Below are 57,671 nucleotides of genomic sequence, written 5' to 3'. Positions count from 1 at the left end.
GCGCTCGATTGCGGTGACCAGCGCATCGACTGCGTAGACGTCTTCGGCGCAGCCGACCTTCGGGATCATGATCTGGTCCAGTCGGTCCCCCGCCTGCTCCAGCAGGTCCACGACGTCCCGGTACCAATACGGCGTGTCGAGGCCGTTGATTCGCACGGAGAGGGTCTTGCTCCCCCAATCCACGTCGCCCACGGCCTGGATGATGTTCTTGCGCGCCTTCGCCTTGTCGTCGGGCGCCACGCTGTCCTCCAGGTCGAGGTTGATCACATCCGCCGCGCTCGTGGCCATCTTCTCGAAAATGGCCGGACGCGATCCCGGGCCGAACAGTTGGCAGCGGTTGGGACGGGCGGGCGCGGCGGGCTGGATGCGGAAGCTCATGTCTCTCTCCGGCAATGATATTTCACTCAATGTCCGGGATTGGGTAGAATATTGCTCAGCGACTGACAAGGGCTTTTCGCACCGGCAGAAACACGTGCGGCCGCGCAGCGACTCTGGGGAGCATTGTCAGGCTACTCTATCCATCGTGTTGCCAAGTGACGGACGAGGTATGCGCCGCAAACCTCAATGCCCGCGGTCCCCTGCCGGCCTCGCCTGATGGATTAGCCGTCGCTTTCGACTTCGCGGTCGGACGGGACGAAGCCACGCAGCGTACGGTCCAGCCAGAGCCGGCCGGCATCGACGTTCTCGACGTAACTCCCGAGCGGGGCGGCGGTCTCCGGCACGGCGGACGCGATACGCTCCGACCGTGTGTAGACCAGCGCCGCAAGGCCGAACGCCAAAAATGCCAGCCCATAGCCGATGCGCGCCCCACGCCTGCGTTGGCGCCGCGCTCGCGGATCTTCCGCACGGACATGCGCCTCCGCCTCGGACGGCTCGAGCGTGGATGTGATCTGTTCGACGTCGGGCAGGCGCCCCCGCCGTTGCGAGGCGCGAAGGGCGCGCTTGAGCTCCGCGTCGCCGTCTTCCTCGCCGTAAAGATCGCCCGTATCGGTGTACTCCGCCGTCCCGTAATGCGGACCGACGTCTGGCGGCGGCACACCTAGATCGGGCTGGTATTCGGACGTTCCGGATTCGGCCCTCCGGGCGGCATGTTCGCGCTCCGCTTCCTCCCGCAAAACGGAGAGAACGCTCTCGTCGACGTAACGCCGGGGGGGAAGGTCGATGCCGGAGAGGTCAGGTTCCGGCCCATGCGAGGGGGCCTCCGCCGTCTCTGGCTCTGCGCCTTCCGCCTCGTCCTCGACGCGTTCTGGCGCCTCACCTTCGGGCTCCGTTTCCCGGTCAACCACGGATTCGGGCGGGCGTTGCAAGTCGCCCTCAACCGGGCGGATTTGCGGACGCTCAGGCACCGGGGCGCTTTGCGCGGGCTCCCAGGTCAATTCCTCGGCGAGGTCCTGATCGTGGTTGGGATGACGCTGGAACCAGGTGTTGCCGCAGTTCGAACATTGAACGTCACGCCCGGCCTCCGGAATCACCCGGTCGTCGACGGCATATTGCGCCCCGCAATTCGGACAGATGAGCCTCATGACGTCCTCTCGACGCAGGCGCTGGCCGCGCCCGCCGCTCAATGGTTTCGCGGAGTTGTAGCAGCGGCGGGAGCAACTTCAAAGCGTTCAGGGGGATTGCGCCGGTCGAGGGATGCGGACCGTTGAAACCCGGTCTCACCTCGGGCAGAACGGGCGGCACATCCACAGGGACGGCCCATCCGTGATCGAGTTTGAAAACGTAGCCTATTCCTACGGCAACGACGCGCTGCTGGCGGACGTCAGCCTGCGTCTTGCGCCCGGGTCGTTCCACTTCCTGACCGGGCCGTCGGGCGCGGGCAAGTCGACGTTGCTGAAGCTCTGCTACATGGAGCTGATGCCCACCCGCGGCCGGCTGAGCGTTTTCGGGCGGGATGTGTCGGGCATGGGCCGAGACGACATCGCCCACTCCCGCCGCCGCATTGGGGTGGTGCACCAGGAGTGCCAGTTCCTTGACCACCTGCCCCTGACCGAGAACCTGTCCCTGCCGCTCACGGTGGCGGGTCGCGACCCGTCCGGCGAGGCGCAGAACCTTCAGGAATTGCTGGGCTGGGTGGGGTTGAAGGCGCGCGCAGGCGCGCGACCGCCGGAGCTGTCGGGCGGGGAACGCCAGCGCGCCGCGCTCGCGCGGGCCGTCATTATGGACCCCGAGTTGATCCTTGCCGACGAGCCGACGGGCAACGTGGATTGGGAAATGTCGCTGCGGCTTCTGCAACTGCTCGTCGAGTTGAACCGACTCGGCAAGACCGTGCTCATCGCCACCCACGATCTCAATTTCATCAGGGCGGCCAAGTCGCAGGTGCCCACGCGCGTCCTGCGGATCTCGAACCGCTCGCTGCAACTCGCGGGAGCGGACCTGTGATCCGGGCCGCTGACCTTGCCGAGCTACTCACCGGGCACACCGGGGCCGACCGGGTGGTGCCGCCCACGGGTTATACTGCACGGCTGACGGTCTTTACCTCCGCGGCGATGGCGTTCCTCGCTGTCTTCGCGCTCGCCCTGTCGCTGGCCACCGACCGGCTCGCCAGCCGGTGGTCCGAGGCGCTGGCACGCACTGCGACCGTCCGGATCTCGGCGCCGGCCGGACAGGAAGACGAACAGGTCGCCGCCGCGCTCGATGTGCTGCGCACCACCCCCGGCGTGGCCGAAGCCCGACCGCTCACGGATGCCGAACGCCGCGAGCTGCTCGAGCCGTGGTTCGGCCCGGAACTGCCGCTGGACAGGCTCCGCGTTCCGGCGCTGATCGAGGTGGTGGAGACCGCGGACGGCGTCGATGCCGCCGGGCTGCGCGCGCGACTGGCCGGGGAAGCGCCGGGCGCGCTCTTCGACGATCATACCCAGTGGCGCCGGCCGCTGGTTCGGGCCGCGGGGCGGCTTCGGACGCTGGGGCTCTTTTCGCTCTTTCTGATCTCCGCCGCGACGGCGGCGATGATTACGCTCGCCGCGCAGGCGGCGCTTGCCGCCAATGCCCGCGTCATCGCCACACTCAGGCTGGTGGGCGCGCTCGACACCTTCATCGCGCGCGCCTTCGTGCGGCGCTTCACCGTGCGGGCGCTGACCGGCGCGCTGGCCGGAACGCTCCTGGGGATGGCGGCCGTCGCGGCCCTGCCCCGGGCCGACGCCGCCGGTGGCTTTCTGACCGGGCTGGGCTTCGCGGGCGCACAGTGGCTCCTGCCCCTGCTGGTTCCGCCCGTGGTGGCGCTGGTGGCCTTCGGAGCGACGCGGCTGGCCGCGTTCCGACAACTTCGGGAAACGACCTGACATGATCCAATACCTCCGCTCCCTGGTCTTCGTCGGACAGATGTATCTGATGCTGGCCCTCATGGCGGTGGCCTTCACGCCCTTCGCGCTGGTCCACCGCCCCTACGCCTATACCGCCTGCCGCACATGGTGCCGCTGGGTGAGATGGACCGCGAGCTGGATGGTCGGCCTGCGGTCGGAGGTGCGCGGCGAGGTTCCGACGGAGGAATGCCTGATCGCGTCCAAACACCAGTCCTTCTTCGACATTATCCTCATCGTCTCCGCCGTGCCGCGGCCGAAATTCATCATGAAAGCGGAGCTGAAATGGGTGCCCATCGTCGGCTGGTACGCGTACCTCATCGGATGCGTACCGGTTAACCGCGGCAAACGCGCCGAGGCGATCCGGCAGATGAAAGAGGGTGTCGCGGCGGGAAGCGCGGAAGCGGGTCAGCTCATCATCTATCCCCAGGGCACGCGCGTCGCCCCCGGCGCTGTCACAAGTTACAAGATCGGGGCGGGGGTGCTCTATGAGCAACTGGAGCAGGACTGCATCCCGGCGGCAACGAATGTGGGTGTCTTCTGGCCGCGCATCGGCATCCTGCGCAAACCGGGGCTGGCGGTTGTGGAGTTCCTGGAGCCGATTTCACCTGGCATGGAGGTGAAGCCGTTCATGCAGCATCTTGAGCGGGTCGTGGAAACTGCCTCCAACCGGTTGATGGCAGAGGCGGGGTTTCGGGCGGAAAACTGAGCCAGCGGAGCTGGCATCGCGGCTCTCCCGCCCGGTGTCAACGCATCAAAGATGCGCCTCCTCCGGTTGGGCCAGGCCGCGCGCGGTGCGCGCGGGCGATTTTTCGGACGAAAAATCGTGCCTCCGGCGGGGATATTTTTCGACACAAGAAGGTGCTGAGTGCGCCCTCCCCCACCAGTGAATGAGGGCAGAGGTCAGCCCTCGGCACCCGCTCGATACCAGCGAACCAGACTCGCTCGGTCCTCCGGCGCCATGAAGTTCGCCCGTCCCGGCGGCATCGCGTGGGTGACACCGGCCTGCAGATAGATTTCCGGCGCATGGCGTGCCACGTCGCTTTGCGTCACCAGCTTCACGCCCTTCGGTGGGGCGGTGATCCCCTCCCAGCCGGGTTCCGGGCTGTGGCACATCGAGCAGTTGCCCATGACGATGTCGACCGCCTCCTCGAACCCTTCGGCCTCCGCAAATCGCTGGCTCGCGGGGCTGAGCGCGCTTTCTTCCCAGCCCTCGTCAGCGTCATAGAGCGGGGCCATCGAGAGCCAGACGATTGCCGCGAAGAGCAGCGCCGTGGCCCCCCAGGTCCAGATCGGCCCCTTTTTCGGAAAGTCGCTGGCGTGCAGGGTATTGAAATAATGGCGGATCGTCACACCCATCAGGAACACCAGGCTCGCGATCACCCAGTTCCAGTCGCCGGCGAAGGCAAGCGGGTAGTGGTTCGACAGCATGAGGAAGACGACCGGCAGCGTCAGGTAGTTGTTGTGGGTCGACCGCTGCTTGGCGATCTTGCCGTACTTGGCGTCGGGCACCCGGCCGGCCTTCAGATCCTCCACCACGATCTTCTGGTTCGGAATGATGATGAAGAACACGTTTGCCGACATCACGGTCGCCGTTATGGCGCCCAAGTGCACGAAAGCCGCCCGCCCCGAGAAGATGTGTGTGTAGGCGAACGCCAGAACGACCAGGATCAGGTAGAGCAGAAGCATCAGCTTGGTGTTGTCTTCGCCGAACGGCGACTTGCAGATGCGGTCGTAAGCGAGCCATCCGAGGCCGAGCGAGAAGAGGGAGATCAGGATCGCCAGCCAGGACGGCATGTCCAGCACGGTCGGGTCCACCAGGAACAGGTCCGCACCGAAATAGTACACGAGCACCAGCATCGCGAAGCCGCTGAGCCAGGTGGTGTAGCTTTCCCATTTGAACCAGATCAGGTGGTCAGGAAGCCGCTCCGGGGCCACCAGGTATTTCTGGATATGGTAGAAGCCGCCACCGTGGACCTGCCACTCCTCGCCATGAACGCCTTGCGGCAGATCGGGCGCTTTCCGCAGGCCCAGATCGAGGGCGATGAAGTAGAACGAAGATCCGATCCAGGCGATGCCGGCGATCACGTGCAGCCATCGCACCGCGAATTCGGCCCAGGACCAGAGTATTGTCGCATCGAACATCGCCGTCTCCCCGTGTTTTCGTTCGAGAGTTTCCGAAAGGTGCGTCGAGATCAAACTGAAACACGCGCTGCCCGCTTCCCCTTGCGCGCCGATGCGACCGTCGACTAGGAATTGCGCGCGACCCGGGGACGACACGCGAAAATCCGGCAGCGGCCCGACACCGATTGAGTGTATCGTGAACGTCGAGTGCGGGCGAAAGTCTGGCCAGCGGAACGCGCGATCTTTTCATCGGCGCAACGGGGCCGGAGGGCCGCGTCACACCAGATACCATTTTGCCGGCGTTTCGCCGGAGCACAGGAACAACCGAAAGCGCTCATGCCAACCATCGAATCCCTCAATCCCGACGTCCCCCTGTTCGCCCGGACGGGAATCAACCTGGCGTCCGCCGGGCTTGGCGCCCGCGCCCTGGCTGCAACCAACGAGTTCTTCGCGCCCCTGGAGCGGATGTTGGAAGATAGTGAGCCGGTGTTCATTGCGGGCAAGTTCGATGAGCATGGCAAATGGATGGACGGCTGGGAGACGCAGCGCCGCCGCGGCGGCGGGCATGACCACGCGGTGATTCAGCTCGCCGCCCCGGGGCGCATTCTGGGCTTCGACGTGGACACGCGGTTTTTCACCGGCAACTACGCGCCGGCCTGCAAGATCGAGGCCACGAGCACCCGGGAGGTGACAGACGAGACGAGGTGGGCCGAGATCCTGCCGAATCGCCCCCTTGGCCCTGACGCTCACCACTTCTTCCGCTGCGAGAGCTTCGAGAGCTGGACGCACCTGAGGCTTCATATTTACCCTGACGGCGGCGTCGCCCGTCTGCGCGTGTTCGGCGTGCCTGAGTTGGACCGGATCCAGGACGGCAAGGAGATCGACCTTGCGGCCTCCCTCAATGGCGGGCGGATCCTGGCGATGTCGGATGCGCACTACGGCGATTTCCGCCGCCTGCTGGCGCCCGGGCGGGGCATCGACATGGGCGACGGCTGGGAAACGCGCCGCCGGCGGGAGCCGGGTCACGACTGGATGGTGCTCGCCCTGGGCGCGCGTGGAATCATAGAACGCATCGAGGTGGATACCGCGCATTTCAAGGGGAACTACCCGGACCGCTGTTCGCTTCAGGCGGCGGACATGCAGAGCTTTGGCGACGGATTAACCGATGCGCTGGTCACCGATTCGATGTTCTGGGAGACGCTTCTGCCGGAACAGAAGTTGTCGGCGGACGCCATCCACGAATTCCGGGAGGAGTTGGCCGATCCCAAGCCAGTGACCCACGTGCGGTTCAACATCCACCCTGACGGAGGGGTGAGCCGGCTAAGGCTGTTTGGGCGTCCGGCCTGAGGCGGTCTGAGGCGGACTCGGTCATGACAACGCGTGGCGGTCCTTCTCCTACGGCCGGTTTGGCCCGGCGCGCGCGCCGCGCCGTCAGATCCCGCGGGAGGCGATCAGCCGCGCCAGGTCGCGCACCGCGGCGGCGCGTGCGGCGGCGATGCCGGGCGATCCGCTGTCGGGTACGATCGGCGCGCTGACACGGAAGTCGCCCGAGCGGTCGCGGCCGCCCCCGTAGCTCGCGACGTAGTATTGGCCGGCCAGCCGGAAACGCCCGTCGGCCCCCGCGACCATCTCGCTCACGCGAACGTCGAGGCGCGCCTGCGGCAGGTCTTCGAACGGCCAGGGTTCGGCGGCCACGCGGGCGCCCGTCAGTGCCGACAGGTGCTGGCTGAGTTCGAGCGTGACCCCGCGGGACGGATCGTCGGCCCAGAGCGTGTCGCTTTCAGACCGAAGCGAGCCGTCCGCGAACTCCTGCCAGATCTCCTCCGTCTGGGCATAGGCCGGCAGCGACACCTCCCGAACCTCGAGCCGAGAGACGGAGATGCCGATGCGGCTGCCGGATGGAACGGGCGGGGCAGCATAGCGAACGGCAGGTCCGCCACAGGCGGCCAGCAGGCAAATCACGGCAAGGGCGAATGGAAGGGGGCGCATATCGATCTCTGAGGCACTGTCGCGGGTCCGCCGCAGCATAGCGGCGCATCTGCGCCCGGCAAGGCGATACCGCGCGTCGGGGACCTCCCGCCTGCGAAAGACCCATCGAAGATGGGTCGCCCGCAGTTGGGCCACGCCGCGCTGGCGCGCGGCTGCAGTCTGATGCACGGACGAAGCGCGTCCTGCGGGACGGATCTTCAGGCTTGCGACTATCACCATCCCACGGCGACCCGGAACCGAGCCTCGACTGTCGGGTCACACCAGGAGTTCCACCTGTGCGATGCCGCAGGCGAAGCCTGCCTGGCCCAACGGGAGAAGGCGCATCTGCGATGCGCCGCCGACGGGCGGGAGCGCCCCCTGCCCGATCGCTTATCGGCCGGTGATGAGGGCGTTCGGTTTCCTTTCGAGCGTTCGCGCAAGAGAGCGGACGGCCTCGGCCGCGCGCGACACTTCCCTCAGAGAGTCCCGCGCTTCCCGGTTGAGCGTCCCGCTGTCCGAGAAGACGACAAGGGCCTGTTCCGCCTGCCGCAACACCGCTTCGGTTTCACGAACCAGCTGTGGAAGGTCGTTGGAGACGTCTGCCACAGCGCCCGCGGCCTCGCGGGCCGAAACGAGCGTTGCGTTCACGTTTTCCACGGTGCCGCCCGCCCGCAACTCCGCCACCGCCGCGCGGACCTGTTCGAGCGCGCCATTGAGGCTGGCAGGCAAGGCGCGCGCCGCCTCCGTGTCAATCAGCGCGTCCGCACTTTCCAGCAACGCCGACAGTTGGGCGGAGAGCGCGTCGAGATCCATCTGCTGGGCCTGCGCCGCGACCGCGTCGATACGTTCGACGAGCGCGGGCACCCCTTCTACCGCCTCGTTGACTTTGGTGGCGGCATCGCCTGCGGCCGCCAAGGCTCGGTTGAGTTCGGCCGCCGGATCCCCCTCGTTGACGCTGGCCAGAAGCGTTGTCGCCTCCGCCACGGCGCCATCGAGTTCGGCCAACGAGTTGGAGAGGCGCGCCGGCAGGCCACGTGCCGCCTCCGTGCCAATAACGGCCTGGGCGTCTTCCAGCAGGCCGGTTGCCCGGCCCAGGGCCGTTTCAAGGTCCAGCGCTTCCGCCTTGGCGGCCACGGCCTCAACCCGTTCCACCAGCGCCGGCACGCCTTCCGCGGCCGAGGAGATTTCGCTTGCGGCCTCCCCGGCGGCGGCAACCGCCTCGCTCAGCCGGGCGGCTGCGTCGGCCTCGTTCAGATCGGCCAGAAGATCGGTCGCCTCCTGAACGGCGGAGTCGAGCCCACCGAGCGCCGTGTTCAAGCTATCCGGCAGGGCGCGGGCTGCGTCCGTCCCGATAATTGCCTGTGCGCTTTCCACAAGACCTGTCGCCTGGCCCAGCAGGGCCTCAAGATCCAGCGCCTCGGCCTTGGCCGCGACAGATTCCACCCGCTCGATGAGGGCCGGCACCCCCTCGGCGGCAGTCGCGATCGATTGAGCCGCCTCGCCTGCGTCTTCCACCGCTGCGACCAGTTTGGCCACGCCCTCACGCGCGCGCAGGTCCTCGAGAACGGCGACGATTTCGTCGCCGATTGCACCGAGCCGATCCGGCAATTGCAGGATTTGCTCCGATCCGATCACCTCACGTATGTCCGTCACGGCGCCCTTGATCTCCGCCGGAAGCGATTGGATTTCGTCGCTGGACACCAACGCCGCCGCGTTCTGCGCCAGATCGACGACGGAATTGAGCAGATCCTCGATCGGCAGTTCGCTGACGCGGCTCAGGAGCCCCTCGGCGGATGCGCCCACGCCCTCGATTTCGGCAGGGACACTGGGCAGGATCGGATAGGGATCGGCATCGCGGGCAAAGCTCGCCGGGTCCGCGTCGGGAATCTGGACGAACTCGATTTTCAACCCACCGGTTAGCAGCGAGGCGCGCGCAAGGCGGGCGCGCCAGCCGTCTTCAACCGCCTCCTGGAAGAAGTCGAGGATCGCCTCGGGACCGTTTGCGTCCGGGCCGAGCTGGAGCTGTTCCGGCTCCAGAGCAAGAACCACCACAAGGCGCACCCGGTCGTCCCCGAACTGCGCCTCGTCGACCTTGCCGGTCAGGCCCACCACCTCGCCGATCTCCAGGCCGCGCAGGGTCACCGGCGCGCCGACAACCAAGCCGGTGACGTTCTCCTCGAACACGACGGCGACCTCGATCTTGGGGCCGCCTTTGCCCTGATTCTCGAACAGGCTGGTGCGGGCATCGTCCTGCGAGGCGAAAACGGAGAACTCCTGATCATCCTCGACCGGCGCGCCGCCGGACACCACCGTTTCGAAGCTGATGCCGCCCGAGATCAGCGCGGACAGACTCTCGACGCTCACCTCGGCCCCGCCCGCGCCGAGGTTGAACGAAAAGCCTGAGGAATCCCAGAAGCGGGAGCGGGTCGACAGCAACTGGTCGTGCGGCGCCTCGATGAACGCCTCCGCGGTGATGGTCACCCCGTCCGGCGAAAGCTGCGGCCGGCCGATGCGACCGACTTCCAGGCCCTTGTAGAGGATCGGCGTGCCCTCCTTGAGGCCCTTGCCGGTCGTGGAGCCCAACACGATGCGTTTTCCCTTCATGTCGGGGCGCGCGATGGGGCGGTAGTTCTCGCCGGTGAATTTGCGGTGTAGTCCGCGCGGCTCGCCGTCCCAGCTTCCCTCGATGTAGACGCCGCTCAGGACCGTATTAAGCCCCGTGATCCCCCGCGCGGAAACCTCGGGCTGCACCACCCAGAAGACAGCCTCGGAATCGACGTAGGGTTCGACCTCCTTGTCCAGCCGCACGTGCGCAACCACGGAGTCCAGCCCGGGCGCGAAGGTGACTTCTTCCACCACGCCAACCGAGACCTCGCGGAAGCGCAGCTCCGTCTGATCCGCGACGATGCCGGCCGCGTTGGTGAAGGCTATCTCGATCACAGCGCCCCGGTTCTGGAGGTTGTGCCAGGCGATGGCGAGCGCGATCACAAGGGCGGTCGCTGGTATAACCCAGACGATCGAGATCCGATCCAAAAGGCTTCGGCGGGCCGGTTTCACAGGCGTCTGGGGAATTTGATCGGGATCGTCTGTCACGTCGGGGGCACCTTGTCGTCTGTCGGCGGCTCCAGGCTGTCCCAAATCAACCGGCTGTCGAAGGAGCGGGCCGAGAACATGGTGAAGATCACCGAGAGCGCGAAGTTTATTGCCGCCGGTCCGGGGTTGATGGACACGACGACGGAGAGCTGTACCAGCGCGGACAGCACCGCAACCACGAAGACGTCGATCATCGACCAACGACCGATGAACTCCACCACCTCGTAGAGCTGGGTCCGCTTCAAGTGGTCTGTCTTCCAGCGATGCTTGACCGACAACGCCAGGTAGGCGACGGCGGCAAACTTACCGACCGGGATGGCCACCGAGGCGATGAGGATCACCAAAGCCACCCCAAAAGAGCCATGCATCGCCAGCGCGACCGCCCCGCCAACGATGGTGTCGCCGGAGGTTTTGGCCAGCAGCGTCGTCTTGAGCATCGGGTAGAGGTTGGCCGGGATGTAGCAGATCAGCCCCACGGTCCACCACGCCCAGACCCGGCTTAGACTGCTGCTGTCGCGGGATACAAGCGGGGCGCCGCAGCGGGCGCACCGTTCGGTGCCACCCGGCCAGACGCGGGTGCACTGGGTGCAGGCGACCAGCCCTAAGTCGCGCGCGGTGAGCATGTGTGCGGATTGCGACTGCGCCTCAGCCATGGGCTGGCGCTTCGGAGGAGGAACCGGGTTGACCGGAGGGCTCTGGGCGCACCCCGTCCGGGTCCGCGTCCCGCGTATCTAGGATATGCCAGATGGACCATCGGCACATGCTTTGGTCCTGCAAGATGGTCACGACCACCAGTACGGCAAAGAGCCAAAAGGCGACACCGAGTTGCACGCGGGCGAGATCCGCGACCTTCACCAGAGCCACGCCCACACCGAGCACGAAGACCTCCGCCATCGACCACGGCCGCAGGCGCTCGGTAAAGCGAAACGCCGGGCGGGACGCCGGTAGCGGACGGCGGCCGAGAATGAGGGGCGTCAGAACGTAGATCAGCAGCATGGCCCGCGCGATCGGCACGAAAATGATAAGCGACATTACTGCGAAGGAGAGGAAGACCATGTGCGACTGGGAAAATGACATCGCCGCACCGAAGATCGACGTGGCATTGGACAGCCCGTTCGCCTCGATCCGCAGGAATGGCAGGAAAAGCGACGTGATGAGGAGGATCAGGATGGTGAGAGCCAGCGCCACGATGCGCAGGATTGCGCCCTCCATCGGGGCGATGAGCACGGAGTGGCAACGCGCGCAGACGGCGCGTTCCCCATTCTCGGGCACGGTCACGCGGTAGAGCGCATCGCAGGAGGGGCAAGCGATCAGCTCCTCAGGGTCGATGGCATGGGGGGCGTTCGTGATCACGGGCTCTCGCTTCAAGATATCGCCGCGCAGCCTATCACCCCGGCCCGAGGGCGCAATGGGCGGCGGCGCGTGGCAGCCTTTGGTGCAGCGGGAGGGCGGGCCCCCTCCCAGCCGTTCAAACCCTCATCCGAATTTCAGGAACATCTGGGAATAGGGCTTCTTGAGGCCTGCCACCGCGGCCTTCACGCTGTCGGCGTTGCCGTCTCGCGTGGCCGCCAGAAAGGCGTCGGCGGAGGCCCGGAGGGCTGTGGCAAGCTTTTCGTACTCCGCGCTTCCCTCGGCGTCGCGGGGAGGCGTTTCGAGCACCCGGCGAGCAAGATAGTCCAGCACCGCCGCCCGCTCCCGCAACATGCCCATGTCGGTCGTCGACAGGTCGAGGCCGAGGACGTGCTCCATCTCCGCATGGTAAGCGTTCATCCGGTCGGAAAAGCTCGCGATATCGTTGCGGAGGTGCAGGGAGCCGAAGAGGTCACGGATGCCCTCCAGTGTCTCGTGCGCGGCGGCAAGTTCGCCCGCGCCAACCTCTGCCGAGGCCTGTTCGAGCAAACCGCCGACCTGCTCCATGGTCTCGGGCCAGGCGGGATCGTCTGCGAACTGCGGCGGCGGCGTATCACCATAGGTGTCTCGCATGGCCCAGTATGTCTCCTCCAACGCGGAAAGCGCCTGCACGGCGTCCTCCTGCCGGCCCGCGTTGGTGGTGAAAAGCGCGGTGCGGTAGTTGGCGTACATTTCGCGGTAGTCGCTCCGGAAATCCTCCACCGGACCCGCAAAAGCGGCGCTTGCGGCGAAGACGGTTGCGAGGACGGACCCGCGGACAAGCGAGAGGGGCGAAACGGTCATCGGCTATTCCTCCGAAGCGGCATGGGTGCCGCCGTTCTACGCCGCCGGCCGCGGCGACGACAAGGCATGCAGCGTGGCGAATGTTTCTTGCAGGCGGTGAGATCACCCTGTCGGGGGTCACAAAACCGTTGCCAAGTCCTGCGATCCTCGCGCGCGGTGCCACGACGGCACCTTGGAGATACGACAATGGCTCATCGATAGGCAGATGCAAAAATTTCAGGCCCGCCTCACATGACCTATTGTTTTTGTCGGCATTAGACTTGCCTGACTAAATTAATCTGGTATCTCTTTGGGAACGACGCGACTTAAAGAACAGGGACTGCAAATGACTTTCCGACCAGCCGTCTTGGCCGCCCTTCTCTCCGGTACGGCGCTCGCTTCGCAGGCGGCAACGCCTGCAGAGGTGGTCGAGACCTACGCCGATATCGCCCAGGCCGGCTATGAGGACAGCCTTCAGACGGCCAAGGCCCTGAAGACGGCGGTGGACGCGCTGGTGGCCGAGCCGACAGAAGAGAACCTTCAGGCCGCCAAGGAGGCCTGGAAAGCGGCCCGAATCCCCTACCAACAAACCGAAGCGTTCAGATTCGGCAACCCGGTGGTGGACGACTGGGAGGGCAAGGTGAATGCCTGGCCGCTCGACGAAGGGCTGATCGACTATGTCGCCGGCGACGCCGGGATCAACGACGAGAATCCGTTCTCGGGCGCAAATATCATTGCCTCTCCGCATCTGGAGGTCTCCGGCACGACGCTCGAGGCCACAGAGATCACGCCCGCGTTGCTGGAGGAGATGCACGAGCTCGATGGGATCGAGGCCAACGTGACCACCGGCTATCACGCCATCGAATTCCTGCTCTGGGGGCAAGACCTGAACGGCACCGGCCCCGGAGCTGGCGCCCGCCGCGCGACCGACTTCGACCCGGAAAACTGCACCGGCGGCAATTGCGACCGGCGGGCGCAGTACCTTCTGGCGGCAACCGATCTGCTCATCTCCGACCTGGAGGATGCAGTGGCGCTCTGGTCGGACGGCGGACAGGGTCGCGCTGACGTGACCGCGGATCCGGAGCAAGGCTTGGTCATGGCCTTCACCGGGATGGGGTCGCTTTCCTATGGTGAACAGGCGGGCGAACGCATGAAGCTGGGCCTGCTGCTTCACGATCCGGAGGAAGAGCATGACTGCTTCTCCGACAACACTCACATCAGCCATTATTACGACGGGCTGGGAATCCGGAACGTCTACACCGGCCGCTATGAGCGTATCGACGGGACCGCAGTCGAGGGCCCATCGCTCTACGACGTGGTGAAGGAGCGGGACCCGGCGCTCGCGGACGCGCTCCTGGCGGATCTGGACGCCACGATGGACAGAATGCAGGCCATCGTCGACCAGGCCGAGGCGGGCACCGCCTATGACCAGTTGATCGCGGCCGGCAATCCCGAAGGAAACGCGATCGTGCAGGCAGCGATCGACGGCCTGGTCGCCCAGACCCGCAACATCGAACGCGCCGTCGCCTCCCTCGGACTGGAACAAATTTCCGTTGAAGGCTCCGACAGCCTCGACTCGCCCGACGCCGTTTTCCAATAATAAGGCAAATGCCCGGACACCCCGAAGATGAAGAGGAAGGACCGCCAAGATGATCGTCTGTCACTGCCAGCAGATCAGGGACACGGACATCCACGCCGCCATCGACTGGATGCGGGCCGCTGATGCGGAAACGATCATTACGCCCGGTAAAGTATACCGTGCGTTGGGAAAAAGGGCGAAATGCGGGTCGTGCATGCCTCTTTTCTTGTCCACGATGCACCGCAATGACAATCTGGAGGTGCCACCAACCCTCCGCAACCTGCGGTCGGCATCAATAAAGGACATGAGTGATGAAGGGCGACGCTAAGGTCATCGAATATCTGAACAATGCGCTGCGGAGCGAATTGACGGCGGTGAGCCAGTATTGGCTGCACTACAGGCTGCAGGATGACTGGGGTCTGGGTCACATGGCGAAGAAAAGCCGCGAGGAAAGCGTCGAGGAGATGCACCACGCGGACAAGTTGATCGACCGGATCATCTTCCTTGGCGGACACCCCAACTTGCAGACGCTCGATCCGCTGCGGATCGGCGAGTCGCCCAAGGAGACGCTGGAATGCGATCTGGCTGCGGAGAAAGAAGCGCAGGCGTTCTATACCGAGGCCCGCAAATACTGCCAGTCGGTCGACGACTACGTGTCGATGGCGCTCTTCGAAGAATTGCTGACCGATGAGGAAGGCCACATTGACTTTCTCGAGACCCAGCTCGAGCTGTATGAGCGACTTGGCGCCGAAGGGTATGCGCTCCTCAATGCCTCCAAGATGGACGAGGTGGACTGAGCCACTCGCACGGGCGGCCCACCGTTCCCGGCGGTGGCACGAAAGCCTGACGACGGGACCGGGGGGCCAGCCCCCCGGAACCCCCCGGGATATTTTCAGACACAAGAAGACCATGCGCGGCACCGGCGGACAGCGAGTGCTGGCCGAGGGCCTGGTCGCCCTGCTGATTGCCGCGGGGACTGCGGTGCCTGCGCTTGATGCGGAGGGCGCGGGTTGGGGAGAGCCGCATCTGGTGACCGTCCCGCGGACTGGCGAGGAGGCCACGCGCATCGAGGCGGCCGTTGCGGCACCGTCGGATTTTACCGAAGCCGAGGATTACGAGGCGAGGCCCGGTGGGGCCACAAGCAGTGTCGGCGGCGCCCTGCACGGCGCGTTTTCTCAGCCCTCGGCCAATTTGCGAACTGGGCGGGGGCTGGACTTCGAGTTGGGCAGAGCGCTCTTCGAGAAGCTTTGGGTGGCGGCCCCGTCGGCAACGCGGGCGAGCGATGGGCTCGGGCCGCTCTATAACGCGCGCAGTTGCGCGTCCTGCCACGTTGGCAATGGGCGGGGTCATCCGCCGGATGGGTCCGGGGACCTTGGCGTTTCCATGGTTCTGAAGCTTTCGGTGCCGGATTCCGCCAAGGGTCAACGGGGCAGCGCCGCGGCGCATTGGAACGCCGTCCCGGAGCCGGCTTATGGATGGCAGGTGCAGGACAAATCCGTTGCTGGAATGGCGGCGGAGGGGCGGCCCCGAGTGGACTATACCCCGGTTGCGGTCGCGTTGGCCGATGGCACCGTCGTGGAACTGCGGCGGCCGGAGTATTTGGTCGAGCGGCTTGCCTATGGGCCGATGCATCCGAGGCTCCGGACGAGTGCCAGGATTGCGCCGCCGATGATTGGGCTCGGGCTGCTCGAGGCCATTCCGGAGGCGGATATTCTCGCCGGGGCCGATCCGTCGGATGCCGATGGCAACGGGATCTCGGGTCGAGCCAATCGTGTGTGGTCGAGGGAACATGGCCAGTGGATGCTGGGGCGTTTCGGCTGGAAGGCCGGGCAGCCGACCGTGGAGCAGCAGGCCTCGGAGGCGTTCGCGCACGACATGGGGCTTTCGACGCCGCTCCATCCTGCGGCCTGGGGCGAGTGTACGTCCGCACAAGGAACGTGCCGGTCTGCGCCACATGGGGAGAGCGGGAACGACGAGGGACTGGAGATCCCTCGGGCGGCAATGGATCTGGTCACGTTTTACGCCCGCAACCTGTCCGTGCCCGCCCGGCGGGAGGTGGGCGCGCCGGAGGTTCTGCTGGGCAAGAGGGTGTTCCACGAGGCCGGCTGCGCATCCTGCCACCAGCCGGCGTTCGTCACCCATCGCCTGAAGGACCAGCCTGAGCAGAGTTTCCAGCTTATTTACCCCTACTCCGACCTGCTGCTGCATGACATGGGTCCGGGTCTGGCCGATGGGTTTGAGGAAGCGGCGGCCACGGGGAAAGAATGGCGCACCGCGCCGCTCTGGGGCATCGGCATGACGGCGGCGGTGGCGGGCGATGCAGGCTACGGGTTTCTGCACGATGGACGGGCGCGCACGCTGCTGGAGGCGATCCTTTGGCACGGCGGCGAGGCGTTCCCCGCCCGCGAGGCCGTGCGCACCCTTCCGGCCGAGGAGCGCGCGGCGCTGCTGGCCTTTCTGAACTCGCTTTGACGGAGACTTCCATGCACCGAAGACATTTCCTTGCTGCCGGCACCGCCGCTGCGCTCGCCACACCCGGATGGGCGCTGGCCGGGGCGCCCGCGTTCGTCACGGCGGCCTCGAAGGGCGACACCTCGACCTGGATCGTTGGTCTGAGCGCAGAGGGCGCGGTCTGCTTCTCGTTCCCGATCCCCGGGCGAGGCCATGCGGCGGCGCTGCATCCATCCCGAGCGGAGGCCGTCGCCATGGCGCGGCGGCCCGGCACCTTTGCCGTGGTGATGGACTGCAGCGATGGCTCGGAGGTGGCCCGGCTGACTTCGCCGGAGGGGCGCCATTTCTATGGCCATGGGGCCTATAGCGCCGATGGGCGGTACCTTTTGACCACGGAGAACGCCTATGACGTCCCGGAAGGGCGGATCGGCGTGTGGGACGCGGCAGAGGGGTATGTTCGCGTGGATGACCTGCCATCGGGCGGAATTGGACCGCACGAGATGATCCGGCTGGCACGCGGAGGCTTCGCGGTGGCGAACGGGGGCATACAGACCCATCCGGACTACGACCGGAAAAAGCTGAACATCCCGACGATGCGGCCGAACCTGACCTACCTTGGCGACGGCGGCGGAATTGAGGAGACTGTGGAGCCCCCGGCCGCGTATCGCCAGAACTCCATTCGTCATATCGCGGCGGCGGGCGACATGGTGGCGATCGCCTTGCAGTGGCAGGGCAACCCGATGACGCCGGTGCCACTTCTGGCGACCCACCGGCGCGGGTCTCCGTTGGCGTATCACGACCACTCGCAGACGGCGCGGCTGAAGCAGTACGCGGGCTCCATTGCGATTGCGCCGTCCAGCCGGGAGATCGCCCTGACCGGCCCGAAAGGGGATTACGCGCTGTTCTTCGACGCCTCCGGCGCAGAGCTGGACGGACGGGAACTGCCGGTTGCCGCCGGGGCCGCGCCGGCGGCCGGGGGATTGGCCTTTACCATCGAGGGGGGGCTTGCCTTCGGTGGCAGCGGGGGCGTGCGGACCGTTGCAGTGCCGGGCGGATGGTCCTGGGACAACCACTTGGTGGCCCTCGGCTGAGGGATACTTGGGCACGAAAGGAAACTGTCGCCCTTTCGCCCCGCCGTTCTATCTATGCGGAAGCTCGAAAGGCGCTCGTTGTATCGGGCGCCGCACTGGAGGTTCGCGCTCTGACACTGACCAACACGTCGTTCGATCCGCGCTTTGGCCGTCCTAGGACGCTGATTTTTGGGGTTGGGGCCGCGAAATGCGGCACGTCGTGGCTGAATGCCCTCCTCCGGTCGCATCCGGAGATCCACGTCGCACACCAACGGGAGTTGCATTACTGGGACGTGGTGCGACCGCCGTTCAACGACAAGCCAAAGAACCACGCCCGCGCGCACTTGGACACGCTGGAGCGTCTGCCCCTATGGCGACGCCTCGCCCGGGCGCCGGCGTTGCGGTACTATCGCGCGGCCGCCCGGATGCGTGAGACACCGGACATGCGCCATAGCAACTACGCCGATGTCCTTTTTTCCCGCTACAGCGACGCGCCGATCGTGGGAGAGGTTACGCCGGCCTACGCGCTTCTCGGTGCTGGCACTTATGCCGAGATGGCGTCGCTCAACGAGGATTGCCGCTTCATCTTTCTCATGCGCGACCCGGTTGACCGCCTGCACTCCGGAATTCGTCACGATTTGCGAAAGTCTGATGACGGGGCCCCCATCACCGAGGAGAGGGTGCTGGCCGAGTTGAAAGCGAGGCTCGCTGTAAGGGACGAGGCAGCAATGGCCCGCGCGTACTACGTGAGGACACTCGAAAATCTCGAGGCGGCCGTAAGCCAAGAAAAGATCCACTACGAGTTCTTCGAACACCTCTTTCGGACCGAGAGCATCGAACGGCTGTTCGGCTTTCTCGGCGTCGATCCGGTCGAGACGGACGCGAGCCGCAAGCGGAACCAGGGTATATCGACGGGCGCGCCTATCAGCGAAGCGTTCCGGGAACTCGCGGTGGAGGAACTGGATCACGTATACCGCTTCGTGCGGGATCGGTTCGGAGACCGCGTGCCAGAGCGGTGGCGAATCTCCTACGAGGGGTCGTAAAGCAGGCGCCGGCTAGTCCCCGACAGCCTCCTTCACGATTCCGTCGAGGAGCGCCTGTACCTCCTGCATCGGACCTTCGGGATAGGTGCGGTGGCCGACCTGCACCTTGCCGTCCCTCTCCAGCACGAAGATGTTGTAGGGGCAGTGGATGACGTTCATCGGGTCCGCCTCCATCACGCTGCGCGACACAACCGCCGAGCAGAACAGGAAGATGTCGGCCGCGTCGAAGATCTTCACGTCGCTGCCCACGTCCTCGCCGGTACGGTTCAGCATCTCGCCCGTGTGGCTGACATAATCCACCACGAGTCCCTGTCCGACGATGGCGCTCTCCACGGCAAAGGTCGCGTCGTCGAAGCTGCCGTCGAAATCGTGAAGCACGGCCTCCTGCGCGGCGGCTGGCAGAGCGAGCGCGAAACAGCCCGCGGCGAGGGTGGAAATCAAGCGATACATGGTGTTCTCCCAGTTGGTCATGGTCTGCGTCGTCTCGAATAGATGCCCGCTCAGCCGAAGATGTCCGCCGTGATCCCGGCGTACCAGCCGAGGGACTCCTCGAACGTGGCCTGCCGGAGCGCGGCCTCTTCGTCGGTCTGGCTGATGAACCCGTCGACCTTGGCGATCTTCTCTTCCGTGGCCTCGTAGGTCGCGCCAACCTTCACTCCGTTCTCCGGCGAAATCAGCGACCAGCAAGTGTTCGAAAACTTGGCCGGGAAAACCTTGGAGCCCGTCAGCGCCCCCCGGATCGCCATGGCGGCGACCTTGGCCTGGCTGTTGGCAGCGAAGGCAGACTTCGGCATATCCCCTTGGTGGGCGGCATCGCCCAGCACGTGCACGGCCGCGTCAAGCCGGCTCTGCATCGTGGCCGGCACGATGGGGCAATAGCCCGTCTCGTCCGTCAGGCCTGCAAGCTCCGCGATCCGCCCCGCCTTCTGCGCCGGGATGACGTTGCAGACGTCCACGCGGGTCACCTCGCCGTCGATATCCACGGTCATCTCGCCCGGGTCCACCATCACGTTGCCGCCGCCGAAATCCGGCCCCAAGCGGTCGATCATGCCGGTGTAATGCGCCTGCCAGCCTTCCTCGAAGAGCGCCTGCTTGGAGTACTTCTCCTTGGGGTCCGCGATGAGGATCTTCGCCCGCGGGTTGGTCTGCTTCAGGACATGCGCGACCATGCTCACCCTCTCGTATGGGCCGGGCGGACAGCGGAAGGGGTTGGGCGGGGCGATCATGCAGAACAGGCCGCCCTCCGGCATGGCCGCGACCTGCGCCTTCGCCAACTCCGTCTGCGACCCCGCCTTGTAGGCATGGGGCATTGCGTGCTGGGCCGACACGTCCCAACCGGGCACAGACCCCTCGACGAAGTCGATTCCGGGGGAGATCACGAGACGGTCGTAGGGAAGTACGGCACCGCACGAGAGCGTTACCGTTCTCGCATCGCGATCCACGCCGACCGCCGTCTCGTGCACCACGTTGATGCCGTACACGGATGCAAGTGCCCCGTAGGAATGCCGGAGCGAGGCCAGGTCGCGGAAACCGCCAATGTAAAGGTTCGAGAAGAAGCAGGTGTAGTAGTCCCGCGTGGGCTCCACGAGGGTCACATCAATCCCGCCGTCGCTGTCCTTGGCGATGTAGCGCGCCGCGGTGGCGCCGCCTGGGCCACCCCCGATCACCACGACCTTCGGCCGGCCATTGGCCTGTCCCCAAACCACCGGCGCGGCCAGAGTGGCCGTCAGAGCTACGGAGGTTCCCAGAAAATGCCGGCGATCCAGTACCATAACGTGTCCTCCCCTGTCTGGTTCCCTCCCGTTTCGCCCTGCTCCTATCCGCCGAGGTCGGCGAAATAGGCGGCGAGAGCGGCGATCTCTTCGTTGTTCAACCGACCGGCCATCATCTGCATGACCGGATGATCGCGCACTTTGTCCTTGTAGGCATGCATGGCCACGACGAAGTCCTCCTGCGGCCAGCCGGTGACCGAAGGGATGCCTTCCATCGCCCCGCCCGCGCGGTGGCAGGTCAGGCACTCGCTGGCGAGGTAGGCGCCGTATTCGGCATCTCCTACAATGGCGAGGATCTCCGGTGCCACACTGTGATCTGTGCCCACAGCCGTCGGCGGGGCCTCCGGGATATCGCGCGGGTTGTCCGAGTTCTTCCGAAGCCAGGCCAGCACGTCGGCCCGCGCAGCCGGGTCGGAGAGCCCCGGAAACCCCATTCGCGTTCCCGGAACGACGGCGTTCGGCTGCGCGATGAACTTATCGAGAGTGTCAAGCGACCAGACCAGACCCTCGTTCCGGGCGCGTTGCATCGCCTCTGAATAGCGAAAGTCATCGACGTCCGCCGCCTTGCGACCGAACACGAAATTCAGGTTCGGCCCGATCTTGTTCCGGGCCGCCTCGCCGATTTCGTGGCAAGGGCGGCATTGCGCCCAGAGCGCGGCGCCCCGGTCCACGTCGCCGAAGGTGCTGGCGCCGGCCGGGAGGGCCGGCGCGAGCAGAAGGGCGGCCGCTGCCGCGACGGAGCGCGGCGCCGGCGTCACGGGTGCGCTTCGAGGAAGGCAACGACAGCGTCCACGTCGTCGGGCTTCTTCAAACCGGCAAAGGCCATCTTGTTGCCTTTCAGATAGCCCTTGGGATCGGCGAGATACTCGTGGAGCGTCTCCGACGTCCAGGTCAGTCCCTCTTCCCCCGCGCCGATCATGGCCTTGGAGTACTTGAAGCCGTCCAGCGTGCCGGCAGTGCGGCCGACAACCCCGTTGAGCACCGGCCCGACGCGGTTCTTGGCCCCCTCGCCCACCTGGTGGCAGGCTTGGCACTTCTTGAACACCTTCTCACCCGCGGCGACGAGTTCCGGGTCAGCGGCAACAGCGACAGCCGCCGCTTCCTCGGCCGCTGCCTCGGGCTCGCTGTCGTCGGCACTCTCGGGCGCGGCGTCCGGCGTGCTGGCGTCGGCAGTCTCGGGCGCGGCTTCCGATTCGGCGGCCGGCGCGGAGGCGCTCTCTTCCGCCGATTCAGCCGTGGCCTCCTCCGGCGTGGCTTCGGCCATCTGGCTGGCGTCGTCCTCCGGCGCGGGCTCGGCCGCCGCCTCGTCCCCGCCATGATCCGGCGTTACGTCGAGCACCGCGGCGCGCATGGTGATTTCCACCGACTCCTTGCAGCTCTCCATGCAAGGCTCTTGGCTGAACTGGTCGTACTCCGTCTCCGCACGATCATCTACGATGAAGCCGTCGGCATTCGGCATCTCCACGTCCAGGAACGTGTCCTTCGAGAGCACGAAATCCTCGTCCACGAGGTCGTTGGAATAGAGGATATAGGCGACGATCGCATAGACGTCGTCGTCGCTCAGCGTCTGTGCCATGCCGAAGGGCATCGAGCGGCGGACGTAATCGTAGGTGGTCGACAGGTAGGGCCAGTAGGAGCCGACTGTCTTCACCGGGTCCTTCCGGTCGAGCGTGCCCTTGCCCCCGGCGAGCTTGGGCCAGTTGTCGACGCCTTCAGCAAAGTCGCCGTGGCAGACCGCGCAGTTCTCGGCGAACACCTCGTCGCCGGTCCAGACGTCGCCCTCGCCCTCCGGCAGGCCGGTGCCGTCCGGCATGATGTCAAGGTTCCAGGCAGCGATCTCTTCCGGCAGCGCAACGCGGCCCAGACCGAACTTGGCGTGGGCAGGCGCCGTGTCCTCACCGGCCACGGCCATGGTGTCGCCCTGCCCGTTTAGCGTGTCGGTCGCACCATCGACGACAGGGACGGGCGTTGCCTCGGCGGCCGCGACCTCCTCGACCGCGTCCGGCTCGGGCGCGGTGTCGGCGGAGGCAGTCTCCGTCGTCTCTTCCGACGCGGGCATGTCGGCGGCGGGCACGGCCTCGGCCGTGTCAGCCTCCTGCGCCGCCACCGGTTCAGGTGCGCTAGCGGCCTCGGCCGTTTCGGTCGCCTCTTCGGCGGCGGGCGCTGCTGCCGTTTCCTCGGCAGCCGGGTCCTCGTGCTGAGCGACCGGCTCCATGGTCGCGGCGGCGGCGTGCGCCTCCGCCTCGTGGGCGGCCTCTGCGGCCTTGTGCGCCGCGCGCTCCGACAGCCCCACCGACAGAGCAATGACGGAGACGCCGACGACGCCTACAAAGGCAAGCTGGTTAGGAAATTTCGACATTTTCCGCCTCCCCGTTGCCGTTCACCCACCAGGTCTGGATACCGTTGTTATGATAGACCGAGTTCTCGCCGCGCACCTCTCGAAGCTGATCCTTGGTCGGCTGGATGTAGCCCGTCTCGTCGCGTGCGCGGCTTTGCAGGAACATCTCCTCGCCGTTCCACTCGGTGTCGAGGTAGAAGCGGGTCAACGCCTTGTCCTGCCCCGGCGCGGCGAGGCGTGCCTTCTGCCAGGTCTTGCCGCCATCCATCGTGACGTCGACGCCCGTGATGGCGCCACGGCCCGACCAGGCCATGCCGGTGATGACAAGTGGCCCGTGACCGTGGGTGATCGGCGCCTGCGGACTGGGCGAGGTGATGACGGATTTGGCGTCCATCACCCAGGTCCATTTCCTGCTGGTGCCGTCGGCAAGTGTGTCGGTGTATTTGGAGGTCTCCTCGCGGCTCTCGACGGGGCCGTTGGTGACCTCGATGCGGCGCAGCCACTTCACCCACATGTTGCCTTCCCAGCCGGGAACCACGAGGCGCGCGGGGTAGCCGTGCTCCATGCGCAGCGCCTCGCCGTTGGCCCTTGTGGCGACCATGCAGTCCTCCAGGGCCTTCTCCAGCGGGATCGAGCGGCCGTTGGAGGAGGCATCCGCCCCCTCGACGTAGACCCACTTGCCCTCCGTCTGCACGCCGGCTTCGGCAAGCAGAGTGCGCAGCGGCACGCCGGAGTATTCCATGTTGTGGATCATGCCGTGGGTGAACTGCGCCCCGTTGAGTTGCGCCCCAGCCCATTCCATGCCGGTGTTGGCGGCGCATTCGAGGAAGTACGTCCGGTTCTCTCGCGGGAAGCGTTCGAGGTCCTCGTAGGTGAACACCAGCGGTGTATCGACCAGCCCGTTGATCATCAGCCGGTAATCTTCCTTCCGCAGGCTGATCGCACCAGAGTGGTGCCGCTCGAAGGCGCAGCCCTGCGGCGTGATCGTGCCGTCGAGCGCATGGATCGGCGTGAAGTTGATCGAGGAGATCGGATCGGCGGTGAGCCATGGCACGGTGCGGCGAACGACGTCGCTCTCGTACTCGATCGGCAGACCGTAAGGCGTGGCGTCCACGCCCGCGCCGGTCGTCGACGCCCAGTCCTGCACTTCGGTAATCAGCGGATCCGGCTCCGCGGCCCTCGCGGCCGTACCTGCGACGGCCCCTGCGCCGACGGCGGCGGCTCCTCGCAGGAACTGCCGCCGCGACGGGGCCAGTCCGGTTTCGGAACCCTTGTCCTTGGTGGTCATCGGAGATGTCCTCCCTTGCGTTGCGGTTCGCCGCCGGGCGGGCCGGCGGGCGTGTTCGGGAACCGGCGTCAGACGCCGGAAACGGTGACGGAGGTGTTCGGGGCCGTGGTGACGGTGCCGAGCTTCTTGATGTGGCTTTCCACCACGTCCCAGATCGGCGGCCCCTCGGTGCCCTCGTTGACGCTGGCCCAGCCGGCAACGACGTAGGTCTTGGCCGGGTCGATCGCCTCGCCCGTCCGCAGGAGGGTCATGTTGGAGATCCGACTGCCCTGCGGCTTGGAAATGTCGATGGCGTAGCCCATGCCGCCGACACGGACCATGTCGCCGCCCTGCTGGTAATACGGGTCCTCGTTGAACAGGTTGTCGGCCACGTCTTCCATGACGACCTTGATGAAGTCTCCGGTCATCTCGGTGCGGTAGGCGTTGGGATAGGTCATGGACGTGGCGTTCCAGAGATCCTCCCGCGTGATGTCCTGCCCCGGCAGCAACGACGGCCCCCAGCGAACGCCGGGCGACATGGCAATGTCGGCCTCCCGCTCGGACAGCAGCGCGTCGCAGATCAGGTCGTCCCACGTGCCGTTGAAGTTGCCGCGTCGGTAGAGCAGCGCATCGTCAGCGGTCTGGCCGATCACCTCGGTGAGCTGGTCGAGGAAGGGCGCGCGCTGTTCGTCGATCAGCGCGGTCATCTCCGGGTCCGGCTCGATCACGTCGGAGAAGATCGGGATGAGCTTGTGGCGGAAGCCCATCATCCGGCCGTCCTGCACGTCGAGATCCACGCGGGAGACGAACTTGCCGTTGGAGCCCGAGGCGATGACGATCGTCTCGCCCACCAGTACGGGCTCCGGCAGGGCATCATGCGTGTGACCCGACAGGATCACGTCGATGCCGGAGACTCGGGAGGCCATCTTGTGGTCCACGTCGAAACCGTTGTGGGAGAGCACGACGACAAGCCCCGCGCCCTCCGCGCGCGCCTCGTCCACCATCTCCTGCATCCGTTCGTCGCGGATGCCGAACGAGAACTCCGGGAACATCCAGCCGGGATTGGCGATGGGCATGTACGGGAAAGCCTGGCCGATAACGGCGATCTTCGTGCCGCCACGCTCGAACATCTCGTAGCTGCCGAAATACTCGGACGGCTCGTCCCACTCCTTGTCGAAAATGTTCTGGCCGAGCGCGGCGAAGGGCAGACCCTCCACCAGTTCCAGCACCCGTTCGGACCCCAGTGTGAACTCCCAGTGGAAGGTCATGGCATCGGGGGCGAGCTTGTTCATCACATTGACCATGTCCTGCCCCGCCGTCTGGTAACAGGTGTAGGACCCGTGCCAGGTGTCCCCGCCGTCCAGCAGCAGCGCGTCGGGCCGGGCGGCACGGATGGCGTTCACCACGGTCGAGACCCGGTCCAGCCCGCCGACGCGGCCGTATTCCTTCCCGAGGGCGGCAAAGTCGTCGTATGTCAGCGCGTAGGCGAGCGGCGAGCCGTCCTTGATGCCGTAGAGCTCGCGAAAGGCGGCGCCGGTGATGTGCGGGACACGGCCACGGGCCTCCCCCACGCCGAGGTTTATCTCCGGCTCGCGGAAATAGATCGGCTTGAGCTGCGCGTGGATGTCCGTGACATGGATCAGCGTCACGTTGCCGAAGGTGTCGAACTCAAGGAGCTGGTCCTGCGTCAGGGTCTGCTGAGCGGCCAGCCGTGCCCAGTTGCCGAAGCCGGAGGCGCCGACGATAGCGGATGCGGCCATGGAGACCTGCAGAAAATCACGGCGCGAGATCATGCGATTCTATCCTCGTGTCGGCGCGAGGCGTCTGACCGGAGGGCAAACATGCGCCAAATTGAATGTTTCATATCGGAAAAACCCCGCACAAGCCGACGCCTGTGCGGGGCTGAACAGTTAGTTGCGGACCGACGGGCCTTCGACCGAAAGGCCGTTGCCACGTGACGCAACGTAGAGCTCGAGAGCCACGAACTCCGGGCTGCCGATCGCGAAGGGCTCCGCACGGGTGTCGCGGATACAACCCTTGAAGCGGTTATGAAGCCCCACGAGCTTGGCGTCCTTCAAGCGGTAGGCGGGAAAGCCGTTGCTCTGGCCCTGGCTCAGATGGTCGGCGCGGATCATGTCGCCGTAATGGTCCTCGTGGCAGTTCGCGCAGGCGAGCTCCAGTTGGCCATAGCGGGTGTAGTAGATCTCCTTGCCCTTCTCCCAGGTCTCGGCTGCCGGGCCGTCGATGGCCACGTTCATCGGCATCCCGCGGGAGAGATAGGACATAAGGGCCGACATGTTGATCATGTCGGAGCCGTTATAGTCCCAGGCTTCGGCACCCATGCGTTCCGTGCGGCAGGCATTCATGGCCGTCTCGATGGTCCAGACCTCGCCCGCGTTCTCGTTCCACTTCGGATAGACCGCGCGCGCACCGGCGAGTTGAGCCTCGTCGATCGTACCGTGACAATCGGAGCAGGCCTTGCCAGCGGTGCCATCGACCTCGTCCCACGTCTCCATGGCGGCCTCGACTCCGAGCATACCCGGATTGTCGAAATCGTCGCGTTGCATGTCGCGGGTGTCGTCCTCGCGAAACAACCAGCCCGACATGACTTCGTCGATGTATTCCATGTGCTCAGGCGCGTCGGTCTTGGTGACGATCTCGACATCCTCGTTGATCACCAGTTCGTCATCGACCGGCTCGGCGTTCGCGGCTCCGACGGCGGAGATGGCAAGCGCACCGGCGAACGCCGTCATTGCCTTGAATCTCATATCTATTGTCCTCCCTCTGGATAATCCCGCCCCGGTCGTTCGACGCCGGGACAGGCACTCCTGCAGCCTCCCTGCGAGGATCAGCCGATCGAAATCGGCTTGCTGTCCTCGTAGACGGAGCCGTCGTCGTCGTACCAGGTGAACTTGAATTCGCCCGCTTCCGGCACCGTCGCCTCGAACTCGAAATAGGGGTTCGTGGAGATCGCCGGTTCCATCGTCACGTCGATGACGTTGGTTCCGTTGAAGTCGCAGGTGAAGCGGTTGATGATCGAGCGCGGGATGAGGTTTCCGTCGCTGTCCTTGCGCTGCCCCGACTCCATCGGGTGCGAGATCAAGGTCTTGATCGTGATCACGTCGCCGGCAGCCGCCGATTTCGGGACCTTGACGCGGGGTTTGACGCCTTTAGCCATTCTGGGTGTCTCCTATAAGCTCAGCCGCCGCAGCCGCCGATGGTGACCTTCACGGTCGAGGACGCCTTGGCGAAGCTGCCGTCGGCCATCTTGGCAATGGCGAGCACGTCCTGCGTGCCGGCAAGGCGGATGCGGGTGGAGGCGGACTGGCTGCCGGCCAGCTCGCCGAACTTGAACTCGGCCACGCCCGGGGTCGGGTTGCCGGTCGCGATCACAAGGATCGCAGCGGCGCCGGGGGCGTCGACGGAGATCGGCACCGTGTTGCCGTTCTCGGCGATTTCGGGGGCGGTCAGGGTGATCCCGCCCTCACCCATTTCGGCACCGCCGGTAAAGGCGGCAATTGCATCATCGGCAGAAGCGTTCACACGGAACGGCATAAAGCCGATCGCGGCGGCGCCGAGGCCCATGGCCAGCGTCTCGCGTCGTGAGAATTTCATCTCTGTCTCCTTGGTTGGCGGGACGAAATACGGCCCACAGGTCCTTACTCTTCCTTCAGCGTCACGAGGAACGCGACGACATCTTCGATCTGCTGGGCGGTCAGCAGCGGCTCCACGTCTTCGGGCGCCAGCGGCTTGGTGGTGAAGCCGATTCCCGGCCGAATGAAGTCGCTCACCTTGTAGAAGGAGGGCATCATCGAGCCGTCGTAGGTCATCTTGGCGTTGGCCACGATGCCGCGGATCTCGGCCTCGCTCCAACGATCCGCGACACCATCGAGAGCGGGACCGATGTTTCCCTGCCAGGGCACGTCAGCAAGCGCACCGATCTCGTGACACGAGACGCAGTTGCCGATGGACTTCGTCCCCATCACGATGGCCCCCTCCTCGGGGTTGCCGGGAACCCCGGTCAGCGACGTGGATACGGCACCGTCTTCATAGGTGACGTCCCCCGGAGCGATGGTCTCCGCCGTGACGGGCAGAGCCAGAATCGTGGCGGCACAGGCCGCTGTGAATGCGCGTTTCATATGTCCTCCCGTAGCGACGCCCTCCCGGCGCCAGCGATGTTCCTTTCGGATCGCTCCGCACACCGTAGCGTACGGAGTTGCATTCTTGCAATATCAAATTCGCTTGTTTGAATTTTAGGATATTTGAACGTTCGGTCTCACAGAGCGGCTTTGCGCAAGCATGTTTCCAACCGTTCGAGAAGATTGACAAAAAGCTACTGCTCGCCCCCTCTCTCCTTGATCATACGGGCGTGGTACCGTTGGAAATCCTCCGACGGATTCACCTCGTAGAGCTTGCCGTTCACCCAGGTCAGAAGGTCATACGTCGTCATTTTCGAGAAGGCTCCGGGCATCGTGGCGACGGCCGCGCGGTGCGCCGGCATGTCCTCCGGAACCTCCTCTGGCAGGAACAGAATCAGGGGCGTGAACAACAGTCCCCACTTCCTCGCCATGTCCGATTCCGGAAGCACGTCGCCGTCCAAATCCGTGACCTCCGTTGCCCCGTGCATGTTAAGCTGGACGACAAAGAAGTTGTCCTCGATGTATTGCGAGACCTCGGGGTCCGAGAACACCTCCTCGTGCATCTTCTTGCAGTAGATACAGCCGCGCTGCTCGAAGATGAGCATCAGCCGTTTGCCCTCGGCGTTCGCATCCTGAAGATCCTCGCGCAGATCCTTGAACGTGTCGCGCATCCAGGGCTCCTTATGCAGCCCGTCATCGCCGATCTCGGCGAGCGCCAACGGCACCGACAGCAAAAGAATCGCCACGGCCCCCAGAAAGCTCCTGATCATTTCCGTCCTCCCCAAATTGGCCCGGCCGCCCTCAACCGACGGCCGGCATGTAATTCAGCATCCATTCGGCAATAAGGTTGACCGAGTTGGTCCCGATCAAGACGCCGAACGCGATCAACAACACCCCCATGGCCTTCTCGACCGTGGGAAGGTGCCGTCGGAATCCCTTCATCCACCGCATGAACGGCCCGATGAACAGTGCCGCGATCACGAAGGGCAACGTCATCCCGAGCCCATACACGAAGAGCATGGCAGCCCCCTGCCCCATGCCGCCCCCGTCCGTAGCCACCGTCAGCAGGATCGCCGCGAGCACCGGGCCCACGCAGGGCGTCCAGCCGAAAGCGAAAGCCAGCCCGATCACGTAGGCGCCAGCCAAAGATACGTTCGACGTATCCCCTGCATCCGCCCGAAACTGGCGGTAAAGAAACCCGATGCGGATGATCCCGAGAAAATGCAGGCCCATCGCCACGATGATGACAGCCGCGACGATCCGCAGGACGCCCATGTACTCGTTGACGAGAGATCCAAACGCGGAGGCCGACGCCCCCAACGCCATGAAAATCGTCAGAATACCGGCCGAAAAGAACAGGGCCGACATCACGGCCCGCCGGCGCACACCTGCCGGCACCTCTTCCTCTGCCGTGATCTGATTCATTCCCACCCCGGCCAGATAGCTGAGGTAGAACGGCACGATCGGCAGGATGCACGGCGACAGGAAGGACAGAAGGCCCGCGGCGAAGGCGCCCGCCCAAGTGACTTCGGGCATCGCGTTGCCTCCCTTGTCCCGTTTGTACAATCATATTATGTTAGGAGAATGTGATCCGTCAATCAGCCGAAAAATCCGATGATCGGAAGTCTCCGCATCCTGCTCTCAGGCCTGGTCCTGGCACTCTCCACCTTCCCCGGATGGGCGGTGGAACTCGTCATGGTCGAACGTGTCGGGTGCAGTTATTGCGCGCAGTGGAATGCCGAAATCGGGCCGATCTATCCGAAGACACCGGAAGGCGCCTATGCGCCGTTGCGCCGCGTGGACCTCAAGGCGAAAGAGATGGAGACACTGCACCTGGAGCGGCGGGTGCTCTTCACCCCAACCTTCATCCTCGTAGACGAAGACGATCGTGAACTAGCGCGGCTCGAGGGCTACCCGGGGGAGGACTTCTTCTGGGGTCTCGTGCAGCGGTTGCTGCAGGAGCATACGGACTTCGGCACTGCGGCCGATGGCTGAGCAGCCCCCTCCCCGGTCTGTCAAGGCGGACGGCCTCGCGGACGAAAACGCCAGAAAAGGCGGCGTATCCGCACCGGAAACGGGCAAACACGGCGCCGCCGACGGGGATCGGATTGAAATCTCGGCCCTAAGGTGCAACTTTGGGATCTGCGAACCGGACTATAGAGACATGAACGACATGGGACTTCCCGTCATCGACGAGCGGACCAGCGAGGAGGAGATCGACCAGATCGTCTCCAAGGCGACCACGGCGTCCAACTTCCTCAAGGCGATCAGCCACGAGGGCCGCCTCATGATTCTCTGCCACCTCGTGACGGGCGAAAAGTCCGTGACGGAGTTGGAGAACCTGCTCTCCGCGCGTCAGGCCGCTGTTTCGCAGCAGCTTTCCCGCCTCCGGCTCGAAGGCCTCGTTCAGCCCCGGCGGGATGGCAAGACGATCTACTACTCCTTGACGGACGACCGCCCCCGCAAGATACTCGAGGTCGTTTACGAATTGTTCTGCAAGGACGACAACGCCTGCTAGGCCGGTGAAGAAACGCGGCTGAACCGCGCGCCCGGCGAACCAGCTGGGGAGGGCTGCGGATGGGCGAGTTTCTGGACGACGCGGTGCTCGTCGCGCTGCTGGGCTTTGCCGGCGGGTTGGCCCTGGGTCTCGCGGCCCGCATTGGGCGGTTCTGCACGCTTGGCGCGATCGAGGACGCACTCTACGGACAGTCCGACATTCGCATGCGCATGTGGGCGGTCGCCCTCGGTGTTGCGGTGATGGGTACGTTCGGACTGGCGGGCGTTGGTCTGATCGAGCCCACGGAGAGTTTCTATCTCAACCGCGGCTGGAATCCGCTTGCGCATGCCGCGGGCGGGCTGCTCTTTGGCTATGGCATGGCACTGGCGGGCAACTGTGGCTATGGCGTCCTGGCGCGGCTCGGTGGCGGCGATATGCGGGCCTTCGTCATCGTTCTGGTAATGGCGATCTCCGCATACGCTGCGATCTCGGGCCCCTTCGCCGCGGTGCGGGTCGCGGTCTTTCCCGAAGACCTTCTCGGCGCGCACGCACCGGCCGGTTTCGCCCACCTGCTGGGCGGCTCCATTGGCCTGCCGCCTGCCGCCGTCGGCTTCGCCATCGGCGCGGCCATACTCGCCGCCGCGCTCGCACCGGTACGGATGCGTTCCAATCGGAAAGCGGTGCTCTGGGGCACGGTGGTGGGGCTGGCGATCGTCTCGGGCTGGGCTGGAACCACTCTCGTGGCAAACCGTAGCTTCGACGCAGTTCCTGTCGAAAGCCACACCTTCTCAGCGCCGCTGGGGGACACCGTCCTCTACCTGATGCTTGCGTCGGGCATGAAGCTTAACTTCGGTGTGGGCTCCGTCGCGGGCGTCCTCTGCGGCGCCTTCATCGGCAGCCTCCGCAAGGGCCATTTCCGCTGGGAGGCCTGTGACGACCCACGCGAGTTGCGCCGGCAGATCCTGGGCGCGGCCCTCATGGGCGTCGGTGGGGCGGTCGCCGTGGGCTGTTCCGTCGGGCAGGGCTTGTCCGCCTTCTCGCTCCTGGCCTTCTCCGCGCCGCTGACGCTCGCCGCCATCATCACCGGCGCCTGGTTCGGCTTGCGGCAACTGATCCACGGCTTCGCCGCGCTCTGACACGCGGCTTCTTGTGTCCCGAAATATCCTCGGGGGAGCCTTCCGGACCTCGTCCGGAAGGCGTGGGGGCAGACAGCCCCCATCCTCCGCCTCAGTACGCGCCGCGAATGTGATCCTTGACCTGTTCCTCGTAGAACTCGGTCAGTTTCGCGTGCAGCGCCTTCGGCAACGGCGCCACGTCGGACGCTGCCGAATTGCGCAGGATCTGGTCAGGCGCGGAGGCTCCCGGAATGATGGTGGACACGGCGGGATGGTCGAGAATCCACCGCTGCGCCATCTTGGCCAGCGTCAATCCGGACGGCAACATGCCCTTGAGGGCCTCGGCCAATTCCACGGCCTTCTCGAAGGGCAGGCCAGCGAACGTCTCGCCAACATTAAACGCCGCGCCGTCGCGGTTGAAGTTGCGGTGGTCCTTCTCCGCGAACGTCGTCTCTGCGGTGAACTTTCCGCTCAGAACGCCGCTGGCCAGCGGCAGCCGCACGATGATGCCCACGCCCTTCGCCTCCGCCTGGGGCAAAAGCTCGGTGACGAGTTTCTGGCGGAACAGATTGAAGATCACCTGCAGCGACAGCAGCCCGTCCTGCTGCAGGCACATCAACCCGTCATCGACGGTCTCCACGCTGGCGCCGAAATGCCGGATCGCGCCTTCCTGTTGCAGCGCACGCAGCCAGTCGAAGATATCGCCCTTCCGCATCACCTCCGACGGTATGCAGTGGAGTTGCACCAGGTCCAGTGCCTCCACGCCCAGCCGTTCACGGGAGGCGTCCACGCCGCGCCGCAACGCATCTTCGGTGTAGCCGTCGGGGTAGACGTCCGGGCCACGGCCGAACTTGGTGGCCACGCGGATCGGATCGCCGTCCCAATGCTTGAGGAACTGCCCGATCAGGTCTTCGCTTCGGCCCGCTCCGTAGACATCCGCTGTATCGAAGAAGCTCACGCCGTGAGTGGCGGCGGTGGTCAGGATTTCCAGACCGATATCGCGCGCCACGCCCGACCCCCAGTCGGCACCGAGCTGCCAGCAGCCCAGCCCCACTTCGCTCACTTCAAACCCGTTCGCGCCAAGCTGTCTCGTCTTCATCCTTGCCTCCCTTATAGGCCGCGCCGGACCTCGAAGCGGCCCGAGGCGTAGTCAATCGGACCGGTTATCTGCGCCCTTCCCGCCCGGGTCAAAGCATCCGGGCCGCGACAGATCGTGGCGCTGACCGGAAGCTTGGGACCGCTGCGGGACGGGCGGGCGACTCACATCGGTTTCTTGCGATGCGCATAAAGTGCGGCCACCGCGCAGGACACCAGTCGCGCCTTGTCGTCGTCAGCCCGGCTGGTGAGAATGACCGGGCATTTCGCGCCGATCACGAGACCGCCGGCCTCGGCATGGGCGATGAAGGTCAACTCTTTCGCCAGCATGTTTGCCGACTCGAGGTTCGGTGCGATCAGGATCTCTGCCTGGCCCGCCACCATCGAGCGGATTCCCTTGGTGCGCGCGGCCCCGAGGTCGATCGCGTTATCCATCGCCAAAGGCCCGTCGACCAGCGCGCCCTTGATCTGACCGCGCTCCGCCATCTTGGACAGCGCCGCCGCTTCCAACGTTGACGGGATCTTGGGTGTCACCGTCTCCACCGCCGACAGGATGCCCACCTTGGGTTCCCGGATACCGAGGGTATGGGCCAAGTCGATGGCGTTCTGCGTGATGTCGACCTTGGTCTCCAGGTCCGGCGCGATGTTGATGGCACCGTCCGAAATGAGCAGCAGGTGATTGAGTCCCGGCACGTCCATCACGAACACGTGGCTGAGCCGGCGCCCGACACGCAGCCCACCATCGCGTTTGACCACCGCCCCGAGCAGGACGTCGGTATGCAGGTTCCCCTTCATGAGCGCTGCCGCCTGCCCTTCGTTCACCAGACGCGTTCCGATATCGGCCGCGAGACGGTGAGAGGGCTCGTCGATGATCTCGAAGCCGCTCAGGTCGCGCCCGACCTTTTCGGCAGCTTCGCGAATCTTCCTTTCGTCCCCGATAAGAATCGGATCGATCAGGGTATGGTCATACCCCAGGAGCGGGCCGAGCAGCGCGTCTTCCGTCTCTGGCGCGACAACGGCCGTCTTCAATGGCGGCAGGGGTTCGGCCTCTTTCAGGAGCTTGTCGAAGATCGCATGGCGCTGCACGATCAGGCCGGGCAGATCGTCGATGACGTAGTCCATCGGCTCGGTCGGAGCAAAGACCTCGGCCACGCCCTCCACCAGCTTTTTCCCGTCGGCGGTATCGACCTTGCACTCGAAGACGGCGACATAATCCGGCTTCTTCTCGATCAGTTTCACCCGAACGATGATCTCGTCGCCCGCGAACGCCCGCTCGAAGAAGTTCAGCGACTGCGACTTGTAAAGCATGCCCGGTCCGGGAAGCTTGCGCCCGAGCGCCGACGCGATGAGGGTCGACACCCACATCGCCGGTGCCACCGGCTCCTTCAGCGCCCCTTCGACGTTCTTGAAGCGGGGGAAATGCTTGGGGTTCATGTTGCCGCTGATATTGGCAAACACATAGAAGTCATCGGCGCGGCAGATCCGGCGTACCTCTGCCTCCATTCCGATTTCCAGCTGGTCCCAGGGTGTATTGGTTATGGTTTTCATGTGAAGGTCTTTCATCCCAGTCCCCGAACTACCACGGCGGACCGACCTGAGCGCAGTCTGCCGTTGCCTCTACATTACAGCAGGCTATGGCCCAAGTGCCCCGCCAAACGAAACCTCCCCTGGCATATCAGTTAGCCAATTTCGCCCATTTTGCACCTGCATTGCAAATATGCCGCACCGCCGCATGGCGTTTGCTCACGCAGCAAGCACTGACTTGCCGCATTTTTCCCCGGTACTTCGCGCATTCGAAGTGCCCCTCTGACAGCCGTGGAAGGCGGCTCTGCTTCATGACGTTACGCTCGGGGCTTTGCCACGCGGCGGGGTCGTGCTAGCACATTGTCCACGGACGTTTTTTTGTGGGACTTTGAGAGGGGCGAACCGATGATGCCGAAATTCCTCACCGCCATGGCCGTGGCGACCGTGACAACCCTGGGCTCCTCTGCGGCATTTGCCCAGGACGGCGGTTTCGGGCTTGAGCTGAACAACGCGCGGGAGGCGGAGAACGGCTGCCGCATGACCTACGTGGCCCGCAACGGGACGGGCACGGACCTGTCGGCGATTTCCTTCGAAGTGGCTGTTTTCGATGCCGAAGACATCGTTTCGCGGCTGCTCATCCTCGAATTCGGGGCGCTGACCAACGGCAGGACCAAGGTCGTCCAGTTCGATCTTGCCGACCAGCCTTGCGAGGGTATCTCGCGGCTGCTGGTCAACAGCGTGTCCGAGTGCAGCGCTGCCGAGGGCGAAGCGCCGGACTGCATGGCGGTTCTAAACGCGAGCTCGCGAACCGACATCGGCTTCGGCCTCTGAAACGTGCGGCGGCGCGGAGCCGTCGCGCCTCAGGCCACCCGCCGCCCGGCAACCCAGGCGCCGCGCACCGCGCCGGCGCCTGCCACTCTGTGTACACGGATCACATCGGCCCGGGCGCCGATCTGCAGCCGTCCACGGTCCGGCATGTCCACAGCGTCAGCGGGCGCTCGCGTGACAGTTCGCACGCCGCGCGGAAGATCCCCCCACAGATCCCCCAGCATCAGCGCGGCCGACAGCAGCGCAGAGGGGACGTAATCCGAACTGACGATGTCGAGAACGTCGGCCTGGGCCAGGTCCAATGCGGCCACGTTACCGGAATGGCTCCCGCCACGGACCAGATTTGGCGCCCCCATCATCACCGAGATTCCCTGCGCCCGGCAGGCTTCGGCGGCCTGCCGCGTGGTCGGAAACTCGGCGAGCCGCACGCCATACCCGGCGGAGGTTTCCACATGAGCCGCGTCTGTGTCGTCGTGGCTGGCAAGAACGGCGCCGTAGCGGCGTGCCTCCGCCACCGCCGCCCGTTCATGCTGCTCCCCATGTCGATCCCGGAGCGCACGCATCTCAGATACGTGGTCCTCGAACCCCGCATCCGTCATCTCATACTTTCCCTGAACGTACTGCTTCAGCTTCTCCATGTCGCGGAACTGCCGCTGGCCGGGTGTATGGTCCATCAGGCTCACGATCCTCACCCTGTCTTCCGGCCCGAAAGACGCCATCTCCGGCACCAGCGTGGCAGAACAGATCTCGGCGCGGAGGTGCAGATAGTGGCTGATCCGCAGCGCCCCCTCGGCGCGGAGCTGCAACAGCTCGCTCGCAAGTTGGCGGGCATATTCGGGGTAATCGTTGCTCGCTCGCGGCACCGATCCCACCCGCATCGCGTCAAAGACCGTCGTGATGCCAACGCTGGCCAGTTCGCCATCATGGGCGATGATGGCGGCGGCGTGGGGCCAGTCGACCTTCGGACGGGGGCGGATGTGCCGTTCCAGATTGTCGGTATGAAGCTCGATCAGCCCCGGCATCACCAGGTCGCCAGCACAGTCCACAGCGTCGGCGGGCACGCTCGTACCGGGGGCGATGTCGGCGATCCGGCCGTCTTCGATCTTCAGGCTGCCTCGGAACGTTTCATCGGGCAGAACAAGCTGCGCATTGGCGAGAATTGTTGGCGTCATGGGGTGTTCCAGTTCGCTCCGCTCTCGCAGGCTGCGCCGCACTGTGCTACGCGCGTCGATGCAGGAGGCTCGTAATGGACGGTTTCACGCGTTACGCGATTTTCTATGCCCCGCCACCGGGGCCGCTGGCTGATTTCGGCGCCGCATGGCTCGGTTGGGACCCGCGCGGAGGCCGCAAGGTTGCGCATCCGGACCTGCCGGGCCTGCCGATGCCCACCGCCGAGATCACGAAGACGCCGCATAAGTATGGCCTCCACGCGACCTTGAAGCCGCCGTTCCGGCTGAAGCCGGGATTCGACGTCGCCGAGTTGCACAACGCGACCTTGGCACTGGCCTCCGCGCTGGAGCCGGTTCTGCTGGATGGTCTCAAGCTGGACCGGCTGGACGGCTTCCTGGCGCTGGTGCCCGAGGGCGACACCACGCCGCTTGCCCTGCTGGCGGCTCGCGTCGTCGAAGCGCTGGACGGCTTTCGTGCCGCGCCAGGAGAAGCCGAACTGGAACAACGCCGGAAGGTGGGCTTGACCCGCAATCAGGAGGTCCTGCTGCAAAAGTGGGGCTATCCCTACGTCATGGAGGAGTTCCGGTTCCACATGACGTTGACGGGAAAGCTGCCGGATGGCGAGGGCGACGCCGTCGCTGCACGGCTGCGCCCGGTGCTCGACCCGATCCTGCCGAGTCCTGTCAGGATTCGCGATATCTGCTTGTTCGGCGAGGGTCAGGACGGGCGGTTCCACAATCTGCACCGCTACACGCTGAGCGGCTGAAGAACCGACAGGAAAGCCGTCACCGCCTGATCCAACGCGCCGTCGTTTTCCACCACCACGATCGGCGGGCCATAGGGGATTTCGTAATCCGCCCGCGCCAGCCTTCGGGCAATGTCCGCCCGGCTTTCCTGCCCAAGCGCGGCCAGCCGGTCTGCGAGCACGGGCACGGACGCCGTGACGAGAATCACCGTCAGGCCGGGAAACTCCTCCCAAGCCTGACCGAGTACCCCGCGGGAGCCGTTGAACAGAACGTCCCGCCCTTCCGAGATGGCGCGGTCGATGCTGGTGGGAATTCCGTAGTGCACGCCGTTCGTCTCCCAGTCGAGCGCGAAATCCCCGGCCGCCTTTCGGCGCGCAAACTCCTGCTGGCTCACCCCCTCGAATGGCTCGCCGCCCGCCTCCTCCGGGCGCGTGATGACCCGGCGCACGAGATGCAGGTCCGGGCGCCGCTTCTGCGCCTCGGCCATCAAAGTATGCTTACCCGCGCCGGTCGGTCCGACGACGGCGAACAATCGCCCCGCCATGCTACGCCGCCCTCGACACGCGTTCGCGCGCGCAGCCCGTTGCCGTGCCTCCTGTCCGGTCCTTCATGTTCGCCGTCCCATTCCTAGCGCCGATCACAACCAGCCGCGCCGCTTGAAGTAAAGGTATCCCGCCGCGGCCGAGACAATCATCAGCGCGACCGCGCCGATCACGCCCCAATCGCTGTGCAGACCGGGCATCCAGCGAAAGTTCATCCCATAGATTGACGCGATCAGCGTGGCGGGCGCGAAAAGGGCCACCAGCGCGGACAAAACGGAAACCGCCTTGTTCTGTTCCAAATCGATCAGGCCCAGCGTGGCATCGGTGACGAAGGAGACGCGCTGTGAGAGGAAATCGGCGTGGACCTCGAGCGCCGCGATATCCCGCGACTGTCCGCGCGCGAGTCGTTTCGCCTCGCGACTGGTTTCCTTCTCGATGGGAAATTCGTCGATGTAGTTGAGCGCCCGCTCCAGCGTCAGCAGGGACAATCGCACTCGTCCGATGCGCTCGCCAAGGTACCCGGTGGAGACCAATGACTGCTGCAGCATCTCCGACCTGTGCTGCTTTCCCACCTCGAACACCTCCAAGGAGGTGGCATCGAGCTTGCTCCCGATATCCTCCAACGTATCCGCAAGCTGACCGACGATCCCCTCGACCAACCCCATCGCTACCCGGCTGGGCGTCTGCGGTCCCTCGCTGTCACGAGCGGCGCTGGCGGCGTAACGGTCGAATGGCTCGGGTGCGTGGTATCGCACGGTTACGAGCCGCTCCGGGGAAAGGATAAAGCAGACAGGCCGCGACAGGCGCCGGCCCTCCGGCGAGACGCCGGGCAGAACGACTGTGATGTAGTCCGCATTGCCCTCGCGGTAGAGCCGGCTGGAAATCTGGATCTCCTCCATATCCGCGAGGCGGGGCACCGCGATCCCCAACGCCTCGACTTGGGCGACCTCCTCCGGCTGGGGGTCGAGCAGGTCGATCCAAACGGCGTCGGTGACGCCGCCTTCGGGTGGCTCGAACCGGCGCAGACCACCTTCCGTGTTCCGATGGGCAAGAAGCATTTGCTCGGACCTGCACTGCCTTTATCAACAGCCCTTGGGTATACCCGCGCGAAAGATCATCCAAGCCCGCCTGTCACCACGCCGGGTTCGGTCCGGGCGTGGGGTGCCCACCAACTCCGCGACAGTGGCGAAAGTTGCCCCGACGGAACCCCGGTAAAACCCGCGGAACGACTCTCTGTGGCCACGTCGGTGCCTCATTGGGCTGCGAATTTATCCATGGTTACATAGTGAAGGAGGAGGCCATGGAGTGGTTGTCGCAGTTGACGGTGGGAGAGTTGATCATGAGCTTCCTTCTTTGTTGCGTCATCCATGAGTTTCTCGTCGCCATCCTGCCGGACACCGTTGCCGGCCCCGGCGGTTGGCTGATCGATACCGGTTCGGAGACGTAAGCGCCCGAACCGCACCCTCGGAGGTTGAGGGCGACCGTTCCCCGCAAACCCGCAGAAGCCAGCGCCCGCGATACAGCGGCACGCAATACCGGCCCCTGCGCTGTGGTGACATCGGTAACCCGTGCATTCCCATGCCTTCGCGAAGACACTCCGCAGTGGCGTGCCTGACCTGGCCGCCACCCGACGTCGCAGAGTGATATGACCGCACTGCCATGATCGACGGGTCCGCCAATCGGGTTGGCACTGCCCGACCCAACGCCGCCCGCAATAAGGACCGCAGGGCGAGGCTGAACCGAACGCGAGTTAAGCGAACCCTGGCGCGCTGCTGGGGAGGCAGACCTCGATCAGGAAAGGACCGGGCCGCTCAACGGCACCGGAGAAAGCCGCAACAAAGCTGTCCATGTCGTGCGCCCGTTCCGCGGCCACGCCATGCCCGGCGGCAAGCGCGACCCAGTCGAGCTGCGGGTCTTCGACATTGAACATCCGTTCGGCGTTGCGGCCCACCGAGTGGACGCCAACGTTCGCCAGTTCACCGCGCAGGATCTGGTATCCGCGATTCGCGAAGACGATCACGGTCACGTCGAGCCGCTCCCGCGCCATCGTCCATAAGGACTGGAGCGTGTACATGGCCGAACCGTCGCCGGTGGCGGCGATGACCCGGCGATCCGGGCAGGCCACGGCGGCCCCGACCGCCAGCGGCAGCGCCGCCCCGATCGCCCCGCCGGGGTTGTTCAGCCAATCGTGGCGGCGCGCGGTACGCGTCGCGTCCGACAGTGGCTGCCCCGCGGTGACGCTTTCGTTCACCACGATCGCGTTCTCCGGCAGGAGCGCCGCCAGTGCGGCACCAACTTTTTGCGCAGTGATGGTTCCCGACGGAAGGGCAGGCAGGTCCAGGGCCAACACCGCCGGCGTGCTGTCCAACGCGTCCGTCTCCTCTGCCAGCGCCTGAAGCGTCCAGGCGATGTCCATACGCGGCCCGCAGAGATCGAGCAGATGGCAGGAGGGCGGTGTCGGCGTGGACGGCTTGTCGGGGTAGGCGAAAAAGGCCACGGGTTCCCCAGCGCCGACGAGCACCATATGGCGGACGTCCTTCAGGATCTCCGCATTCTCGAGCACGGCGTAATACATGCACTCGATGGCGACCGCGCCCGCGCCCCGCTGAAGGCGCGGAACGAAAAGGTCGGCCATCAGTCGGCAGCCCGTTCGGGCGGCAATCTTGCCCGCAAGAACCGCCAAGTCGCCGTGAAGCGCCGCCCCGCCGACGAAGAGCGCGGCGCCCTCCGCGCGCAACGCATCGGCAGCGGCGCGGATCTGGTCCGGGCGGGGACGGTGCAGGCGGACCGGCGGCAGGGGATCGGCGGGAGCTTCGGCGGCGTCCCATGCAGTGTTCGCCGGCAGCACGAGGGTCGCAATCTGGCCGTTGGCGGACCGGGCCGCGCGGACGGCATCGGCCCCGTCCCCGGCAACCGCACGCGCATCGCTCGAGACGCGAAGCCAGTCGGACACACCGCGCGCGACACCTTCGATATCGCCCTTCAGCGGCGCGTCGTACTTCAGGTGGTAGTCCGCGTGCTCGCCCACCACGTTGACCATCCCGCCGAAGCCCTTCCGCGCGTTATGGACATTTGCGTATCCGTTGCCGAACCCCGGCGCGAGGTGCAGCAGCGTTGCCGCCGGCTGTCCGGTCATCCGCCAATAGCCGTCCGCCGCCCCGGTGACGCCTCCCTCGAACAGCCCGAGGATGCAGCGCATCTGCGGATGGGAATCCAGCGCGGCGACGAAGTGCATCTCCGACGTTCCGGGGTTGGCGAAACAGACGTCCACCCCACCCGCCAGAAGGGTTTTAACCAAGCATTCCGCACCGTTCATCACCTTGCCTCCGCAACTGCCGTATCGTTTGGCGCGCAGTCAATCACAGCGCACCGGCCCCTGCACGCGCAATCGGGGCGCGAAGCGGCGCGAGTGGGGTGTGCGCTCTTGGCGGAGTTACAATCGCCCGACCACGCCCGTCCTCCGCGCCACACCCCGGGATGAACCGGCCAGGAGGGGCAACGCATCGGTCGAGGACCAGCACACCCGCAAAATCCGCACCAACCGCCCCTTGTAGGCGGCGGTGCCTTCGTGTTGGTCTGCCGCGAGATGGATACGGGTGCCAACGCACCAAGGAGCGGCCATGGAACGGGTGGAATTGACCGTAGGACTGGAGCTGAGCCGGATCGTGTACGGGATGTCACGCCTTGCAGACGATCCGGACAGATCCCCCGCGCGGATACAAGCTAAGATCGAGGCCTGTCTGGAGCAGGGAATCACCAGTTTCGACCAGGCGGACATTTATGGCGACTACCTCGGCGAAGAGATATTGGGGGCCGCGCTCAAAGCCGCGCCGCATCTGCGCCCGCAGATGGAGATCGTCACGAAATGCGACATCGTTGCGCCGGTCGGCAGATACGCCGACCGAAGGGTGAAATACTACGACACCCGGCCCGCGCATATCGCCGCCTCCATCGACTCGTCCCTTCGCAATATGGCGCTGGAGCGGATCGACCTGCTGCTACTGCACCGTCCCGATCCGCTGATGGACCACTACGACACAGGCCGGGCGCTGGACGAGGCCGTCGCGTCCGGCAAGGTTCGGGCGGTTGGCGTGTCGAACTTCAAGCCGCACGACTGGCGGCTTCTGCAAAGCGCGATGGATGCTCGCCTCGCAACAAACCAGATCGAGATCAGCCTGCTTGCCCACGAGCCGATGACCAACGGCGATCTCGCCTTTCTGCAGGAAATGGACGTCGCCCCGATGGCGTGGTCGCCACTCGCCGGCGGGACGCTTTTGTCTTCAGGCTTCAACACGCTGAATGAGGCCCTGCACGAGGTGGCGAACCGCCATGGCGTCGAAGCCTCTGCCGTCGCGGTGGCCTGGCTGCTGGCCCATCCGGCCTGCATCCTTCCGGTCGTGGGGACCAATACGCCAGAGCGGATCGGCCGGATTTCCGATGCGTTCAAGGTCGACATGGACCGCCAGACATGGTTCACGCTCTACACCGCCGCACTCGGCCACGAAGTGCCGTGAACGGCAAGACGGGCCGAGAGGAGCGCAGCATGACGGAGACCTTCACGCCGGGAGCGGGCCGGGAGCGGGCGCTGCGCACCGCATTCGGGTCCTTTGCCACCGGTGTTACGGTCGTAACATGCCGCGACGAGAAGGGGCCGCTCGGCTTCACCGCGAACAGCTTCACCAGCGTTTCGCTGGACCCGCCGCTGCTGCTCTGGTGCCCGGCGATCACGTCGCCCCGCCACGATCCCTACGTCGCCGCGCATCGGTTCTCGGTGCATGTGCTGGAGGCCGACCAATCCGACCTTTCGGAACGCTTCGCCATCGACGCACGGGATTTTCAGGGCGTGGAGTGGTCGGAGGGACCAGAGGGCGTGCCGCAGTTGTCCCGTTGCCTGACGCGCTTCGATTGCCGCCACTTTGCCGCCCATGGGGCGGGCGACCATACCATCGTCCTGGGTCTGGTGGAGCAGGTTACCCATACGCCCGGCGTCCCTCTGGTGTTCGCGCTCGGGGCCTATGGCCGGTTCGACACGAACATCTGAACACCTTGCCCGGTGCGGCCCAAACCCACTGCAGATGGGCAGCTAAATGCCCCTGAGTATGCGGGACGCCCTAAAAAACGGCAGGCGGACGGACCGGCCAGCCAAACAGGATGCCCAGTGTGCCACCCACACCCCGCCGGCTCCGGGATCGCCGCTCCGGCGGCCCAAACACTTGCGCGCACAGAACGGCTCGTAAATAACCCGATGTGAACATATATGCCGCCGCCCTCCCCTTGCGGCCTACTGCCGAGGACGCTCCATGACTCCCTCAGAGATGAAGAACGCCATCCTGCATCACCTGGTCTATACGCTGGGCAAGGATGTGAGCACCGCCCACATTTACGACTGGCGCATGGCGCTCTCCTTCGCGGTGCGCGACCAGATCGTCGACCCCTGGTTTGGTGCCACCCGCCGCAGCTATGCCGGCAAGCTCAAGCGGGTCTACTATCTGTCGATGGAGTTTCTGATCGGCCGCCTTCTCAAGGATGCGATCATCAACCTGCGGCTGGAAGACGCCGCGTTGGGCGCGATGAACGACCTTGGGCTGAACTACGAGCAAATCCTGGAGGACGAACCGGATGCCGCGCTCGGCAACGGCGGTCTTGGCCGGCTGGCGGCGTGCTTCATGGAATCGATGTCCACCCTCGCCTGCCCCGCCATGGGCTACGGCATCCGCTACGAACACGGCCTCTTCCGCCAGCGGTTCGAGGATGGCCGGCAGGTCGAGGAGCCGGAGGACTGGCTGAACCAGCGCCACGCTTGGGAATTCGAACGCCCCGAGGTCGCCATTGATATCGGCTTTGGCGGGCACGTGCAGGAAATTGGCAAGCGGGCCAACTGGTACCCCTCCGAGATGCTCATCGCCATGGGGCACGACACGCCCGTGATCGGGTGGAAGGGCCGCTGGGGCAACACACTGCGCCTGTGGGAAGCGCGCCCGATGCACGGCTTCGACCTGCAGCGCTTTAACCGGGGCGACTATGCCGCCGCGGCAGAGCCGGAGGCGCTGGCGCGGACGTTGTCGCGGGTCCTTTATCCCGACGACACCACCGAGCAGGGCAAGGAACTGCGGCTGAAGCAGGAGTTCTTCTTCACCGCCGCCTCCCTGCGCGATATCCTTCGCCGCTTCGAAAGCGAGTACAACGATCTGAAGCGCCTGCCGCAGAAGGCCGCGATCCAGATGAACGACACCCACCCCGCGATCGCCGGCCCGGAGCTTGTGCGGCTGCTGCACGACGAGCGCGGCATGGACTTCGAGGAGGCCGTGGGAATCGCCCGGAACACGCTCTCCTACACCAACCACACCCTGCTTCCCGAAGCGCTGGAACGCTGGGACGAGGGGCTGATGGGCCGTTTGCTGCCGCGCCACCTGCAACTCATCTACCGCATCAACGAGTTGCACATGAAGGATACCGGGTCGCGCAAGGTGACGGCCGTGGAGGACGGGCACGTGAAGATGGGCGAATTGAGCTTCATCATGGCCCACAAGGTGAACGGCGTTTCGGCGCTGCACACCGACCTGATGAAGAAGACGGTCTTCAAGGACCTGCACGAGCAGCACCCGACCCGGATCGTCAACGAGACCAACGGGGTCACCCCGCGCCGCTGGCTGCTGTCGTGCAACCCGCGCCTGTCCTCGCTCATCACCGAGACCATCGGCGAGGGCTGGGTCGACAACCTCGAACAACTCGAACGGCTGGAGCCGCATATCAAGGACTCCTCGTTCCTCGAACGCTTCGCCGCCGCAAAGCGCGCCAACAAGGTGGATCTCGCGCGGTGGTTTGCAGACGACCTCAAAATCAGCGTCGATCCGGAATCGATCTTCGACGTTCAGATCAAGCGCATCCACGAATACAAGCGCCAGCACATGAACCTGCTGGAGACCATCGCCCACTGGCTCGAGATCCGGGACAACCCGAATGCCGGATGGGTGCCGCGGGTCAAGATCTTCGGCGGCAAGGCGGCTCCGGGATATGTCTTCGCCAAGGAGATCGTGCGCCTGACGAACGATGTGGCGAAGGTCTTGAATTCCGATCCGCTCACCAGCCGGTATTTGAAGGTCGTCTACCCGCCGAACTACAACGTCAGTCTGGCGGAGCGCCTCATACCCGCCGCCGACCTGAGCGAGCAGATCTCGACCGCGGGCAAGGAGGCCAGTGGCACCGGGAACATGAAGTTCGCGCTCAACGGAGCGCTGACCATCGGCACGCTGGACGGGGCGAACGTGGAGATCCGCGACCTCGTAAAGGCAGAGAACTTCTTCCTCTTCGGGATGACGGCCGAGGAAGTGATGGAACGCCGCAAGGACAGCGGGCACGCCGCCGAGGCCATCGCGAAGGATTCGCGCCTGGCCCGCGCGATCGAGACCGTCCGCTCCGGCCGGTTCAGTCCAGAGGAGCCCGGGCGCTATCACGGAATCGCCGATAATCTCACCCACCACGACTATTTCATGGTCTGCTCCGACTTTACCGATTTCTGGCGCGCACAGCGTGAGGTGGACGGCGCCTTCGGTAAGCCTAATTGGACTTGCATGGCGGCCTACAACACCGCGCGGTCGGGCTGGTTCAGTTCCGATCGCACAATCCGGGGATACATGGCCGATATCTGGAACGCCGCGCCTGCACCGGAGGTCGAAGACGCCGCAGAGTGAGCGCTTGCGGTTGCGGGACGATGGAGTAGCTTTGAATTATGACAGACACTCCCGCCCCATACCCGCAGATGCCGCTGTCTCACGAGACGGCACAGCAGATCGCCCAAGGCGCGCTGCACGATCCTTTCGCCATACTTGGTCCGCACGAATCCGGCGGGCAGGTCTGGGTCACGGCATTTGATCCCGGCGCGTCCGGGATGGAAGCCGTCCTTGGCGAGGACAGCTATCCGCTTGCGCCCGTCGAGGGCGCGGCGGGCGTTTTCTGTGGCACCATTCCAGAACGCGCGCCCTACAAGCTGCGCGGCACGAATGCCTCTGGAGACAACTGGCTAATGGAGGACCCGTACCGCTTCGGTCCGGTGATCGGCGAAATGGACGAGTACCTCCTCGGCGAGGGCACCCACCAGCGGATCTGGAAAGTCCTCGGGGCGCATGTGATGGAGTGCGAAGGGGTTCAGGGCACCCATTTCGCGGTCTGGGCGCCGAATGCCCGGCGCGTGTCGGTCGTGGCAGATTTCAACTCCTGGGATGGACGGCGCAACCCGATGCGGCTGCGCGGCGCCACTGGCGTCTGGGAGATCTTCATTCCCGGCGTGGGCGAAGGCGCGCCCTACAAATACGAACTGATCGGCGCGCAGGGGCAACTCATGGCGCAAAAGGCCGACCCGGTTGGATTCGGCGCACAGCACCCGCCGGAGACCGCGAGCGTGGTGCGCGACATCACCGGCTATGGCTGGCACGACGACAAATGGATGACCTCCCGTGCCGCCAGCAACGCCTTCGACGCGCCGATTTCGGTCTACGAAGTGCACCTCGGTTCCTGGAGACGCGTCGCGGAAGACGGGAACCGCCCGCTGTCCTACAAGGAGCTGGCGGAAGAACTCGTTCAATACGCGACTGACATGGGCTTTACCCATCTCGAATTCATGCCGGTCTCCGAATATCCGTTCGACGGCTCCTGGGGCTATCAACCGATCGGTCTGTTCGCACCGACGATACGCCACGGACCGCCCCACGAGTTCCGCGACCTCGTCGATGCCGCACACGAGGCCGGGCTTGGGGTGATCATCGACTGGGTGCCTGGCCACTTCCCAACGGACGTGCATGGGCTGGCGCAATTCGACGGCACGGCGCTTTATGAGCACGCGGACCCGCGAGAGGGGTTCCATCAGGACTGGAACACGCTGATCTACAACTACGGCCGCGCCGAGGTTGCCAACTTCCTGATCTCCAACGCGCTCTACTGGCTGGAGGAGTATCACATTGACGGCCTGCGGGTGGATGCCGTGGCCTCCATGCTTTACCGCGACTACAGCCGGCAGGAAGGTCAGTGGATTCCCAACAAGTGGGGCGGGCGCGAGAATTACGAAGCGATCGAACTTCTGCAGCGCACAAACATCATTTGCTACGGCGAATGCCCTGGCGTCATGACGGCGGCGGAGGAGAGCACCTCCTTCCCCGGTGTCTCCAAGCCGGTGGATGCTGGCGGACTTGGCTTCGGCTTCAAGTGGAACATGGGCTGGATGAACGACACGCTCGACTACATCGAACGCGACCCCATCCACCGAAGGCACCATCACCACCAGATGACCTTCGGCATCCACTATGCCTTCTCGGAGAACTTCATCCTGCCGATCAGTCACGACGAGGTCGTCCACGGCAAGGGCTCCATGCTGACCAAAATGCCGGGCATGGAGGGCGAGAAGTTCGCGAACCTGCGGGCCTATTACGGCTTCATGTGGGGGCATCCGGGCAAGAAGCTGCTCTTCATGGGCTGCGAGATCGCCCAGTGGTCGGAGTGGAACTACAAGGACCAGATCGACTGGAAAGCCGCCGAATACCACACCCACGCCGGCGTGCAGCGCCTGGTGAAGGACCTCAACGCGCTCTACCGCAGCACGCCAAGTCTTTACCTGAAGGACTGCGAGCCTGGCGGCTTCGAATGGCTCGAAGGCAACGACATGGACAATTCGGTCTATGCCTGGGTCCGACGCGGCGGGCCGGATGACCCGCCCGCCGTGGTCGTCTGCAATTTCACGCCAATGGAACGGAACGGCTACAGGGTTGGGCTGCCGAAATCCGGCAGGTGGCGTGAGGCCATGAACACCGATGCCGAGATCTATGGCGGCGGCGGGCGTGGAAATCAGGGCGGTGTCGAAGCGGAAGAAGTCGACTGGCATGGTCAGGACTATTCTGCCGCAATGACGCTGCCGCCGCTTTCCACCATCATCCTCGTGCACGACGCGGACTGACGAACACTCGTTCCAAAGGGAGGGAACGCATACCATGATGAATCCTCATACACGGCTTTCTTCGCGCGCAATGGCGTTCGTTCTGGCGGGTGGCCGGGGCAGCCGCCTCAAGGAACTCACCGACAACCGCGCCAAGCCGGCCGTCTATTTCGGCGGCAAGACACGCATCATCGACTTTGCCCTGTCCAACGCACTCAATTCCGGCATCCGGCGCATGTGCGTGGCAACCCAGTACAAGGCACACTCGTTGATCCGGCACTGTCAACGCGGCTGGAACTTCTTTCGCGCCGAGCGCAACGAGTTCCTCGATATCCTTCCCGCGTCGCAACGTATCGACGACTACTGGTATCGCGGCACCGCAGACGCCGTCAGCCAGAACATCGACATCATCGACAGCTACGATGTGGACTACATCCTCGTGCTGGCGGGCGACCACATCTACAAGATGGACTACGAGATGATGCTGCAGCAGCACGTCGACAGCGGGGCGGACGTCACCGTCGGCTGCCTGACCGTGCCGCGGGAGGAGGCGAGTGCGTTCGGGGTGATGGCGGTGGACGCCACCAGCCGGATCACCGATTTCCTCGAAAAGCCCGCCGACCCGCCGGGCACGCCGGACGATCCGAACGTGACCCTTGCCTCCATGGGGATCTACGTCTTCAGCTGGAAATTCCTGCGCGAGATCCTGCAAAAGGATCACGACGACCCGAATTCCAGCCACGACTTCGGTCACGATATCATTCCGGACCTCGTTAAGAACGGAAAGGCGGTGGCGCATCGGTTCACCGACAGCTGCGTGAAGGATACGCCGGAGGCTCCGGCCTACTGGCGCGATGTCGGAACAGTGGACGCCTTCTGGAAAGCCAACATCGACCTGACGGACTTCACACCGGAACTGAACCTGTGGGACCACAACTGGCCGATCTGGACGTATTCGGAATCGGTGCCTCCGGCCAAGTTCATTCATGACGAAGAAGATCGCCGCGGGATGGCCATCTCCTCCATGATCTCGGGCGGCTGCATCATCTCCGGTACGGAAGTGCGGAACTCGCTGATGTTCACCATGGTCAAGACCAATTCCTATGCCGTGTTGGACCATGCGGTCATCCTGCCCTACGTCGTCGTCAATCGGTACGCGCGCCTGAAGAATTGCGTGATCGACCGGGGCGTGGTGATCCCGGAGAAACTCGTGGTGGGTGAGGATCCGGAGGAGGATGCGAAGTGGTTCCGCGTCTCTGACAAGGGGATCACGCTCATCACCCAGAACATGCTGGACCGAAGGGAAGCCGCTCTCAAATGAAGGTTCTTTCTGTTGCGTCGGAAGTCGCGCCGCTGATCAAGACCGGCGGGCTTGCAGATGTCGCCGGCGCGTTGCCGGCGGCATTGAAACCCGCGGGTGTGGATATGCGGACGCTGGTCCCCGGCTATCCGGCAGTGCTCTCCGCTCTCGGGCCGACGCGACAGATCCTGACAGACGGTGACTTGTTTGGCGGACCGGTCCAGATCCTCTACGGCGAGGCTGCGGGGCTGGAGCTTTACGTGCTGGACGCCGCGCACCTGTTCTATCGCGACGGCGGCCCCTATGCCGCGCCGGACGGGTACGACTGGTGGGACAACACGGAACGGTTCGCGGCGCTCTGTTGGATGGCGGCGCGCCTGTGTAACGAGGGGCATCTGCACGGCTGGAAGCCCGACGTTTTGCAGGCGCACGACTGGCAAGGCGGGTTCGCCCCGGTCTACCTTCAGCGGATGGGGGCTGCGCATTCCGTCGGCTCGGTGATGACGATCCACAATATCGCCTTCACCGGATCGGCCGGCGCGGACATGATTCCGCGGCTGCGCCTTCCGGCGGAGGGGTACAACGCCGGTGGGTACGAGTTCTACGGCCGTATTTCAGCGCTGAAGGCCGGGATTGCCTATGCCGACAAGGTCAACACCGTCAGCCCCACCTATGCCGAGGAACTCAAGACCCCGCACTTCGGCATGGGGTTCGACGGCGCGCTGCAATTCAAGGGGAAGGACTTTTCCGGCATCCTGAACGGCATCGATCTGGATGTGTGGAATCCGGCAACCGACCCGAACATCGTTCGCTACAAGAACGTCGCTGGCAAGGCCAAGGCCCGTGCCGCCCTCGTCGAGGAAATGGAACTGGACCAGGGGGCGGGGCCGCTGTGCGTCATCGTTTCGCGGCTGACCGAGCAGAAGGGTCTCGACCTGTTGCTGGATGCCCTTCCCCGGCTGCTTGAGCGCGGCGGACAACTGGCGCTTCTGGGCTCTGGCGATCCGTGGCTCCAGGAACGGTTCATCGCCGCGGCAGAGGCCAATCCCGGCCGCGTGGCTGTCCGCCTTGGGTACAACGAGCCCCTGTCCCACCGGCTGATCGCCGGAGGGGATGCGATCCTCGTGCCGTCCCGGTTCGAACCCTGCGGGCTCACCCAACTCTACGGCCTGCGGTATGGCACCGTCCCGGTCGTGGCGCTCACCGGGGGGCTGGCCGATACCGTCATCCCCGCGACCGTTGCAACTCGTGCGGCCGGAGTCGCAACCGGCATCCAGTTCGCGTCCGGAGACGCAGGGGCCCTCCTGGCCGCGATCGATCGGCTTTGCGACCTTTACCAAACACGCGAGGCCTTCCAGCAGGTGCAGCGCAACGGTATGAAGTTCCCAGTTGGTTGGGATACATCTGCCGCGGCCTATGCCGCGCTGTTCGCGGAGGCGGCAAAACACCCGTGAGGCATCCCGAGTACGCGATTTCCGCTGGGCGCCCCGCGCCTTTGGGCGCCACGTTTGATGGGGATGGCGTCAACTTCGCCGTGTTCTCCCAACACGCGACGGCGATGGAGGTGTGCCTCTTCAGCGCCGACGGAAAGGCTGAGCTTCAGCGTTTGCGCCTGCCGGAACGCGATGGAGAAGTCTGGTACGGCTATGTCTCCGGCTTGCGGCCCGGTCAGTACTACGGTCTGCGGGCGCACGGCCCTTACCGCCCGGACGAAGGGCACCGGTTCAACCCCAACAAGCTGCTGCTGGACCCCTATGCGAAACGGCTGACCGGAATGCCGGTCTGGCATGATGCTCTCATGGGTTACGAAATAGGGTCGAACGCTCACGATCTGAGCTTCGACACCCGGGACAGCGCCCCCTACATGCCCCGCTGCGTCGTTGAGGACCCAACGTTCTCCTGGGGCTACGATCATCCACCGCAGACGCCCATTGCCGACACAGTGATCTACGAGGCCCACGTGAAGGGCCTGACCCAGTTACACCCCAAGGTCGCCCCCGAGGGCACGTTCCTGGGGATCGCCACCGACACGATGCTGGATTATTTCGACAAGCTCGGGATCACCGCGATCGAGCTTCTGCCAGTCCAGGCCTTTCTCACCGACCGGTTCCTGCACGACAAAAATCTGAACAATTACTGGGGCTATCAGACGCTCGGCTTCTTCGCGCCGGATCCCCGCTACCTGAGCGAAAGCAAGATCAGCGAGTTCCAGCAGATGGTAGCCCGGCTCCATCACGCCGGTATCGAAGTGATTCTGGACGTGGTCTACAACCACACCTGCGAGGGCAACGAACTGGGGCCGACGCTCAGCTTCCGCGGCCTCGACAATCGGTCCTACTACCGCCTGATTCAGGACCGCCGCTACTACATAAACGATACCGGCACCGGCAACACGCTGAACCTCGACCATCCCATGGTCCTGCGCATGGTGATGGATTCCCTGCGCTACTGGGTAGAGGTCATGCACGTGGACGGATTCCGGTTCGACCTGTGCTCGACGCTGGGCCGAACTGACTACGGCTTCGACCCCGGCGCGTCCTTCTTCGACGCGATCCGGCAGGACCCGGTGCTGACGCAGGTCAAGCTCATCGCCGAGCCTTGGGACGTCGGCCCCGGCGGGTATCGGCTCGGCGGCTTCCCGCCGCCGTTTCACGAATGGAACGACCGGTTCCGCGACGGCGTGCGCCGGTTCTGGCGGGGCGATCCGGGTCGGGCGCCGGATCTGGCGGGGCGCATCACCGGCTCGGCGACGGAATTCGACCACTCCGGTCGGCCCGCGACGGCCTCGGTCAACCTGATCACGGCGCACGACGGGTTCACCCTGCACGACACGGTGAGCTACAACGGCAAGCACAACGAGGCCAATGGCGAGGATAACCGCGACGGCCATTCGGAGAACTACTCGGACAATTTCGGCTGGGAAGGGCCGGCCGACAATCCGGACATCGTCGCGGCCCGCAACCTGCGAAAACGGGCGATGATCGCCACGCTCATGCTTTCCCAAGGCACGCCGATGCTTCTGGCCGGTGACGAGCTCGGAAACACGCAGAACGGCAACAACAACGCCTACGCCCAAGACAACGAGACGAGCTGGATCGACTGGGACACCGCGGACATGGACCTTATGGCGTTCACCGCGAAGCTGATCCGTTTCCGTCTGGGGCATCCAATCCTGCGGCAGAAAGTGTTCCTTCACTCGCGCGAACGCCGCATCGACGGGCGCGAGGACCTGTTCTGGTGGCGCCCGGACGGCAAGCCGATGGCGACGCCGGACTGGGTCAACCCGGCGCTCAAGATCGTCTGCGTGGAGATGCGTACTGCCTCCGGCACGCCGCTCTACGCCGCGACAGAATCCGCGATATTCATCGTGTTCAACGCCGGCGACGACATGAAGGTCCGGCTGCCGACGCCCCCGAAGGGCCAGCGGTGGACATGGTCGATCAACAGTGCCGAACCGGATGCGGACCCCGCGCCGGTCCGGAGAAATGAAGTCACGAGCGCGGCGCAGTCGGTCTCCGTATTCGTCCTGGAGCCTTTCTGATGGATACAGCAACCCGCGAGCTCGCCCACGTGGCGGGTATCTATGCCGATTTCTGGGACCAGACAGGGAACCGGGTGGAGACGTCAGAAGCCACCGCGCGCGCCCTTCTGGCCGCGATGGCGCTGCCCGCTGTCGACGAGGCCGAGGCGGAACAGACGTTACAGAGATGGCGGGCGGCGGAAGATGCACGCGCCCTGCCCCGCTGGCTGATCGTCGAGCCGGGTCGGGAGACCCGCCATGACCTGTCCCGCCCCGTGGCGGACGGTTTTTTGGCGTTGGAAGATGGCACGAAGGTTCCTCTCGCGTCGGGCGATGCGCTGGACCTGCCGGCAGTCCCCCTCGGGATCCACAGGATCGTGCTGGACGACCAGGAAACAACTCTGCTCGCGGCGCCGGCGTGCCTGCCGCTGCCCGAGCCCGGTTGGGGCGTGACGCTGCCTCTGTACGGGCTTCGGACGGAAGACGAGGGCGGGCTGGGCGACTATGCCGACCTCAAACGTGCGGTCGAAGGGCTGGGAAGCTTCGGCGCCGATTTCGTGGGCCTGAACCCTGTCCATGCAGGCTTTCCGACGGACCCGAACGATTTCAGCCCCTATTCGCCGTCTCACCGGCGCCGGTTCAACATCATGCACATCGCGCTCGACGGGAAACGTACCGATGGCGAGGGCGCGCTGATCGACTACCCCGGCACGATGAAGAGCCTCCGCGCGAACCTCGACGAGGCTTTCGCAGCGTTCGAAGCCGATGGTGGTGACGCCGAATTCGACGCCTGGCTGGCGAAAGAGGGCGAGTCGCTCCAGCGATTCGCCACCTATCAGGCGCTTGCCGATCTACATGGACCCTACTGGTGCCAGTGGCCCGACGCTCTGACCGACCCGACCGCGCCCGAGGTCGCGGAATTCCGGGGGGCGAATCCGGAGGCAGTCCGTTTTCACGCCTGGCTGCAATGGCTGGCAGAAAAGCAATTGTCCAATGTCGCGGCGGCCGCGCAGGCGCAGGGAATGCGCTATGGTCTGTATCTGGACCTTGCGGTCGGAACGCATCCGCACGGGGCCGAAACCTGGTCAGAGCCATATTGCTTCGCCCGCGGCGTTTCGCTCGGCGCGCCGCCGGACGCCTTCTCGCCAGACGGCCAGACTTGGGCGCTGGCCCCGTTCAATCCGCACAGGCTGGCCGAGGTCCACTTCCGACCCTTCGCCGAGACGCTCCGCAGGCAGCTTCGCTACGCCGGACTGCTCCGGATCGACCACGTTCTCGGGTTTGAACGGGCCTTCTGGGCGCCGGACGGCGGAGACCTCCCCGGTGCCTACGTCGCCATGCCACGGGATGCCCTCCTCGCCGTTGTGCGCATCGAAGCCACGCGCGCCGGGGCCACCGTGGTCGGGGAAGACCTGGGCAACATTCCCGACGGCCTGCAGGAAGCCTTGGTCACGTCGGGCATGCTGGGCTGCCGCGTGGCGATGTTCGAGCAACACCATCACGGGCATTTCCGTCGCCCTGATGAGTATACCGAGGCGGCGCTGGCCTCCTTCGGAACGCATGACCTTCCAACCTGGAAGGGCTGGCGGCAGGGACGAGATATCGAGGTGCGGCACGAGATCGGCATTCTGTCCGACGAAGATGCCCACAACGGACTCGACTGGCGGCGGGGAGAAGTTCGTGGCTTCGATGCCCTGACCGGTTCCGACCCCGCCAATCTCGACGACATGCACCGGCTTCTCGGCAGCGTGCGAAGCCGGCTGGTGGCGTTGCAGATTGAGGATATTCTGGGCCTTACCGAGCAGGCGAACCTTCCCGGCACGATCGACAGCCATCCCAACTGGCGTCGCCGCCTGCCCGTGCCCGCCGCGGCGTTCGGGTCGCACCCGAGCATTGCCCGTGCCGCATACATAATGAAACAGACCGGCCGACAGGAGGACGACATGGATCGCATCACCGTTGAGACGCAACCGATCGAGGGCCAGAAGCCCGGGACCTCGGGCCTTCGAAAGAAAACCAGCGTCTTCATGGAGCCGCGGTACCTCGAGAACTTCGTGCAGGCCATCTTCACCGGCATTGGCGGGGTCGCGGGCAAGACCCTCGTGCTCGGGGGCGACGGGCGGTATTTTAACGATCGCGCCGCGCAGGTGATCCTGCGGATGGCGGCGGCCCAGGGGGCATCGCGCATCATCGTCGGTCAGAATGCCCTCATGTCGACGCCGGCCGCCTCCAACATGATCCGTAAGCGGCAGACAGACGGCGGCATCATCATGTCCGCCTCCCACAACCCGGGCGGCCCGGACGAAGACTTCGGCGTCAAGTTCAACACGCCCAACGGCGGCCCAGCTCCGGAAGAGGTCACCAATCGCATCTTCGAGGCAACCAAAACGCTCGACAGCTACGACATCCTCGTAACAGACGATGTGGACCTGTCTGAGGTGGGCGAAACGCAGCTTGGCGACATGGTCGTCGAAGTCGTGGACCCGGTGGTGGACTATGCGGCGTTGATGGACTCGCTCTTTGATTTCGACGCCATCGCGAAGTTGTTCCAGAGCGGCTTCCGCATCCGGTATGACGCCATGCACGCCGTCACCGGCCCCTACGCCAAGGCCATTCTGGAGGAACGTCTCGGCGCGCCCGCCGGTTCGGTGGTCAATGCGGTTCCCTCGCCCGACTTCGGCGGCGGCCACCCGGACCCCAACCCGATCTGGGCCAAGGACCTGATGGACCTGATGTATTCAGACGATGCGCCGGACTTCGGCGCCGCCTCCGACGGCGATGGCGACCGTAACATGATCGTCGGCCGGGCGGCCTACGTGACCCCCTCCGATTCCCTGGCGGTGCTGGCAGCGAATGCCCATCTCGCGCCGGGGTATTCCGGCGGGCTGAAAGGGGTGGCACGCTCCATGCCCACGTCTGGCGCGGTGGACCGCGTCGCGGCGAAGCGCGGGCTCGACTGCTACGAGACGCCGACCGGCTGGAAGTTCTTCGGCAACCTGCTCGATGCAGGGCGTGCGACGCTCTGCGGCGAGGAGAGCGCTGGCACCGGCTCCGACCACGTGCGGGAAAAGGACGGGCTCTGGGCGGTGCTGCTGTGGCTCAACATCCTGGCGGAGACCGGGAAATCAGTGCAGCAGATGCTTGATGACCACTGGACGGAATTCGGGCGCAACTACTACTCACGCCACGACTACGAGGGTGTGGACGCGGCCGCTGCGGAGGGCCTGATGAACGCCCTGCGCGCTCAGTTCGACACACTCCCCGGCAAGAGTTTCGCGGGTCGCACGGTCGCCTCCGCCGACGAGTTCTCCTACGACGACCCGGTGGACGGCTCCCATTCGGCCGGCCAGGGCATTCGCATCAGCTTTGAGGGCGGCGGCCGTGCAGTTTTCCGTCTGTCGGGAACCGGCACGGTCGGGGCAACGCTGCGGGTCTATCTGGAAGATGTGTGCGAAGATCCCGACCAGATGCACAAGGATCCGCAAGAGGCGCTGGCCGACATCATCGCCGCAGCCGAGGAGATCGCTGGAATCAAGGAGCGGACTGGCCGGGCTGAGCCGGACGTGCGGACCTGACGGCAAGCGCGCGCACCTGAAAACGCCACCGGGCGCCGGCACGGCCGGGCGCCCGGGTCTTTTCTTTAGAAGGCTTGGTTCAGAGCGACCAGTCTTCGATCAGCACCAACTCCACTGCCTCGATGCTACGGACCGAGAGACCGAGACTGTCGAACTCGTACGTGGGTCCGCCATTGGTGCCCGTGTCGTAGTTGTCCGACATGAACTGTTCGAGCGCGGCGATATCGTCAAGAAAGGCGTCATCTTTCAGTTCGGCTTCGGTGCCGTAAATCTTCAGGCGGTCGAAGCCTGCCGACCCTTCGTAGCGGTCTTCGGCACCGGTGTTGTTCCCGATCTCGTAGATCAGAACATCGCGCCGCGCCCCACCTTTGATCACATCGTCGCCGGCGCCGCCTGCGAGAATATCGACCGACCCGCGGCCAAGGATGTAGTCGTCACCGCCCGCACCGTAGATGCTGTCGGCAGATCCACCGCCCTTCAGAGTCTCGTTCCCAGCATGCCCAACCCGATCGAAGGACGGAAGGGCGCCCGTTTCGTTCGTTTCGTCGTCGCAGGTCACCACGCCGGACCCGTCGCATCCGATCTTGACCAGTTCCACCTTCTCGATGCCACGGACCCTGAGACCGTTGCTCGCGAAATCGAATGCCGGGCCCTTATTGGTGTCGCTGTCGTAATTGTCGGCGATAAACGCTTTCAGCTTTCGGATGTCGGCGGCAAGTTTGCCGTCGGCAAGTTCTTCTTCCGTCGCGAAAATCTTCAGCGTGTCGACGCCCGCGGCACCCTTGTAGACGTCGTTCACCCCGTAGTTCCGGCCCACGACGTAGACCAGCGTGTCATTTCCACCCCCGGCCCGCACGATGTCATTTCCCGCCCCGCCTGTGAGCAGGTCTGCCGCGCCGCGTCCGGCGACGAAGTCGTCGCCGCGGCCGCCGTCGATGCTGTCGGTGCCGCTGTCACCGTAGAGGGACTCGTTGGCGTTGGTGCCGACGTGGTCGAAGGCCGGGTCGCCGTCGGTCACGGGGGTCTCGGGTGCCGGCGTTTCGGGTTCCGGCACGGGCGTGCCGGAGGGGTCCTCGCCGCCCACCGGCTTGCCCGAGTCGTCGTAGGGCGCACCGTTCGCGTCGTAACTCACGCGCGAGTAGTAGGCCGCGGTGGTCTTGCCCGCCTTCAGGTCGTCGCTCAGAACGCCGTGCCAGTTGTCGAACGTGCCGGACCACACGTCCATCACGATCTTCATCTTCTCGTCGGGGATCGGCACCGAAGACGTCTCGGACGTCACCTCGTAGACCTTCACCCCATCGATGTACCAGGCGATCGAATCCTCCTGCCAGTCGAAGCCGTAGGTGTGCATCTCTTCGGCCGCGTCGTAGCCCAGATCGATCTGGACGGGGCCGTTCTCCGCGCCCATCCGCATGTCGTCGTAGTAGTAGTTGATGTTGACGACCGTGGTGTCACCGCCGAGGAACTCGAAGTCGATCTCGTTGTGGTGATCGGCGCTCCAGAAGGTGTTGTTGAAGAGGAA

General features: G+C 65.0%; 51 protein-coding genes and 1 pseudogene (1 of these 52 running past the window's edge). 25 read left to right on the top strand and 27 right to left on the bottom strand.

Annotated features, from left to right (window positions below):
* Positions 1-378, bottom strand: the 5' end (the start) of a protein-coding gene (locus BM075_RS18955; RefSeq protein WP_093362267.1) for an L-malyl-CoA/beta-methylmalyl-CoA lyase. The gene continues 579 nt to the left of window position 1, outside the view; the window shows 378 of its 957 coding nt (coding positions 1-378); the start codon lies at positions 376-378; its stop codon lies off the left edge, out of view.
* Between the two features lie 221 nt (positions 379-599).
* On the bottom strand, positions 600-1,523 hold the full coding sequence (locus BM075_RS18950) for a zinc-ribbon domain-containing protein (RefSeq protein ID WP_093362266.1): 924 nt from the start codon (positions 1,521-1,523) through the stop codon (positions 600-602).
* Between the two features lie 181 nt (positions 1,524-1,704).
* Here BM075_RS18950 and BM075_RS18945 point away from each other — a divergent pair, with 181 nt between their 5' ends.
* Genes BM075_RS18945 through BM075_RS18935 form a run of 3 tightly spaced genes read left to right on the top strand, consistent with a single transcriptional unit; the run spans position 1,705 to position 4,008 of the window.
* Positions 1,705-2,382 (top strand): cell division ATP-binding protein FtsE, encoded by a 678-nt coding sequence (locus tag BM075_RS18945; RefSeq protein ID WP_093362346.1) that lies wholly within the window; start codon positions 1,705-1,707, stop codon positions 2,380-2,382.
* Complete coding sequence (locus BM075_RS18940) at positions 2,379-3,281, top strand: cell division protein FtsX (protein ID WP_093362265.1); 903 nt, start codon at positions 2,379-2,381, stop codon at positions 3,279-3,281. Before BM075_RS18945 ends, BM075_RS18940 begins: the two co-directional genes overlap by 4 nt.
* 1 nt (position 3,282) lies before the next feature.
* Positions 3,283-4,008: a lysophospholipid acyltransferase family protein gene (locus BM075_RS18935; RefSeq protein WP_093362264.1), complete on the top strand. Its 726-nt coding sequence runs from the start codon at positions 3,283-3,285 to the stop codon at positions 4,006-4,008.
* A gap of 194 nt (positions 4,009-4,202) precedes the next feature.
* Here the strand turns inward: BM075_RS18935 and BM075_RS18930 are convergent, their stop codons facing one another.
* Positions 4,203-5,444 (bottom strand): urate hydroxylase PuuD, encoded by a 1,242-nt coding sequence (locus tag BM075_RS18930; protein ID WP_093362263.1) that lies wholly within the window; start codon positions 5,442-5,444, stop codon positions 4,203-4,205.
* A gap of 315 nt (positions 5,445-5,759) precedes the next feature.
* Here BM075_RS18930 and alc point away from each other — a divergent pair, with 315 nt between their 5' ends.
* Positions 5,760-6,770, top strand: coding sequence for an allantoicase (alc, locus tag BM075_RS18925; RefSeq protein ID WP_093362262.1), 1,011 nt, complete (start codon positions 5,760-5,762; stop codon positions 6,768-6,770).
* Positions 6,771-6,854: 84 nt separating this feature from the next.
* Here the strand turns inward: alc and BM075_RS18920 are convergent, their stop codons facing one another.
* The 5 genes from BM075_RS18920 to BM075_RS18900 all read right to left on the bottom strand — a co-directional run bounded on the left by BM075_RS18920 (position 6,855) and on the right by BM075_RS18900 (position 12,677).
* Positions 6,855-7,412, bottom strand: coding sequence for a PqiC family protein (locus BM075_RS18920; protein WP_093362345.1), 558 nt, complete (start codon positions 7,410-7,412; stop codon positions 6,855-6,857).
* A gap of 369 nt (positions 7,413-7,781) precedes the next feature.
* The gene (locus BM075_RS18915; RefSeq protein ID WP_177208416.1) at positions 7,782-10,484 is read right to left on the bottom strand and encodes an MlaD family protein; all 2,703 of its coding nucleotides are present in this window, start codon (positions 10,482-10,484) and stop codon (positions 7,782-7,784) included.
* On the bottom strand, positions 10,481-11,137 hold the full coding sequence (locus BM075_RS18910) for a paraquat-inducible protein A (RefSeq protein ID WP_245758912.1): 657 nt from the start codon (positions 11,135-11,137) through the stop codon (positions 10,481-10,483). The genes BM075_RS18915 and BM075_RS18910 overlap by 4 nt, the downstream gene beginning before the upstream one ends.
* Positions 11,130-11,837 (bottom strand): paraquat-inducible protein A, encoded by a 708-nt coding sequence (locus BM075_RS18905; RefSeq protein ID WP_245758911.1) that lies wholly within the window; start codon positions 11,835-11,837, stop codon positions 11,130-11,132. Before BM075_RS18905 ends, BM075_RS18910 begins: the two co-directional genes overlap by 8 nt.
* A 123-nt stretch (positions 11,838-11,960) precedes the next feature.
* Complete coding sequence (locus tag BM075_RS18900) at positions 11,961-12,677, bottom strand: hypothetical protein (protein ID WP_093362260.1); 717 nt, start codon at positions 12,675-12,677, stop codon at positions 11,961-11,963.
* A 325-nt stretch (positions 12,678-13,002) separates the two neighbouring features.
* On the opposite strand from BM075_RS18900, the gene BM075_RS18895 reads away from it, so the two are divergent.
* From BM075_RS18895 to BM075_RS18870, 6 genes are all read left to right on the top strand, one after another.
* Positions 13,003-14,256 carry an imelysin family protein gene (locus BM075_RS18895; RefSeq protein ID WP_093362259.1) on the top strand — a complete coding sequence of 418 codons (1,254 nt, stop codon included), beginning with the start codon at positions 13,003-13,005 and terminating at the stop codon, positions 14,254-14,256.
* A 49-nt stretch (positions 14,257-14,305) separates the two neighbouring features.
* Positions 14,306-14,563, top strand: a complete 258-nt coding sequence (locus tag BM075_RS18890; protein WP_093362258.1) for a (2Fe-2S)-binding protein — start codon at positions 14,306-14,308, stop codon at positions 14,561-14,563.
* Positions 14,547-15,032, top strand: coding sequence for a bacterioferritin (gene bfr / locus BM075_RS18885; RefSeq protein ID WP_093362257.1), 486 nt, complete (start codon positions 14,547-14,549; stop codon positions 15,030-15,032). Before BM075_RS18890 ends, bfr begins: the two co-directional genes overlap by 17 nt.
* A 112-nt stretch (positions 15,033-15,144) precedes the next feature.
* A complete protein-coding gene (locus BM075_RS18880) occupies positions 15,145-16,707 on the top strand; it encodes a di-heme oxidoreductase family protein (protein ID WP_093362256.1) in 1,563 nt (520 codons plus the stop codon).
* An 11-nt stretch (positions 16,708-16,718) separates the two neighbouring features.
* Positions 16,719-17,777, top strand: a complete 1,059-nt coding sequence (locus BM075_RS18875; RefSeq protein ID WP_093362255.1) for a DUF1513 domain-containing protein — start codon at positions 16,719-16,721, stop codon at positions 17,775-17,777.
* Positions 17,741-18,799 (top strand): sulfotransferase, encoded by a 1,059-nt coding sequence (locus BM075_RS18870; protein WP_093362254.1) that lies wholly within the window; start codon positions 17,741-17,743, stop codon positions 18,797-18,799. Before BM075_RS18875 ends, BM075_RS18870 begins: the two co-directional genes overlap by 37 nt.
* A 12-nt stretch (positions 18,800-18,811) precedes the next feature.
* On the opposite strand, the gene BM075_RS18865 is transcribed toward BM075_RS18870, so the two are convergent.
* The 12 genes from BM075_RS18865 to BM075_RS18810 form a co-directional block, all read right to left on the bottom strand.
* A complete protein-coding gene (locus BM075_RS18865; protein WP_425445205.1) occupies positions 18,812-19,270 on the bottom strand; it encodes a DUF302 domain-containing protein in 459 nt (152 codons plus the stop codon).
* Between the two features lie 29 nt (positions 19,271-19,299).
* Positions 19,300-20,571 carry an NAD(P)/FAD-dependent oxidoreductase gene (locus BM075_RS18860; protein ID WP_093362253.1) on the bottom strand — a complete coding sequence of 424 codons (1,272 nt, stop codon included), beginning with the start codon at positions 20,569-20,571 and terminating at the stop codon, positions 19,300-19,302.
* Positions 20,572-20,615: 44 nt separating this feature from the next.
* Positions 20,616-21,329 (bottom strand): c-type cytochrome, encoded by a 714-nt coding sequence (locus tag BM075_RS18855; protein WP_245758910.1) that lies wholly within the window; start codon positions 21,327-21,329, stop codon positions 20,616-20,618.
* On the bottom strand, positions 21,326-22,483 hold the full coding sequence (locus tag BM075_RS18850) for a c-type cytochrome (protein WP_093362340.1): 1,158 nt from the start codon (positions 22,481-22,483) through the stop codon (positions 21,326-21,328). Before BM075_RS18850 ends, BM075_RS18855 begins: the two co-directional genes overlap by 4 nt.
* A gap of 430 nt (positions 22,484-22,913) precedes the next feature.
* A complete protein-coding gene (soxC, locus tag BM075_RS18845) occupies positions 22,914-24,197 on the bottom strand; it encodes a sulfite dehydrogenase (RefSeq protein ID WP_093362252.1) in 1,284 nt (427 codons plus the stop codon).
* Positions 24,198-24,265: 68 nt separating this feature from the next.
* Entirely contained in the window at positions 24,266-25,969 is a 1,704-nt protein-coding gene (gene soxB, locus BM075_RS18840) for a thiosulfohydrolase SoxB (protein WP_093362251.1), read from the bottom strand.
* A 117-nt stretch (positions 25,970-26,086) separates the two neighbouring features.
* Positions 26,087-26,944: a sulfur oxidation c-type cytochrome SoxA gene (gene soxA, locus BM075_RS18835; protein WP_093362250.1), complete on the bottom strand. Its 858-nt coding sequence runs from the start codon at positions 26,942-26,944 to the stop codon at positions 26,087-26,089.
* Between the two features lie 80 nt (positions 26,945-27,024).
* Positions 27,025-27,354, bottom strand: a complete 330-nt coding sequence (soxZ, locus tag BM075_RS18830; protein ID WP_093362249.1) for a thiosulfate oxidation carrier complex protein SoxZ — start codon at positions 27,352-27,354, stop codon at positions 27,025-27,027.
* A 20-nt stretch (positions 27,355-27,374) separates the two neighbouring features.
* Positions 27,375-27,791, bottom strand: a complete 417-nt coding sequence (soxY, locus tag BM075_RS18825; RefSeq protein ID WP_093362248.1) for a thiosulfate oxidation carrier protein SoxY — start codon at positions 27,789-27,791, stop codon at positions 27,375-27,377.
* Between the two features lie 44 nt (positions 27,792-27,835).
* Complete coding sequence (gene soxX, locus BM075_RS18820) at positions 27,836-28,315, bottom strand: sulfur oxidation c-type cytochrome SoxX (protein ID WP_093362247.1); 480 nt, start codon at positions 28,313-28,315, stop codon at positions 27,836-27,838.
* Positions 28,316-28,509: 194 nt separating this feature from the next.
* Complete coding sequence (locus BM075_RS18815; protein ID WP_093362246.1) at positions 28,510-29,085, bottom strand: thioredoxin family protein; 576 nt, start codon at positions 29,083-29,085, stop codon at positions 28,510-28,512.
* A gap of 31 nt (positions 29,086-29,116) precedes the next feature.
* Entirely contained in the window at positions 29,117-29,851 is a 735-nt protein-coding gene (locus BM075_RS18810) for a cytochrome c biogenesis CcdA family protein (protein WP_093362245.1), read from the bottom strand.
* Between the two features lie 78 nt (positions 29,852-29,929).
* On the opposite strand from BM075_RS18810, the gene BM075_RS18805 reads away from it, so the two are divergent.
* The 3 genes from BM075_RS18805 (at position 29,930) to BM075_RS18795 (ending at position 31,948) form a co-directional block, all read left to right on the top strand.
* Complete coding sequence (locus BM075_RS18805) at positions 29,930-30,310, top strand: thioredoxin domain-containing protein (RefSeq protein WP_093362244.1); 381 nt, start codon at positions 29,930-29,932, stop codon at positions 30,308-30,310.
* A gap of 178 nt (positions 30,311-30,488) precedes the next feature.
* Entirely contained in the window at positions 30,489-30,833 is a 345-nt protein-coding gene (locus BM075_RS18800) for an ArsR/SmtB family transcription factor (RefSeq protein ID WP_093362339.1), read from the top strand.
* Between the two features lie 59 nt (positions 30,834-30,892).
* The gene (locus BM075_RS18795) at positions 30,893-31,948 is read left to right on the top strand and encodes a YeeE/YedE family protein (RefSeq protein WP_093362243.1); all 1,056 of its coding nucleotides are present in this window, start codon (positions 30,893-30,895) and stop codon (positions 31,946-31,948) included.
* A gap of 91 nt (positions 31,949-32,039) precedes the next feature.
* On the opposite strand, the gene BM075_RS18790 is transcribed toward BM075_RS18795, so the two are convergent.
* Together BM075_RS18790 and BM075_RS18785 are read right to left on the bottom strand one after the other, a co-directional pair.
* On the bottom strand, positions 32,040-33,026 hold the full coding sequence (locus tag BM075_RS18790) for an aldo/keto reductase (RefSeq protein ID WP_093362242.1): 987 nt from the start codon (positions 33,024-33,026) through the stop codon (positions 32,040-32,042).
* A 161-nt stretch (positions 33,027-33,187) separates the two neighbouring features.
* A complete protein-coding gene (locus tag BM075_RS18785; protein WP_093362241.1) occupies positions 33,188-34,570 on the bottom strand; it encodes a bifunctional enoyl-CoA hydratase/phosphate acetyltransferase in 1,383 nt (460 codons plus the stop codon).
* A gap of 381 nt (positions 34,571-34,951) precedes the next feature.
* On the opposite strand from BM075_RS18785, the gene BM075_RS18780 reads away from it, so the two are divergent.
* Entirely contained in the window at positions 34,952-35,377 is a 426-nt protein-coding gene (locus BM075_RS18780) for a hypothetical protein (protein WP_245758909.1), read from the top strand.
* A gap of 29 nt (positions 35,378-35,406) precedes the next feature.
* On the opposite strand, the gene BM075_RS18775 is transcribed toward BM075_RS18780, so the two are convergent.
* Entirely contained in the window at positions 35,407-36,546 is a 1,140-nt protein-coding gene (locus BM075_RS18775) for an alpha-D-ribose 1-methylphosphonate 5-triphosphate diphosphatase (RefSeq protein WP_093362240.1), read from the bottom strand.
* Positions 36,547-36,620: 74 nt separating this feature from the next.
* Here BM075_RS18775 and BM075_RS18770 point away from each other — a divergent pair, with 74 nt between their 5' ends.
* Positions 36,621-37,310: a DUF1045 domain-containing protein gene (locus BM075_RS18770; protein ID WP_093362239.1), complete on the top strand. Its 690-nt coding sequence runs from the start codon at positions 36,621-36,623 to the stop codon at positions 37,308-37,310.
* Here BM075_RS18770 and phnN read toward each other — a convergent pair.
* Positions 37,292-37,834, bottom strand: coding sequence for a phosphonate metabolism protein/1,5-bisphosphokinase (PRPP-forming) PhnN (gene phnN / locus BM075_RS18765; RefSeq protein ID WP_093362238.1), 543 nt, complete (start codon positions 37,832-37,834; stop codon positions 37,292-37,294). The genes BM075_RS18770 and phnN overlap by 19 nt on opposite strands.
* A gap of 93 nt (positions 37,835-37,927) precedes the next feature.
* Positions 37,928-38,890, bottom strand: a complete 963-nt coding sequence (locus tag BM075_RS18760; protein ID WP_093362237.1) for a CorA family divalent cation transporter — start codon at positions 38,888-38,890, stop codon at positions 37,928-37,930.
* 242 nt (positions 38,891-39,132) lie between these two features.
* Here BM075_RS18760 and BM075_RS24500 point away from each other — a divergent pair, with 242 nt between their 5' ends.
* Positions 39,133-39,279, top strand: coding sequence for a hypothetical protein (locus BM075_RS24500; RefSeq protein WP_177208415.1), 147 nt, complete (start codon positions 39,133-39,135; stop codon positions 39,277-39,279).
* A gap of 303 nt (positions 39,280-39,582) precedes the next feature.
* Here BM075_RS24500 and BM075_RS18755 read toward each other — a convergent pair whose 3' ends face one another.
* Positions 39,583-41,148, bottom strand: a complete 1,566-nt coding sequence (locus BM075_RS18755) for an acetolactate synthase large subunit (protein ID WP_093362236.1) — start codon at positions 41,146-41,148, stop codon at positions 39,583-39,585.
* A gap of 304 nt (positions 41,149-41,452) precedes the next feature.
* On the opposite strand from BM075_RS18755, the gene BM075_RS18750 reads away from it, so the two are divergent.
* The 9 genes and pseudogenes from BM075_RS18750 (at position 41,453) to BM075_RS24660 (ending at position 56,149) form a co-directional block, all read left to right on the top strand.
* A complete protein-coding gene (locus tag BM075_RS18750) occupies positions 41,453-42,346 on the top strand; it encodes an aldo/keto reductase (protein WP_093362235.1) in 894 nt (297 codons plus the stop codon).
* Between the two features lie 29 nt (positions 42,347-42,375).
* Complete coding sequence (locus BM075_RS18745; protein WP_093362337.1) at positions 42,376-42,873, top strand: flavin reductase family protein; 498 nt, start codon at positions 42,376-42,378, stop codon at positions 42,871-42,873.
* A gap of 259 nt (positions 42,874-43,132) precedes the next feature.
* Complete coding sequence (locus BM075_RS18740; RefSeq protein ID WP_093362234.1) at positions 43,133-45,523, top strand: glycogen/starch/alpha-glucan phosphorylase; 2,391 nt, start codon at positions 43,133-43,135, stop codon at positions 45,521-45,523.
* A gap of 38 nt (positions 45,524-45,561) precedes the next feature.
* The gene (gene glgB, locus BM075_RS18735; RefSeq protein ID WP_425445204.1) at positions 45,562-47,775 is read left to right on the top strand and encodes a 1,4-alpha-glucan branching protein GlgB; all 2,214 of its coding nucleotides are present in this window, start codon (positions 45,562-45,564) and stop codon (positions 47,773-47,775) included.
* 34 nt (positions 47,776-47,809) lie between these two features.
* The gene (gene glgC / locus BM075_RS18730) at positions 47,810-49,075 is read left to right on the top strand and encodes a glucose-1-phosphate adenylyltransferase (protein ID WP_245758908.1); all 1,266 of its coding nucleotides are present in this window, start codon (positions 47,810-47,812) and stop codon (positions 49,073-49,075) included.
* Positions 49,072-50,508 carry a glycogen synthase GlgA gene (gene glgA, locus BM075_RS18725; RefSeq protein WP_093362232.1) on the top strand — a complete coding sequence of 479 codons (1,437 nt, stop codon included), beginning with the start codon at positions 49,072-49,074 and terminating at the stop codon, positions 50,506-50,508. Before glgC ends, glgA begins: the two co-directional genes overlap by 4 nt.
* Complete coding sequence (gene glgX, locus BM075_RS18720; RefSeq protein WP_093362231.1) at positions 50,505-52,595, top strand: glycogen debranching protein GlgX; 2,091 nt, start codon at positions 50,505-50,507, stop codon at positions 52,593-52,595. The genes glgA and glgX overlap by 4 nt, the downstream gene beginning before the upstream one ends.
* Positions 52,595-54,427 (top strand): annotated as a pseudogene (gene malQ / locus BM075_RS24665) (4-alpha-glucanotransferase); the annotation flags it as partial. The gene glgX and the pseudogene malQ, both read left to right, overlap by 1 nt.
* 90 nt (positions 54,428-54,517) lie before the next feature.
* The gene (locus BM075_RS24660; RefSeq protein WP_218152880.1) at positions 54,518-56,149 is read left to right on the top strand and encodes an alpha-D-glucose phosphate-specific phosphoglucomutase; all 1,632 of its coding nucleotides are present in this window, start codon (positions 54,518-54,520) and stop codon (positions 56,147-56,149) included.
* 79 nt (positions 56,150-56,228) lie between these two features.
* On the opposite strand, the gene BM075_RS18710 is transcribed toward BM075_RS24660, so the two are convergent.
* Positions 56,229-57,671, bottom strand: a 1,443-nt coding sequence (locus BM075_RS18710; RefSeq protein WP_143089911.1) for a family 16 glycosylhydrolase, incomplete at its 5' end; no start/stop codon positions are given.

The organism is Tropicimonas isoalkanivorans, from assembly GCF_900112335.1.
Classification (GTDB): Bacteria; Pseudomonadota; Alphaproteobacteria; order Rhodobacterales; family Rhodobacteraceae; genus Tropicimonas; species Tropicimonas isoalkanivorans.
The sequence above is the reverse complement of the archived record's forward strand: the minus strand, read 5'-3'. Positions and strand labels throughout refer to the sequence as shown.

Coding starts and splice junctions, on each gene's coding strand:
- BM075_RS18950 (WP_093362266.1), bottom strand. CDS start 1,523: ATGAGGCTCATCTGTCCGAATTGCGGGGCGCAATATGCCGTCGACGAC.
- BM075_RS18935 (WP_093362264.1), top strand. CDS start 3,283: ATGATCCAATACCTCCGCTCCCTGGTCTTCGTCGGACAGATGTATCTG.
- BM075_RS18930 (WP_093362263.1), bottom strand. CDS start 5,444: ATGTTCGATGCGACAATACTCTGGTCCTGGGCCGAATTCGCGGTGCGA.
- alc (WP_093362262.1), top strand. CDS start 5,760: ATGCCAACCATCGAATCCCTCAATCCCGACGTCCCCCTGTTCGCCCGG.
- BM075_RS18920 (WP_093362345.1), bottom strand. CDS start 7,412: ATGCGCCCCCTTCCATTCGCCCTTGCCGTGATTTGCCTGCTGGCCGCC.
- BM075_RS18910 (WP_245758912.1), bottom strand. CDS start 11,137: ATGGCTGAGGCGCAGTCGCAATCCGCACACATGCTCACCGCGCGCGAC.
- BM075_RS18900 (WP_093362260.1), bottom strand. CDS start 12,677: ATGACCGTTTCGCCCCTCTCGCTTGTCCGCGGGTCCGTCCTCGCAACC.
- BM075_RS18895 (WP_093362259.1), top strand. CDS start 13,003: ATGACTTTCCGACCAGCCGTCTTGGCCGCCCTTCTCTCCGGTACGGCG.
- BM075_RS18890 (WP_093362258.1), top strand. CDS start 14,306: ATGATCGTCTGTCACTGCCAGCAGATCAGGGACACGGACATCCACGCC.
- bfr (WP_093362257.1), top strand. CDS start 14,547: ATGAAGGGCGACGCTAAGGTCATCGAATATCTGAACAATGCGCTGCGG.
- BM075_RS18880 (WP_093362256.1), top strand. CDS start 15,145: ATGCGCGGCACCGGCGGACAGCGAGTGCTGGCCGAGGGCCTGGTCGCC.
- BM075_RS18875 (WP_093362255.1), top strand. CDS start 16,719: ATGCACCGAAGACATTTCCTTGCTGCCGGCACCGCCGCTGCGCTCGCC.
- BM075_RS18870 (WP_093362254.1), top strand. CDS start 17,741: ATGGTCCTGGGACAACCACTTGGTGGCCCTCGGCTGAGGGATACTTGG.
- BM075_RS18865 (WP_425445205.1), bottom strand. CDS start 19,270: ATGACCAACTGGGAGAACACCATGTATCGCTTGATTTCCACCCTCGCC.
- BM075_RS18860 (WP_093362253.1), bottom strand. CDS start 20,571: ATGGTACTGGATCGCCGGCATTTTCTGGGAACCTCCGTAGCTCTGACG.
- BM075_RS18850 (WP_093362340.1), bottom strand. CDS start 22,483: ATGGCCGTGGCCGGTGAGGACACGGCGCCTGCCCACGCCAAGTTCGGT.
- soxC (WP_093362252.1), bottom strand. CDS start 24,197: ATGACCACCAAGGACAAGGGTTCCGAAACCGGACTGGCCCCGTCGCGG.
- soxB (WP_093362251.1), bottom strand. CDS start 25,969: ATGATCTCGCGCCGTGATTTTCTGCAGGTCTCCATGGCCGCATCCGCT.
- soxA (WP_093362250.1), bottom strand. CDS start 26,944: ATGAGATTCAAGGCAATGACGGCGTTCGCCGGTGCGCTTGCCATCTCC.
- soxZ (WP_093362249.1), bottom strand. CDS start 27,354: ATGGCTAAAGGCGTCAAACCCCGCGTCAAGGTCCCGAAATCGGCGGCT.
- soxY (WP_093362248.1), bottom strand. CDS start 27,791: ATGAAATTCTCACGACGCGAGACGCTGGCCATGGGCCTCGGCGCCGCC.
- soxX (WP_093362247.1), bottom strand. CDS start 28,315: ATGAAACGCGCATTCACAGCGGCCTGTGCCGCCACGATTCTGGCTCTG.
- BM075_RS18815 (WP_093362246.1), bottom strand. CDS start 29,085: ATGATCAGGAGCTTTCTGGGGGCCGTGGCGATTCTTTTGCTGTCGGTG.
- BM075_RS18810 (WP_093362245.1), bottom strand. CDS start 29,851: ATGCCCGAAGTCACTTGGGCGGGCGCCTTCGCCGCGGGCCTTCTGTCC.
- BM075_RS18805 (WP_093362244.1), top strand. CDS start 29,930: ATGATCGGAAGTCTCCGCATCCTGCTCTCAGGCCTGGTCCTGGCACTC.
- BM075_RS18800 (WP_093362339.1), top strand. CDS start 30,489: ATGGGACTTCCCGTCATCGACGAGCGGACCAGCGAGGAGGAGATCGAC.
- BM075_RS18795 (WP_093362243.1), top strand. CDS start 30,893: ATGGGCGAGTTTCTGGACGACGCGGTGCTCGTCGCGCTGCTGGGCTTT.
- BM075_RS18790 (WP_093362242.1), bottom strand. CDS start 33,026: ATGAAGACGAGACAGCTTGGCGCGAACGGGTTTGAAGTGAGCGAAGTG.
- BM075_RS18785 (WP_093362241.1), bottom strand. CDS start 34,570: ATGAAAACCATAACCAATACACCCTGGGACCAGCTGGAAATCGGAATG.
- BM075_RS18780 (WP_245758909.1), top strand. CDS start 34,952: ATGATGCCGAAATTCCTCACCGCCATGGCCGTGGCGACCGTGACAACC.
- BM075_RS18775 (WP_093362240.1), bottom strand. CDS start 36,546: ATGACGCCAACAATTCTCGCCAATGCGCAGCTTGTTCTGCCCGATGAA.
- BM075_RS18770 (WP_093362239.1), top strand. CDS start 36,621: ATGGACGGTTTCACGCGTTACGCGATTTTCTATGCCCCGCCACCGGGG.
- phnN (WP_093362238.1), bottom strand. CDS start 37,834: ATGGCGGGGCGATTGTTCGCCGTCGTCGGACCGACCGGCGCGGGTAAG.
- BM075_RS18760 (WP_093362237.1), bottom strand. CDS start 38,890: ATGCTTCTTGCCCATCGGAACACGGAAGGTGGTCTGCGCCGGTTCGAG.
- BM075_RS24500 (WP_177208415.1), top strand. CDS start 39,133: ATGGAGTGGTTGTCGCAGTTGACGGTGGGAGAGTTGATCATGAGCTTC.
- BM075_RS18755 (WP_093362236.1), bottom strand. CDS start 41,148: ATGAACGGTGCGGAATGCTTGGTTAAAACCCTTCTGGCGGGTGGGGTG.
- BM075_RS18750 (WP_093362235.1), top strand. CDS start 41,453: ATGGAACGGGTGGAATTGACCGTAGGACTGGAGCTGAGCCGGATCGTG.
- BM075_RS18745 (WP_093362337.1), top strand. CDS start 42,376: ATGACGGAGACCTTCACGCCGGGAGCGGGCCGGGAGCGGGCGCTGCGC.
- BM075_RS18740 (WP_093362234.1), top strand. CDS start 43,133: ATGACTCCCTCAGAGATGAAGAACGCCATCCTGCATCACCTGGTCTAT.
- glgB (WP_425445204.1), top strand. CDS start 45,562: ATGACAGACACTCCCGCCCCATACCCGCAGATGCCGCTGTCTCACGAG.
- glgC (WP_245758908.1), top strand. CDS start 47,810: ATGATGAATCCTCATACACGGCTTTCTTCGCGCGCAATGGCGTTCGTT.
- glgA (WP_093362232.1), top strand. CDS start 49,072: ATGAAGGTTCTTTCTGTTGCGTCGGAAGTCGCGCCGCTGATCAAGACC.
- BM075_RS24660 (WP_218152880.1), top strand. CDS start 54,518: ATGGATCGCATCACCGTTGAGACGCAACCGATCGAGGGCCAGAAGCCC.